Annotated in this window: 26 protein-coding genes and 1 riboswitch; of the genes, 14 read left to right on the top strand and 12 right to left on the bottom strand. The window is 63.9% G+C overall.

Annotation, left to right across the window (positions count from 1 at the left end; genetic code table 11):
• The 3 genes from AAHS21_RS16720 to AAHS21_RS16710 all read right to left on the bottom strand — a co-directional run.
• A partial coding sequence (locus AAHS21_RS16720) for an HAD-IIIC family phosphatase (RefSeq protein WP_342928713.1) occupies positions 1-1,684 on the bottom strand: 1,684 nt, incomplete at its 3' end.
• Positions 1,685-2,204: 520 nt separating this feature from the next.
• Positions 2,205-3,173 carry a methyltransferase type 11 gene (locus AAHS21_RS16715; RefSeq protein WP_342928712.1) on the bottom strand — a complete coding sequence of 323 codons (969 nt, stop codon included), beginning with the start codon at positions 3,171-3,173 and terminating at the stop codon, positions 2,205-2,207.
• 72 nt (positions 3,174-3,245) lie between these two features.
• Positions 3,246-4,190, bottom strand: coding sequence for a class I SAM-dependent methyltransferase (locus AAHS21_RS16710; RefSeq protein ID WP_342928711.1), 945 nt, complete (start codon positions 4,188-4,190; stop codon positions 3,246-3,248).
• Positions 4,191-4,770: 580 nt separating this feature from the next.
• On the opposite strand from AAHS21_RS16710, the gene gmd reads away from it, so the two are divergent.
• The 4 genes from gmd to AAHS21_RS16690 are packed head-to-tail and all read left to right on the top strand — an operon-like array spanning position 4,771 to position 8,348.
• Positions 4,771-5,793, top strand: a complete 1,023-nt coding sequence (gmd, locus tag AAHS21_RS16705; protein WP_342928710.1) for a GDP-mannose 4,6-dehydratase — start codon at positions 4,771-4,773, stop codon at positions 5,791-5,793.
• Entirely contained in the window at positions 5,790-6,764 is a 975-nt protein-coding gene (locus tag AAHS21_RS16700) for a GDP-L-fucose synthase (protein WP_342928729.1), read from the top strand. Before gmd ends, AAHS21_RS16700 begins: the two co-directional genes overlap by 4 nt.
• A 49-nt stretch (positions 6,765-6,813) precedes the next feature.
• Positions 6,814-7,545 (top strand): FkbM family methyltransferase, encoded by a 732-nt coding sequence (locus AAHS21_RS16695; protein WP_342928709.1) that lies wholly within the window; start codon positions 6,814-6,816, stop codon positions 7,543-7,545.
• Positions 7,546-7,604: 59 nt separating this feature from the next.
• Positions 7,605-8,348: a glycosyltransferase family 2 protein gene (locus AAHS21_RS16690; protein ID WP_342928728.1), complete on the top strand. Its 744-nt coding sequence runs from the start codon at positions 7,605-7,607 to the stop codon at positions 8,346-8,348.
• On the opposite strand, the gene AAHS21_RS16685 is transcribed toward AAHS21_RS16690, so the two are convergent.
• Genes AAHS21_RS16685 through AAHS21_RS16670 form a run of 4 tightly spaced genes read right to left on the bottom strand, consistent with a single transcriptional unit; the run spans position 8,345 to position 11,749 of the window.
• The gene (locus tag AAHS21_RS16685) at positions 8,345-9,277 is read right to left on the bottom strand and encodes a glycosyltransferase (RefSeq protein ID WP_342928708.1); all 933 of its coding nucleotides are present in this window, start codon (positions 9,275-9,277) and stop codon (positions 8,345-8,347) included. The genes AAHS21_RS16690 and AAHS21_RS16685 overlap by 4 nt on opposite strands.
• Complete coding sequence (locus AAHS21_RS16680) at positions 9,274-10,065, bottom strand: ABC transporter permease (RefSeq protein ID WP_342928707.1); 792 nt, start codon at positions 10,063-10,065, stop codon at positions 9,274-9,276. The genes AAHS21_RS16685 and AAHS21_RS16680 overlap by 4 nt, the downstream gene beginning before the upstream one ends.
• Positions 10,062-10,805 (bottom strand): ABC transporter permease, encoded by a 744-nt coding sequence (locus AAHS21_RS16675; protein WP_342928706.1) that lies wholly within the window; start codon positions 10,803-10,805, stop codon positions 10,062-10,064. The genes AAHS21_RS16680 and AAHS21_RS16675 overlap by 4 nt, the downstream gene beginning before the upstream one ends.
• Positions 10,802-11,749 (bottom strand): ATP-binding cassette domain-containing protein, encoded by a 948-nt coding sequence (locus tag AAHS21_RS16670; RefSeq protein ID WP_342928705.1) that lies wholly within the window; start codon positions 11,747-11,749, stop codon positions 10,802-10,804. Before AAHS21_RS16670 ends, AAHS21_RS16675 begins: the two co-directional genes overlap by 4 nt.
• Positions 11,750-11,764: 15 nt before the next feature.
• Between AAHS21_RS16670 and AAHS21_RS16665 the strand changes: the two genes are divergently transcribed.
• A complete protein-coding gene (locus AAHS21_RS16665) occupies positions 11,765-11,932 on the top strand; it encodes a hypothetical protein (RefSeq protein ID WP_342928704.1) in 168 nt (55 codons plus the stop codon).
• Here AAHS21_RS16665 and AAHS21_RS16660 read toward each other — a convergent pair.
• Genes AAHS21_RS16660 through AAHS21_RS16650 form a run of 3 tightly spaced genes read right to left on the bottom strand, consistent with a single transcriptional unit; the run spans position 11,929 to position 18,174 of the window.
• Entirely contained in the window at positions 11,929-14,865 is a 2,937-nt protein-coding gene (locus AAHS21_RS16660; protein ID WP_342928703.1) for an RND family transporter, read from the bottom strand. The genes AAHS21_RS16665 and AAHS21_RS16660 overlap by 4 nt on opposite strands.
• Before the next feature lie 7 nt (positions 14,866-14,872).
• Positions 14,873-17,767 carry an RND family transporter gene (locus AAHS21_RS16655; RefSeq protein WP_342928702.1) on the bottom strand — a complete coding sequence of 965 codons (2,895 nt, stop codon included), beginning with the start codon at positions 17,765-17,767 and terminating at the stop codon, positions 14,873-14,875.
• Positions 17,764-18,174, bottom strand: coding sequence for an MmpS family protein (locus tag AAHS21_RS16650; RefSeq protein WP_096291064.1), 411 nt, complete (start codon positions 18,172-18,174; stop codon positions 17,764-17,766). The genes AAHS21_RS16655 and AAHS21_RS16650 overlap by 4 nt, the downstream gene beginning before the upstream one ends.
• Before the next feature lie 1,039 nt (positions 18,175-19,213).
• Between AAHS21_RS16650 and AAHS21_RS16645 the strand changes: the two genes are divergently transcribed.
• Genes AAHS21_RS16645 through AAHS21_RS16635 form a run of 3 tightly spaced genes read left to right on the top strand, consistent with a single transcriptional unit; the run spans position 19,214 to position 37,418 of the window.
• Entirely contained in the window at positions 19,214-19,444 is a 231-nt protein-coding gene (locus tag AAHS21_RS16645) for an MbtH family protein (RefSeq protein WP_025735785.1), read from the top strand.
• Positions 19,445-19,488: 44 nt separating this feature from the next.
• Positions 19,489-29,757, top strand: coding sequence for an amino acid adenylation domain-containing protein (locus AAHS21_RS16640; protein WP_342928701.1), 10,269 nt, complete (start codon positions 19,489-19,491; stop codon positions 29,755-29,757).
• Positions 29,757-37,418 (top strand): amino acid adenylation domain-containing protein, encoded by a 7,662-nt coding sequence (locus tag AAHS21_RS16635; RefSeq protein ID WP_342928700.1) that lies wholly within the window; start codon positions 29,757-29,759, stop codon positions 37,416-37,418. The genes AAHS21_RS16640 and AAHS21_RS16635 overlap by 1 nt, the downstream gene beginning before the upstream one ends.
• Here AAHS21_RS16635 and AAHS21_RS16630 read toward each other — a convergent pair.
• Entirely contained in the window at positions 37,415-38,326 is a 912-nt protein-coding gene (locus tag AAHS21_RS16630) for a glycosyltransferase family 2 protein (protein ID WP_342928699.1), read from the bottom strand. The two genes, AAHS21_RS16635 and AAHS21_RS16630, sit on opposite strands and share 4 nt — an antisense overlap.
• 293 nt (positions 38,327-38,619) lie before the next feature.
• Here AAHS21_RS16630 and AAHS21_RS16625 point away from each other — a divergent pair, with 293 nt between their 5' ends.
• The 6 genes from AAHS21_RS16625 (at position 38,620) to AAHS21_RS16600 (ending at position 46,953) form a co-directional block, all read left to right on the top strand.
• A complete protein-coding gene (locus AAHS21_RS16625; RefSeq protein ID WP_342928698.1) occupies positions 38,620-39,189 on the top strand; it encodes a carboxymuconolactone decarboxylase family protein in 570 nt (189 codons plus the stop codon).
• A gap of 35 nt (positions 39,190-39,224) precedes the next feature.
• Positions 39,225-40,349: a nitronate monooxygenase family protein gene (locus AAHS21_RS16620; protein ID WP_342928697.1), complete on the top strand. Its 1,125-nt coding sequence runs from the start codon at positions 39,225-39,227 to the stop codon at positions 40,347-40,349.
• A 170-nt stretch (positions 40,350-40,519) separates the two neighbouring features.
• A riboswitch (M-box (ykoK) riboswitch) is annotated at positions 40,520-40,689 on the top strand.
• Between the two features lie 277 nt (positions 40,690-40,966).
• On the top strand, positions 40,967-41,206 hold the full coding sequence (locus AAHS21_RS16615) for an Rv1535 family protein (protein WP_342928696.1): 240 nt from the start codon (positions 40,967-40,969) through the stop codon (positions 41,204-41,206).
• A gap of 282 nt (positions 41,207-41,488) precedes the next feature.
• A complete protein-coding gene (ileS, locus tag AAHS21_RS16610) occupies positions 41,489-44,626 on the top strand; it encodes an isoleucine--tRNA ligase (protein ID WP_342928695.1) in 3,138 nt (1,045 codons plus the stop codon).
• Positions 44,627-44,721: 95 nt separating this feature from the next.
• A complete protein-coding gene (locus AAHS21_RS16605; protein ID WP_342928694.1) occupies positions 44,722-45,582 on the top strand; it encodes a DUF559 domain-containing protein in 861 nt (286 codons plus the stop codon).
• A 150-nt stretch (positions 45,583-45,732) separates the two neighbouring features.
• The gene (locus AAHS21_RS16600; protein ID WP_342928727.1) at positions 45,733-46,953 is read left to right on the top strand and encodes a peptidoglycan DD-metalloendopeptidase family protein; all 1,221 of its coding nucleotides are present in this window, start codon (positions 45,733-45,735) and stop codon (positions 46,951-46,953) included.
• Here AAHS21_RS16600 and AAHS21_RS16595 read toward each other — a convergent pair.
• The gene (locus AAHS21_RS16595; RefSeq protein WP_342928693.1) at positions 46,943-47,953 is read right to left on the bottom strand and encodes a hypothetical protein; all 1,011 of its coding nucleotides are present in this window, start codon (positions 47,951-47,953) and stop codon (positions 46,943-46,945) included. The genes AAHS21_RS16600 and AAHS21_RS16595 overlap by 11 nt on opposite strands.
• Positions 47,954-48,078 lie beyond the last annotated feature (125 nt).

The raw sequence follows: 48,078 nt of genomic DNA, 5'->3' as shown, positions 1-48,078 counted from the left end.
TGAGTTCGAAGCAGCGTTCTACGATGCACAACGGACCGACCAACCCCTGGTCGAAATCCAATAGCCCGAGCCTCCGGCAGAACCAGGGCGTTTCAGTCGTGTTGAATTGCGTTGTCTTGTTCGCTAGTTCCAAAACACGCGGCAACAGCGGCGAGTCGATCTCGGTGATGCGATCGAGTTGGCTGCGAACTTGCAGATTTTTCAAGAAAGACTCGCGATCCATCGACGCCATCTCCGCATTGCTTGCAAGGATGCCCCGATAGGAGGACTCGCGTTTCATCGATTCATCGGTCATAACGCTGCGCTGCGTTTCGGCTGCCCACAACAGAATTCGCCGCGTCACAAACGGGTTGCTACCAATTGCGCGGATGCCCGGCACGCCAGTCAACACTTCGCTGCGCTCGACCGGATTGTCGTCGACAAACAGCGCGCTCTTGGCGGTGAGCTGCAACTCCGACAGGATGGCCCGCACGTTGTCCGGTTTGGGGGCCCAATTGATCTTTGGCGCTATGAAGTCGTCCAACGAGATCCACGGCAGGCCGACTGCGCGCGACCACCTGTCCTGCACCACGCTCTCGTCGTTCTTCGAACACAGCGATACCATGATGCCGCGCCGCCGCAGGTAATGCACCGTCTCCCACATGCCGACCGGCCAGTTGTGTAAGTCCGGCCACTGGCGCCCCGTCTCGTAATGCTCAGCGATCTGCCCGCGCCACAAGGTGTTATCGAGGTCAAAGATGACAATTTTGACCTGGTCGACTTGCTGCGCTACGCGATGTAGATAGCGGATCTGGTCGAGTACCAATTTCAGGAATGGCTTCGTTTGCAGCTGATAAAACTCGGCCAGGTCGGGCACCGGCTCGACACGCGCGCAGTTCGGTGCCGACCACACCGGCCAGTTATCGTGCTGCGCCCATTCCTCGTTTAGCACCGCATGACTGCCGAGTACGGAGCCGTGGCTGTAGAAATAGACGATGTCGTCGAGGAAGTTGCGTTTGCCGTACGAGTTCGCCAGGCTGTTTACGTCCGCCAAGTAGGTGTTTTTGTAGTTGCGAACCAGCTGTGCGAGTGTCTTGTTCAATTCCGTGATCAACGCAGTTAGGTCGGCCTCGCCTCCGATGCCGGCTAGGCTGGGCGCCGCGTGACCTTGGGGCACAAAGAAATTGGCGACCAGTGTCAGTATTCCGTGCTGTACGTTATAAGCCATCGCAGCGTCGAGCATCGCGGCCAATATGGCGCGCGAGTCCTCTAGGATCGCGCGGAAACCTTGTGCTCGATCGATATCGAAAATGCGCACGATTCGGTCAGTCAGCACCTCCCGCAGCGAGATTTGGATGTACTGCAGCTGATAGTTATCGACCTGGGCCGCATCCAGTGCCGGCAACTGCTGAAGATTGTTCATTGGGATGTAATCGACTTTGAGCTCGGGGTCGAGTTCGCGGAAACGGTTCCGGTACTCCTCGCTGAGGCACGCGCCGATCAGCAGCATTCTTCTCAGCGGGACATCGGTCACTTGTAAGTCGTTGGGGAATAAGTAGGTAGAAATATCGATCGGCTCGACTGACTCTCCTGCCGCCGCCATGTCTGCGGCCTGAACAAGGCCAGCCTGACGGGCTAGGAACTCGTGGATCCGATGCCCGCGGGGCGTGTCCGGAAGGCGGTGTCTTTGGTTGAAGGCATGCATGATCCAACGTCTGCGGATTGCACCCAGTACAGGTGGCGTTCGATCTCCGGGGGACTGGGAGAAACGACTACCCGCGCGACGCGGATGGGCGGCTTCGTGGTCTTGCATGCTATCTCCGGTGTCGTTTTGGCTCGCAGCATAGCCTCACTCATGGGGTGCATTCGGCACATTCGCAAAGAGGAGGACTCCTGAGCTGATCGGTGCCGAAGACCTCGAGAGGTATTAAACCGATATCGAGGTCTCGCTGCACCGCGAATACAAACATCCCAGCCACGAAGGCTGACGCAGGGGCCAAGCGGCGCCTTGAGGGGTCGCGCCTCCGCAAACGGTTGGGGCCGCCGCGAGTCGGACGGGTAACTTGGGTCCGTTGTGCGAACCAGGCAAACCGCTGTACATCGCATTCCAACGCCTCACCAAGATGCGGGTCGAAGTGGCCTCACCGTCGGGATTCTGGGTACAAACTTCACCCCGGGGGCCAGATAGGTGTGCCCGCTCGGTTTCCGCGCATAGCCGAACTCCGTTAGCGGGCCTTGCGGCTCTGGGCGCGCGTTCTTACCCTCCTAATTAGCACTTTCACCGCGAGCAATCTGAAAAAGAACCCCAGCATTCCTTTTGTGTGGTAGGCAAAACGGAGCTTTGCCTCGAGCTCGTCATAGTCCGAGTTCGCCAGGACATTCGCGGGGTGCGCAAGGGGGGTATCTATCTCTCCCGCCTCGAGCGTGGAATAGATTCGATCATATTTTGTGTTTGTGTGAGTTGCTTCGGCGTCTATGCCAATATTTAATACCAAGTTTCGGACGGGAGTTACGCAGAGACCCGAGTTCTCCCACATGCTGTAGAACCACTGATAGTCCCAAGTATCAATTCGACCGCCTTCATACATCATCTCGAAGATTGATTCCCAATAGTAGCGTTCTCTCCTTTTATTAAAATATTGATCGAATAGTTTTCGGTCTCTAATGTCCGGCCAGCGTGTCATGTTGAGATCATATTTTTTCCAGGCCCGTCTCCAAGTTGCCCAGCCCCACATCACGTGCGCGTATCTGGAGAAATAGTAACTATTTGCCGTTTCGGCCTGTCCGAACAGATGATTCTGACCGGAGATCATCATGACTCGCTCATCATTTTCGTAGTGCTCAAGAAGTTCGCCGCAGTAGCGAAAGAATGACAGTGACGGTAGGCAGTCGTGTTCGAGCACGACGGCTTTGTCGACAAGGTCGAAGGCCCAAGCCAACCCGGAGGATATGCGGAGACGGATGGTCATGTTGGTCTCCGAGAAGTTCCTGTAAACTTCACATTCCCAATCAACTTCGTCGACGATAGCGCGTGCGGCGGCGCACTTCTCAGCCTCGCCAGGCACGTCTTCACGAGGTCCGTCGGCGATTACCAGCAGTTTGCTCGGCTGCGCAGCCCGAATCACCTCAAAGACCTGCCGGGTGGTGTCCGTCCGATTAAAGATGATGAAGATGACCGGTGGGGTTGGTGTCACGGTTTTGTCCTTGCGAGGGGGCGGGACAGCAAAATATAGACAATTTCATTAGGTTTGACATCATCTATGTCGTCATTGAATCGACAAGTCTTGGTCATTAGGTGTGACGACCGGACGGCTTCCCAAATGGTGGCGTATCCAAGCATATGTGAGCACGTCCCTCAGCCTGGGAGCTGCGAAGTGTCGACGCCAGAAAGCCGGAACCGCTAAGACAATTGTTATGGGTGTCCATGGATTCGAAATCTTGATGACGATTTGTGATTTTCCGCCAAGGGGAGGCGGATTTTGAATGATGAGAAGGCTTGTCCCGGCGACGTCTTGGATCCCATAATTGACGGCTTCTCCTTGAGAAGCAAGCCAGCGCGTCAGATACTCTCTTGTCGATCGTGCCGTGTCTGGGTTCCATGCGCCATAAAATTTCTGTTCAGAAATACATATGGGTATCAGTCCGTGATTGGATACGGCCTCCCACACGGCCGCGGCCACACCCGGTGTGTGTATGGCCCTGAAGTCGTCCATTACTACCACACCATTGTCCGTCATGAGGCCGCGAGTGTCGGCAATATCTCTACACACGACGTTGTACAGATGACTGCCGTCTATGTGCACAAAGCGAAGCGTTTTAGCCTCAACCCTGTCAATCAGATGCTCAGATAGTTCCGCGAGCACGACCGGCGGACGGGCCACCCATTGCGAATAATTCTCTTCGAACTTTTTGCGAGAGAGGCCGCCGTAAGTTTGTGCATTCTCCGCAATATTTTCGATATCACCTTCTGTGTCGTTAAAGATGTCGCAAATAATGACCTTTTCTTCCAAGCGTGCGTGGCAGCCTAATACGATCGCACTCTTGCCATATAAGGCCCCAATTTCAAGCAAATCACCCCGAATATCGTGATGAAGTTGCATACTGAAGATCTGATCGAACAAAAGAAAGTCGATATCCCAAAACGCTCCGGGAACTGAATTACGTTTTTCCCAATACTTCCGAACGCATTGAGATATACCTTTAGCCGTCATTGCCCACGCTCTTAGTTCGTGGCGCCCACGCGGTGGTGGGGGCCCGCTTGAAAAGGTTGTGGTGGCGGCCATCGCATAGCCGCTGCCCTAGTGAGCCCAAGCTTCGTGGGTCCCACATCAGCTCGGGGTGCGGTAATCGCATGCCGCGGTCGGTCAAAACCGCTCCCATCCGTTCGTCGGTTGCTCGTGGTCGGCATCCAAGACTTCGATTTGGGTGCGCCGTAGTGTCGTTCAAGGTACTCGACCCTACTCAATTTAGGGCCCGGTTTGAGTCAGCAGATGACAATCCAAGCAAAGCGAGCGTTGCGGAAGCAGCTAAGGCATCGAAGCTTTCTGGGCGATTGGGATGATCGTTTCCTAATCAATCAACCGACGGGGCGTCTCGTTGTGGAGGGAGGGGACCTGCGCCGAGTCTCTGGAGACTGACCACAGTCGATCCACTCAACTGGCGGTTGCTGCTCCGTCTACCATTAACCGAGACAACGCCCTGCTGCTGCGCACGACGAAGGAGTGAGACAGCTGCGATGATGCGGAGCCTTAGGTGTCTTTGCGAGCATTCATTTGCAGAGGTGTGGCTTTGGTGAAGCGAGCGCTGATTACCGGCATCACCGGTCAGGATGGCTCATATCTTGCGGAGCTGCTGCTGCGCAAGGGATACGAGGTCCACGGGTTGATCCGCCGAGCCTCGACGTTCAACACCTTTCGAATCGATCACCTTTACATCGATCCACATCAACCGGCTGCACGATTGTTCTTGCACTACGGAGACCTCAGCGACGGCACCCGTCTGGTCACCTTGCTCAGCACCATCGATCCTGACGAGGTATACAACCTCGCGGCGCAGTCTCACGTGCGCGTGAGCTTCGATGAACCCGTTCACACCGGCGACACCACCGGTATGGGGTCGATCCGACTACTTGAGGCCGTTCGCCTTTCACGGGTGGACTGCCGCTACTACCAGGCGTCCTCGTCGGAGATGTTCGGCGCCTCACCGCCGCCACAGGATGAGCAGACGCCGTTTTATCCGCGGTCACCTTACGGCGCGGCGAAAGTGTATTCCTACTGGGCGACGCGCAACTACCGCGAAGCCTACGGCTTGTTCGCGGTGAACGGCATTTTGTTTAATCACGAATCACCAAGGCGTGGTGAGACTTTCGTGACACGGAAGATCACTCGAGCGGTGGCTCGTATTAAGGCCGGGGTCCAGACAGATCTTTACATGGGCAATCTCGATGCGGTCCGGGACTGGGGATACGCGCCCGAGTACGTTGAGGGCATGTGGCGGATGCTGCAGGCCCCCGAACCGGACGACTTCGTTTTGGCCACGGGTCGCGGATACGCGGTGCGGGAGTTCGCCCAGGCCGCATTTGAACACGCCGGACTCGACTGGCAGAAGCATGTGAAATTCGATGACCGCTACCTGCGCCCCACCGAAGTGGATTCGCTGATAGGCGACGCAACGAAGGCGGCCGAATCGCTCGGCTGGAAGGCGACGGTCCACACTGGCGAACTCGCACGGATCATGGTGGACGCGGACATTGCGGCACTGGAATGCGATGGTCAGCCGTGGATCGACCGACCGACCGTTTTGGGTTGGACATGAGTGATAACGCGCAAGCGTCGGTTGGCGCGCTCGACCGGGCACTGCCGGTGTACGTCGCCGGGCATCGCGGCCTGGTCGGTTCCGCGTTGCTACGGAAGTTTGAATCTGAGGGGTTTACCAACCTCGTTGTACGCTCACACAGCGAACTCGATCTGAAGGATAGGGCCTCGACGTTCGACTTCCTGCTGGAGACTAAGCCGCACGTCGTCATTGACGCGGCTGCCCGGGTTGGAGGCATCATGGCCAACGACACGTATCCGGCCGACTTCTTGTCTGACAACCTGCAGATCCAGGTCAATTTGCTCGATGCGGCCTTGGCCGCACGCGTACCTCGGTTGCTGTTCCTCGGATCCTCATGCATATACCCAAAATTCGCGCCGCAGCCCATCCAGGAGAGCTCGCTGCTGACAGGCCCGCTTGAGCCGACAAACGATGCCTACGCAATCGCGAAGATCGCCGGCATTCTTCAGGTACAGGCGGTCAGGCGTCAATACGGCCTGGCGTGGATCTCGGCGATGCCGACCAATCTGTACGGGCCGGCAGACAACTTCTCCCCTTCGAATTCGCATTTGCTGCCGGCGCTCATCCGCAGGTACGAGGAGGCCAGATCTGGTGGTCTCCCGTACGTGACGAATTGGGGCACCGGAACACCGCGGCGTGAGCTGCTGCATGTCGACGATCTGGCGAGCGCATGCCTGCATTTGTTGGAGCATTTCGATGGTCCGATCCACGTCAACGTCGGAACCGGGGTCGACCACACCATCAGCGAGATCGCCGATATGGTCGCCGCAGCGGTCGGCTACACCGGCGAAACACATTGGGATACAACGAAACCAGACGGGACACCCCGCAAACTGCTGGATGTATCGAGCTTGCGCCAGGCAGGATGGCTGCCCCGAATCGAGCTGCGGGATGGTATCGAGGCAACGGTGGCGTGGTATCGGGCGAACGCTGCGGCGGTGCGCCAGTGAACGGCCGCGACAGCGACAGGCAAAGACTGTCGCGTGTTAGCGTGACGCGATGAGTTTGTTCCGCCCTGGTGGATCGATCGCGCGCAACACCACATTCGAAGTGTCGTTTCCCTATTCCGAAAGCGGGTGGAAGCGGCAGTTCGTCAAGCAACTCGAATCGCGCCGCATTTATACGGTTTTCGATGTTGGTGCAAACTCCGGACAGTATGCGGCGGACCTCCGGAAGGCTGCGTACAAGGGACGTATTGTATCCTTCGAGCCACTATCTGGACCTTTTTCGCTGCTGGAATGCAACGCATCGCGGGATCCGGCGTGGGATTGCCGACAGTGTGCGTTGGGGGACTCCGACGGAACAATCTCGATAAATGTCGCAGGCAACGCCGGTGCTAGCAGTTCCATCCTGCCGATGCTGAAACGACATCAAGACGCGTTTCCACCTGCGAATTATGTTGACGTCGAAGAGGTGTCGATCCGACGACTTGACTCCGTTGCGCTGGAATTTCTAGGGCCCGATGAATCGATTTTCCTCAAAATCGACGTTCAGGGTTTCGAGCGGCAGGTGCTTGCCGGTGCCACAACGTTGGTGAGTGAACGCGTGGCCGGTATCCAGCTCGAATTATCTTTCGTCCCTTTGTATGACGGCGGCATGCTCATCCGCGAAGCGCTCGATCTGACCCATTCTCTGGGTTTCACGCTGACCGAATTGCAGCCGGGTTTCCGGGATCCGCGTGACGGCCGACTCTTACAGGCCGACGGGATTTTCTTCCGGGAAGACGAGTGACCAAGGATCGCCTATACGGCGCCGCATCGAAGTCTGACGCTGTTAACGTGGCTGACGCCATGACTACGCCGACGTTTTCGATCATCATTCCAACGTTCAACGTGGCTGTGACGCTGGGTGCCTGCCTGGAGAGCGTTGTTAGCCAGTCGTACAGAAACTTCGAGGTGGTGCTCGTCGATGGAGGCTCGACCGACGCAACCGTCGATATCGCGAAAAGCTTCATCCCGATGCTGGACACTCGTCTGATCATCCATTCTCGCTCCGACCAGGGCGTATACGATGCCATGAACCGTGGAGTCGATATGGCGACGGGGGACTGGTTGCTCTTTCTGGGAGCTGACGACGCCCTGTACGACGCGGATACCCTGGCTCGCGTGAACGCCTTCCTCGGCGAACATGAGCACAGTGATCTGGTGTACGGCGACGTGATCATGCGCTCTAACTCTTCGCGGCAAGCGGGGGCGTTCGACCTCGACCGTTTGGTATTCGAAGAGAACATCTGTCAGCAGGCAATTTTCTATCGGCGCGAGCTGTTCGCCGGCATCGGCCCATTCAATCTGCGCTATCCTATCTGGGCCGACTGGGACTTCAATATTCGCTGCTTCTCGAACCCGGCACTCGTCACCCGTTACATGGATATCGTGATCGCGCGGTACAACGACATGTCGGGCGTCAGTGCCAAGGAAGACAAAGAGTTCAAGAAGCGGCTGCCAAATTCTTCGCTATACGTTTTCAGGGCACGCCTGATCCCTGGGCGGACATTGGAATTGCGGTGGGGCCGTACGGCCTCACGCGAGTCCTAGACGCGGGCAAGCCCGTCGCGGAACCGGCGCGCTCGGGCGAACTCGTCGATGGGAGCACGCATCAGAGTCTTCAACCGCGACTGCCGATTTGGCCCGAACGCTGTGACGCTCACGAGGAGCGTCAACCATCTTGCCAACCACCATGGTATTGCAATGACCCGAATTGCCTTGGTAGCAGCCGGGTCCACGATCATCCACGTTAGGATTCGGAGCTGGTCGAGCCAGTGGCGATGAGCGCCCTTGATATTCGCCGTCTCCGTGCTCGCCGTGTGGTATCGGACCGAAAGTTCTTGTGGCACAAAGCGCACCGTTGATCGAAGCATCAGCCGCAGCCAGAAATCCAAGTCGACTGTCTGATGAATGTCGTTGCGGAAACCACCCGCCTCGATCGCCGTTTGGCGGCGAAACATCACGCAAGTCGGTTCACCGATCAAGTTGGCACTCGCGCCATAGATGCCCACTATCTGCATAACCAACGAGGACCCGGTGTTGCGCTCCCGCAGCTTCGCAAAATGATTGTGCAGCGTGCTCGGCACGCCCTGCCGTGATCCCGACGGAATGTTGGCGGTAACGACCCGCCGCGGCGCGAACGCGAGTCCGACGGAGGGATCGTCGAAGCACCGGGTGAGTGTCTGCAGGCCTCCCGGAAGCAGCCAGTCGTCTCCGTGGACGAACTGGATGAAGTCGCCGCGCGCGAGTTTCAGACAGCTGTTGTGGTTTTCGTTGAGGCCGAGACGCGTCTCGTTGCGTACCAGCCGGTCTCCCGGCCGCAGCAGCGATGCGACAAGTTCCGCACCGCCATCGGTCGACTGGTCGTCAACCACCACGATCTCGAACTCGACGCCATCCTGTTCCAGGATGCTGCGCAGACAGCGCTCGATGGTCGCGCCGTTGTTGTACATAGGCACACACACCGAGACGAGTGTCACGCGCTGGACTCTGCCGCGCGCCGATAACCGCGTATGGCGAGCGGAGCGAAGACCGCCACCAGCACAATTGCCCAGAGGAAGGTCATGGCCAGCGGCAATACAATCGGGCCGCCGTAAGCTAGCGATCGCATCGTCTCAATGGGCGGCGATAGCGGTTGAATGTGGATCCACGGCTGAAGCGCCTTCGGGAAAGACTGTACTGGAGTAGTTGCAGGGTTAACGAAGGCCAGCGTGACGGTGCCGCCCACCAGCCAGGTCATGATGGTGCGGCCATTTGTCCGAATGACCAGCGCCATCAGCAGCGTTGTATATCCGACGACCATGATCGATGGGATCAGAACGTATAGCAGCACCGTGGCCCAGCCGTGAGTGAAGCGCAGGCCCAGGAACACCCCGAGCAATGTGATCAGCAGTGTACCCACGAGCGCGCGCGTAGCTTCCGCAACGAGTCGACCGGTGAGCGCGCTTGCCCGGTGCACCGGGAGCACCCACATCCGAGTGAGCAGCCCCGCCTGGCGGTCCATCGTGATGCCGACCGCGTTCCCGAGGGAACCGAACAGCGCGGATAGCACCGCGCAGAACGGGACCAGGCCGTAAATACTGTCTACCCCGGTCGCTCGGTGCAGCTGCTCGCCCAACACGATTTGGTAGAGGAGCAACAGGAAAATGGGAAACAGAAGTGAACCCATCAGCACCGCTCGGTCACGGCGCCAACGGATCAGGTGCCGCCCAGCCTCCAACCAACTCTCGACGAGCAACGAGCCGTGGTGCGTGGATTGCGAGGTCATAAACCGCGCCTCTGCATGCGGAGCGTTATCGCGCCGAAAACCAGCACCATTCCCATACACCAGGCCAAGCTGGTCAGCAGGTTGCTCATCACCAAGTACCCACTGCCGAGCCCGCGGAGCGTTTCGGCGACCTGCGACACGGGTTGGTTGCGCACTAAGGGACGTAACCAACCCGGAAACGTTTTTTCGGGGGCGATCCCAGTGGACAACATGAACAACAGCAGCTGCGGTACGAACAGGGCGTAGCTGGCTCCCTGCAGACTTTTCGAACTGGATCCCAACGCGTCGGCGCCGAGACCGACTGCCAAGCACAACAGCAATGAGATGAGGACGAACGCTATCGCGTAGAGCAATCCGCCGGTCATTCGGAACCCGAACGCGAAGCCGGCGCCCATCGAAACCGAAAGTGCCAGCGAGGCCCGGACCATCGTGGCAGCCATGCGGGCGGTCACCGGGGCTGCGGCGGTGATCGGCAGCGTCCGCAACCGCTCGCCGAGCCCGGTCAAACGGTCGCGCACCGCGCGGTCCGCGGTGAGCAGTCCAACGAAAATCATCGACTGGGCAACAACGGCCGGAACCAGATACTGCGAATAACTCACGCGGCCGGTGTCGATGAGGCCGTGCAGCGCCACGCTGAAGCCCGCCAAATAGCCTACCGGTGAAACGATCTCGAAGATCATCTCGCCGTCGCGCGCCGACGACATCAGCGAACGTTCGGTGAGGGCGGCCAGCGCGCTCATGATGGGGCGACGGCGCGCTCGGTGATATGCAGGAACGCCTCATCCAGTGAGGGTTTGCGAAGCGAAATGTCGGCAAGTTCGATGCCCAGAGCATCGACGCGGCGAAACACATCGGCCAGCGTGGCAACCCCACCGGGGGCGACTACGGACACCGAGTTTGTGTCGCCGTCGACATCGACCCCATCGAGCCCCATCAGCGCCGCGGCGACTTGCGGCAAGTCGGCCGGATTGGCCGGGCTCACTTGGCAATAGCTCGCCCCGACTCGGCGCTTGAGGTCTTCCGCCGTGCCGCTGGCGATCACCAGCCCGTGGTCGATGACGACGATCGAGTCGCTCAGCAGATCCGCCTCCTCCAGGTACTGCGTGGTCAGCAGGATCGTGATGCCTTGCGCGGCTAAAGAACTCACGAGTCCCCAGACGTCGCGGCGGCTACGCGGGTCAAGCCCGGCGGTCGGCTCGTCGAGAAAAAGCACTTCTGGCAGAACCATCAGCGCAGACGCCAGATCAACGCGCCGCTGCATGCCTCCGGAATAGGTGGCCACACCCCGGTCCGCGGCTGCGACCATGTTGAACCGTTCGATCAGCTCTTCCGCGCGAGCCTTGGCTTGGCGGCGACTCAAGCCTCTTAACCTCCCGAATAGCACGAGGTTCTCCCGGCCAGTGAGGAGCGGGTCGAGACTGATGAATTGCCCAGTCGTCGCGATGCTGGCACGCACTTCGGCAGGGTGACGAGCGATGTCGTATCCGGCGACAACGGCGCGGCCCGAAGTCGGCGGAATCAGCGTGGACAAAATGTTGATCGTTGTTGTCTTGCCCGCGCCGTTGTGTCCGAGCAAACCGCATACTGTGCCGGCCGGAACCGAGAAGCTGACGCCGCTCAGAGCGGACGTCTTCCGCCCGAATGTCTTAGTGAGACCGTCAACTTCGATCGCCAGTGAACTCACCTTAGGGAGTATTCCATGGTGGGTGCCGGCGTGTTGGCCGTATCGACGGCAGCCGACGAGGATCTGATTACTTTTCTGTCAACACTATTGGCAAGCACGCGCACGTCCGTCGGCGCACTTAACGGAAAGAGCGCTCTCGCGCCGGTATTCGTCGTTTCGCTGATCGCCGCCGGGCGCATCTAGACCGATTGCCTGGGGATCTCGGCGGTAGGTGCGTCGTCGGGGAATTGGCGGCCCAGCAAAGCGCGCACCAGCGGACGCGAACCTTCGGGCCGCAACATCTGACTGGACGGGCGCGGTCGGACTATTTGCGGCCACCAGAACCAGCGCCCAAGGAGTGTGGCAATAGTCGGTGTCATGAACGAGCGCACAATCAGGGTGTCGAACATCAGGCCCAGACCGATGGTCGTACCGACCTGACCGATGATCCGCAAATCGCTGGACGCCATCGACGCCATCGTGAAAGCGAACACCAGACCGGCGTTGGTGACGACCTTGCCGGTACCACCCATTGCCCGAATGATGCCCGTGTTGATACCGGCGCCAATTTCTTCTTTCATGCGGGATACCAGCAGCAAGTTGTAGTCGGATCCCACCGCCAGCAGCACGATCACCGACATTGGCAGAACCATCCAGTACAGCTTGATGCCCAAAATGTACTGCCAGATCAGCACCGAAAGCCCGAACGACGATCCCAGCGATAGAGCTACCGTACCCACGATGACCAACGCGGCCACAAAACTGCGGGTGATGATCAGCATGATCGTGAAAATCAGGCAGAGCGCGCCAATTCCCGCGATCAAAAGATCGAATTTCGAGCCGTCTTTGAAGTCCTTAAAGGTCGACGCGGTGCCGGCGAGATAGATCTTGGCGTCTTCCAGCGGCGTCGTCTTGAGGGCTTCTTCGGCCGCCGTCTTGATCTTGTCGACCCGGTCCACGCTTTCCGGCGTCGCTGGATCACCTTTGTGGGAAATGATGAACCGGGCTGCCTTCCCGTCAGGTGACAAGAATTGATTCATCGCCTTCTGGAAATCCGCGTTCTTGAAAATCTCGGGCGGCAGATAGAAGGAATCATCGTTCCTGGAGTTGTCGAACGCCTGGCCCATGGTGGTGGCGTCCTTATTGTCGACGTCAACCTGGCCGATGATCCCGCTCATGGTGCTGTGCATTGTCAGCGTGGTCGTCTTGAAGAACTGCAAGGATGCAATCAATTGCGGGTACTGCTCGAGCAGCTGCGGCAGCAGCACATCCATTTTGTGTAGGTCAATCAGCAGATCGCCGAGTTTGTCGCTCAGCTCGTCGATTCCGTCAAGCGTATCGAAGATAGACCGCAACGAAAAACAAATAGGGATATCGTAGCAATGCTTTTCCCAGTAGAAATAGCTTTTGATCGGTCTGAGGAAATCTTCAAAGTCGGCGAAGCGATCTCTCAAATCGTGCAAGAGATCGGTCATCTCGTAAGTCTTCGTGATTGACTCGTGAGTAAGCCTAGTAAGTTCCTTCTGGAATTCGTAAATCCGCTTTATCGAGGCCATCTGGATGTCCATCATGTGGACCTGCTCGAGCAAGTCATCCATGCGAGCCTTCATGTACTTGATGTTTTGCGTCTGGGCCGAGTTTTGCATGGCCAGCATGAAGGGGATCGAGGTGTGCTCGATCGGCGTGCCCTCGGGCCTGGTTATGCCCTGAACCCGGGCAATTCCGGGGACTTTGAAGATCGCCCGGGCAAGCCGGTGCAGAACGATGAAGTCGGCCGGGTTGCGCATATCGTGGTCGGATTCAATCATCAGAATTTCGGGCAGCATCCGCGCTTGGGAAAAGTGACGGTCGGCGGCCGCATAGCCGATGTTTGCCGGAATATCGTCGGGCATATAGAGCCGGTTGTTGTAGCTGGTCTGATAGCCGGGCAGCGTGACCAAACCGACCAACGCGACCGCGATGGTCGCGACCAGGATGGGCACCGGCCAGCGGACAATTGCCGTGCCGATCCGCCGCCACCGACCGAAGCGGATGGCCCGGGTGGGATCGAGCAACCCGAAGCGGCCGCCGATGGTCAGCACTGCCGGAACCAACGTCAGCGCGATCACGACGGAAATGACCAGGCCGATGGCGCATGGCACGCCCATGGTCTGGAAGATGGGCATGCGGGTGAAGCTCAGGCACAACATGGCGCCGGCGATCGTCAGGCCGGAACCCAAAACAACGGGGACGACCCCGCGAAACGTGTTGTAGTAAGCGGTTTCTCGATCCTCGCCGGCCTGGCGCGACTCTTGATAGCGGCCGAAGAAGAAGATCCCGTAGTCGGTTCCGGCCGCCATCGCGAGGGCGACCAACAGGTTGACCGCGAATGTCGACAGCTGGACGAGGCTGTGATCGCCTAGAAACGCGACGATTCCGCGAGCTGCTAGTACCTCGACCCCAACCGTGATCAACAACAGGATCACCGTGATGATCGACCGGTAGACGAACAGCAGCACCACGAAAATGATCGCCGCGCCGACCGCGGTCATCTTCAGAATCGATCGGTCACCGGCCTCCTGCATGTCCGAGAACAGCGCTGACGGACCAGTGACATACGCCTTGATGCCGGGAGGGGGCGGATTTTTCGCGATGATGTCCCGGACGGCGGCGATGGAGTCCTGGCCTTGCGTCGTGCCCTGGTTGCCGGCCAGATTCATCTGGACGTAAACGGCCTTACCGTCGGCGCTTTGCGCACCCGCCGCGGTGAGCCGGTCGCCCCACAGATCCTGTACGTGCTCAACATGTTTCGTGTCGGCCTTCAACAACCGCATCAACTTGTCGTAGTACTTGTGCGCGTTGTCGCCGAGCTCGTTCTGCCCTTCGATCACGAGCATCACGAAGCTATCGGAGTCGGACTCCTTGAAGACCTTGCCCATCCGCATCATGGCCTGCACGGCCGGCGCGTCTTGCGGCGCCAAGGGCACCGAGTGCTCCCGGCCCACCCGCTCCAGCGACGGAACCGCGAACGTGACGAGCAGCGTCAGCGCCACCCATCCAAGGATGAACAGCACCGAAAGATTGCGGAGCGTCCGCGCGAAGAACGGCTTCTGGACGGGAGTATCGGCGTCTTGGGTGGCGATCGGTTCCGTGGTCATGCCGGCCTCACCGCGTCTCTTTCAGCAACAACGAACGCACCAACGGGCGAGGCCCCAAGGGGCGCAGCATTTGGCTTGCGGGCCGGGTGCGCACCTGTTGCGGCCACCAGAACCAGCGGCCCAGCATCGCCGCGACCGCCGGTGTCATGAAGGCACGAACCACCAGGGTGTCGAAGAGCAGACCCATCCCGATCGTGGTTCCCAACTGGGCGATGCTGCGCAGGTCGCTGACCGCCATGGACGCCATCGTGAACGCGAAAACCAGGCCCGCATTAGTGACGACCTTCCCGGTGCCCGCCATGGCGCGGATGATGCCGGTGTGGATGCCGGCGGCCAATTCTTCTTTCATCCGGGATACCAGCAGCAGGTTGTAGTCAGAGCCCACCGCCAACAGCACGATCACTGACATGGACAGAACAGTCCAGTGAATCTGCAGTCCCAGCAAGTACTGCCAGACCAGGATGGACATTCCGAAAGACGCGCCCAGCGATATCAAAACCGTGCCGACGATGACCAGCGCGGCGAGAAAACTCCGCGTCATGATCAGCATGATGATGAAAATGAGGCAGAGCGCGGCGACGCCGGCGATCAAGAGATCGTATTGGGCACCCTCGACCAAGTCCTTGACCACTGCTGCGGTTCCGGTCAGATAAACCTTCGCGTCTTCCAGCGGGGTTCCCTTCAGCGCCTCCTCGGCGGCCGTTCTGATTGGTTCGACCCGGGAGAGGCCCTCGGGCGTTGCCGGGTCGCCCTTTTGCGCAATCAGCATGCGGGCGCTCTTGCCGTCCGGAGACAGGAAGATCTTCATGACCCGCTTGAAAGTATCGGATCCGTCGATAATGCTCGGCGGAATGTAGAAACTGTCGTCATTCTTGGAGGTGTCGAATGCCTGCCCCATGGCATTCGGGTTTTGGCCGCCGTTCACCTCCATCTGACCGAGAGTTCCTTCCATGGTGCTGTGCATGGTCAGCATCATGGTTCGCATGCTCTGCATGGTTTCGATCATTTGCGGGATCTGTATCAGAATCTGCGGCAAAAGCACATCTAGCTTATCGAGGTCTGCCACCAATTCGGTGAATTTGTCATTGACCTCGTCGACGCCATCGACCGCGTCGAACACGGATCTAATCGCATAACAGACGGGAATGTCATAGCAATGCTTTTCCCAGTAGAAATAACTACGGAGCGGTCTGAAGAAATCCTCGAAATTCGAGACCCGGTCGCGCAACTCCGCGGTCGTTATCTGAATATCATGCGTCCGGGCAACCATGTCGTGGGTCGTGGCGGTGAGCTCTTTCATCAGGCCCAGCATGTGCTCCATTAGCTTGATCATTTCGCCCATTACTTCGGCCTGCTTCATCATGTCGTTCATGCGGTCTTTTTGGAACGCCATGTTCGTCATCTGGTTCGACTGCGACATGCTCATGATGTACGGAATACTGGTGTGCGCGAGCGGAGTTCCCTCGGGCCGCGTCACGCTCTGCACCGTGGAAACGCCCGGGACAGCGAGAATTCCCTTGGCCAATTGGTTCAACACCAGCATGTCCGTAGGATTGCGCAGGTCGTGGTCGGCTTCGACCAGCAGGATTTCCGGCATCATCATGCGCGATTCGGGGAAATGTCGGCCTGCGGCCGCGTTTCCGACGCTGGCGGGGATATCCTCGGGGATGAATTTCTGGTCGTCGTAGCTCGGGTTATATCCCGGAAGAGTGAGCAGCCCGACCAGGGCGACGGCCAATGTGGCGATGAAAATCGGCACGGGCCACCGAACAATTGCCGTACCAATTCTCCGCCACCCGCGTACCTGTAGCTTCCGTTTTGGCTCGAACAGTCCGAAACGGGCTCCTGCAGCGATAAGCGCCGGCCCGAGCGTTAGCGCAACCAGGACGGCGATGGCGATACCGGTCGCGTTGGGCAGGCCCAGTGGCTGGAAATAGGGGAGCCGGGTAAAACTCAGACAAAGAACGGCACCCGCGATTGTGAGCCCTGAAGCCAACACGACCTTGGCGACGCTGCTGAAAGTGGTGTAGAAAGCGGTTTCCTTGTCTTCGCCGGCCTGCCGTGCCTCCTGATATCGGCCGACAAAGAAGATCCCGTAGTCAGTTCCCGTGGCAATGACCGCGGCCACCAGCAGGTTGACGGCGAAAGTGGTGAGACCGATAAACCCGTGATAGGCGAGAAATGCCACCATTCCACGAGCCACTGTCAATTGCAGCCCGACCATCAGCAACAAGAGAATGACAGTAAAGATCGAACGATAGACGAGCAGCAACATAATGAAAATGACGGAAAGGCTGGCCAGGGTGACGGTCGTGACCGTCTCCTGACCCGCCTTATTCATATCAGCGACGGTCGCGGCCGGACCGGTGACGTAGACCTTCAGCCCTGGCGGTGCCTTCAATCCCGCGACGATGCCACGGATGGCGGCTACGGATTCGTCTCCCGCGGATGCGCCCTGCAGGCCACCGAGGTTCAGCTGCACATACGCGGCCTTACCGTCGATACTTTGCGCGGCGGCCGCCGTGACCGGATCTCCCCAGAAATTCTGGACATGCTGGACATGCTTTTTGTCGGCCTCGAGCCGGCGGACCAATTCGTCGTAATACTGGTGCGCATCGTGGCCCAGCGGTTGGTCTCCCTCGAGAACGATCATCGCCAGGGCGCCGGAATTGGATTCCTTGAAATCCTGTCCAAGCCTCGCCATCGCCTTGAACGACGGCGCGTCGACCGGGTTCAGCGATACCGAATGTCCTTGCTCGACAACCTCTAGCGGGGGGACGCCGACGGTGAAGAAGACGGCCAGACCCAGCCACCCCAGGATGATGAGGAATGAAAACCGGTGGATTGACCGCGCGATGAAGCCTCGCGTGGGCTGCTCCGTGCCAATGTTCTCGTCGCTCATGCCGCCGTCAGCACGCAGTACGTGAAGGCGTTCACCTCATGTGAGACCTTCTCGGACTTGACGGTGCCATCAACGATGATGCGGCAACCGATGGTGTCGGTATCTCCTTGTGCCACCACGTTTCCCACGATGGACGGCAGTGTGGTCGACAGATCCATCGACCACGGCAGGGTGACGCCGTTGATGTGTTGCGGGTCGGCGTTGACGTCGAAATAGCTGATGTCGGCGACGGTCCCCGGCGCGCCGAACACTTCGTACTTCAGATGCTTGGGGTTGAACGGCTTGCTGTCTTTGACTCGGGAGTCGGCGTAGGACTGGCGCTTCTCGGAACCGAATATCCCGTGCAACCGCGACACGGTGAACCCACCGGCAGTGAGCACCGCAACGATCAGCAGCGGAATCCACAGCCGCCCAAGAAGCTTGAGCGCCCCAGCCCCCGCGCCCCGCTTTTCCTTGCGGGCACCATTGGTCGGTTGGGATCCGGACTGACGACCGAACCTCCCGAAGCGGCCGGGGGGCTGGCTCACGCCCTGGCTACCTTCGGTGGCGACGTCGGACCGGGCTCGAACGTCATGCTCGACCACCGCACCCCCTTCAACCCGTTCACGGACTCGCGTACCTCACCGCTCGGACACTACCCAAACCTCGATCGCACCACGCCAGACCTGCGGCGGTCAGCTCAAACGAGCGGCGTTCGGCGAGTGCGACCAGATCTTGATGAGTAAACCATGCCGTTGCCCTCGACATCAGATCTTTCGTAACCCGGTACGGGATCGTTACTCGCACGGATGGGCAGGTGCACGGTAGCAATGCGCGGAATACCCCGGCGGAGCGGGTGTTGTATGCGTCATTGTCCCGAGCAATGGTGATACATATTACATTCTGGTGCGATCTCGCGCAGAAGTGTCGATCCGCCAAACGTCGGCGCGTAGCCGGCTAACGAAGTCCAAGCGGCGTGCATAGGGGCCTGAGCGTGCGATTTGTCGTCGTCCGGATCAGCAGCGGGTGATCCGGACGAGCGGCAAAGCGAAACGGTGTAGTCGCGCCATGTCAACGGTCGGGGGCGCTGGCAGCTACCACGCCGTGTCAGTATTTGCTGTGGCCGGCCCGCCGCCGATTCCGCTCTGATCTGCGGGTCCACCGCCGCGGCCGCGCGACGGTATTTCGGTGCGGCAACTAACGAGCAACGAGAGCGTAACTTGGTCGTTTTCTACCCGTAGGTAACGTACTCTTGGCGGTCGGCAGACAGCCCGTACCGTCGCTGCAGGTCACTGCACTTCAAGGCGCCAACGTCGGAGCGTTGCGCCTGGCACCGAATTGCCGACAGGTGCCGCGAGTGCTTAACAGATCACACCAGGAACTTTGTCGAAACCTCCGACCGAGCCTGTAGGCCTCCAGTATGGTTTGGAACGATCCCACCTATATCGAGAGAACGCCTGGAGAACTGTGAGCACCAATCCGTTCGACGACGATAATGGCAGTTTTTTCGTGTTGGTCAATGACGAGGAGCAACACAGCCTGTGGCCGACCTTCGCCGATGTTCCCGCTGGATGGCGGGTGGTATACGGCGAGGCGGACCGTGCGGCGTGTCTCGAGTACATCGAGCAGAACTGGCCGGATATCCGGCCGAAGAGTCTGCGCGAGCGGCTGGCAGCGGGTCGGAGTTTTGATAAGTAAACCGCCTGGGTATGGGGACTCGGGTGGAGCCTTGGGGGACTCACATGGAACGTGGTGAGCGGGCGCACCCGTTGACGCGTGGGCAGCTCGATATTTGGCTCTCGCAGGAAACGGGTTTCGCGGGTACCGAGTGGCAGCTCGGCCTTTTGGTGTTGATCGAAGGCGCCGTCCATCACGATTTGCTGCAGCAGGCCATCCGGCAAGTGGTTGCCGAGTCCGAGTCGGGCCGCGTGGCGTTCTTCGAGGCCGACGGCCACGTTGTTTTGCAGAAGGCTGTCGATTATCCCGATACCGAGCTGGGCTTCTATGATTTCCGCGGCGCGGATGATCCCGTGCGAAAAGTCCGGGAAATGGCGTCGTCAATTCAGCGCACGCCCATGCCATTCTCGGGTCCGCTTTTCATCTTTACCTTATTCCAGACCCAAGATGACGAATTCTATTTGTTCGCCTGCTGTCACCACATCGCCGTAGACGGCATGGGCATGGCGCTGGTCAGCCGCCGCGTCGCCACCGTCTACACCGCACTTGTCGCCGGCGATCCGGTGCCTGACGCGTACTTCGGTTCCCTGCAGGACCTCATCGATTGCGAGTCCGGTTACGAGGCCTCCGCCGACTATCAGGACGACGAGGCCTATTGGCAGCAACACCTGCCGACCGAAAGCGGATTCCATTACCGGCTACCGCAGGTCACCGAGGAGCGCGACCCCTATCTGACCTCCGCATCGGTCCAGTTGGACCCGGCGGTAGTGGGTCGAATGCAGCAGTTGACCAAACAGTTGCGGGTCCGCCGGTATTCGGCCATTACCGCCGCGTGCGCGCTGTTGGTGCGCGGATGGTCCGGTAACGCCAACGAGGTGACGCTGGACTTCCCGGTCAGCCGCCGGGTGACCGAAGAGTCGAAGAAATTGCCCGCGATGCTTGCCGGCGTCGTCCCATTGGTATTGACGACATCACCGGAAACGACCGTCGGCGACTTTGTCGCTCACGTCGACACGCGTATCCGGGAGCTGTTGGCGCATCAGCGCTACCCGGTACACGCCCTCGAGGGCGAAGGCGGCGCCCGGCAGGGCGCAAACCGGGTGGGCGTGAACTTCATCCCGTCCCGCCTCACGCTGAATCTTGCCGGCGCACCGGCGCACGCGGGGTACACGAACCACGGCCCCGTCGGCCACTTCGGGTTCTTCTTCCTCGGCGCCGGCGATCAGCTTTTCCTGAGCACGGCCGGTCCCGGCCAACCGTTCGCGAATTTCGACGTCGCCGATCTCGCGGCGAAGTTGCAGCAGGTGCTGCTGGCGATGGTCGAGGACCCCACCGCGACGCTGTCGTCGATCCAGGCGCTCGATGCCGATGACACGGCCCGCCTCGACGAATTCGGCAACCGGGCCGTCCTGACCGAGCTCGCGCCGGCCAAGGTGTCGATTCCGGCGACGTTCGCCAAGCATGTGGAGAGCACCCCCGAGGCGGTGGCGGTCACCTTCGAAGGACGCTCCACCACCTATCGGGAACTCGATGAGGCCGCCAACCGGTTGGCGCACCTACTGGTCAGCGAGGGCGTCGGCCCGGGCCACGTCGTGGCACTTCAGTTCTCTCGTTCCGCCGACGCGATCATCGCGATCCTGGCCGTATTGAAGACCGGCGCGGCATACCTGCCGATCGATCCGGCCCTCCCGGCAGCACGCACGGAGTTCATGCTTTCCGACGCCGCGCCGACGGTCGCGGTGACCACCGCGGACCTGCGATCGCGGCTGGACGGACAGGATCTGGTGGTCATCGACGTCGCCGATCCCCGCATCGCGGCCCAGCCCAGCACCGCACTGCCGATGCCGGACCCGGACAACCTTGCCCACGTGATCTACACGTCCGGCACCACGGGGACTCCCAAAGGCGTTGCCGTTACTCATCACAACGTCACGCAACTATTCGCCTGCTTCGATGCGGGTCTGCCGCGGACCGGTGTTTGGTCGCAATGCCACTCGCTGGCCTTTGACTTCTCCGTCTGGGAGATTTGGGCGGCCCTGCTGGGGGGCCGGCGCCTGGTGGTCGTGCCGGAGTCGGTGACTCGCTCGCCAGATGACTTCCACGCCTTACTCGTTGGCGAACACGTCAGCGTGCTCACCCAGACTCCGTCGGCAGTCGGGATGCTCTCGCCCGAGGGTTTGGAGACCGCCGCGTTGGTGGTCGCCGGCGAGGCCTGCCCGCCCGAGGTGATGGATCAGTGGGCGCCCGGCCGGGTCATGATCAACGGCTATGGCCCCACCGAGACCACGGTGTGTGTGGCGATCAGCGCGCCGCTGGTGCCCGGATCCGGTGTGGTGCCGATCGGTTCGCCGGTCCCGGGTGCGGCGTTGTTCGTGCTGGACCGGTGGCTGAAGCCGGTGCCGCCCGGCGTGGTCGGTGAGTTGTACGTGGCCGGCGCCGGTGTGGCGTGCGGCTATATCCGCCGGGCCGGTCTGACCTCGTCGCGATTCGTCGCGTGCCCGTTCGGGCAGCCGGGGGATCGGATGTACCGCACCGGAGACCTGGTCTCGTGGGGTGACGACGGACAACTTCTTTATTTAGGCCGCGCCGACGAGCAGGTCAAGATCCGCGGGTATCGCATCGAATTGGGTGAGGTCCAGGCCGCGCTGGCCGCGCTGGACGAGGTCAAGCAGGCCGCGGTCATCGCCCGCGAGGACCGCCCCGGGGACAAGCGCCTGGTCGGTTATGTCACCGGCACGGTCGACCCCGCCGCGGCCCGGGCCAGGCTGGCCGAGCGGTTGCCGGCATACATGGTGCCCGCCGCGGTGGTGGTGCTACAGACGCTGCCGCTGACGCCCAACGGCAAGCTGGACACCCGCGCCCTGCCGGCGCCCGAATACCACAACGTCGGCGGCGCTTACCGCGCCCCGACCACTGCCGTCGAAGAGGTCCTGGCCGGGATCTACGCCGAAATCCTGGGACTGGAGCGGGTCGGCATCGACGACTCGTTCTTCGACCTGGGCGGCGACAGCATCCTGTCGATGCAGGTCGTGTCGCGGGCCCGGGCGGCCGGTGTGCTGCTGCGTCCGCGCGACGTTTTCGTCGAGCAGTCCGTGGCCCGGCTGGCCCAGGTGGCCAGCGTGGCCACCGGCGAGATCGGAGTGGCCGACGAGGGTCTGGGCGAGGTGGTGTCCACCCCGATCATCCGCTGGCTGCAAGACGTCGACGGCCCGGTCGAGCAGTTCAACCAGGCGATGGTGGTGCAAGCCCCGGCCGGAGTGACCGAGGCCGACGTGGCGGTGGTACTGCAGGCCCTGGTTGATCGGCATGCCACCCTGCGGATGCGGGCCGACGACGACGGCACCGGCGGCTGGTCGCTGTGGGTGCCCGAAGTGGAATCGCTGGAAGGCGCCGGTCTGCTGCGTTCGGTCGACGTGTTGACCGATGAGGCGCTCGTCGAGGCCCGGTCGCGGCTGAACCCGGCCACCGGGGCGATGCTCAGCGCGCTGTGGGTGACCTCGACGTCGCAATTGGCGTTGATCATTCACCACTTGGCCGTCGACGGTGTCTCGTGGCGAATCCTGTTGGAAGACTTGAACATCGCTTGGGCTCAGCACCACAGCGGGCAAGAGGTAGAGCTGCCCGCGCCGGGGACTTCGTTTGCCCGGTGGTCCGCGCTGCTCGAAGAGCACGCCCGCGACGCGGCCGTCGTAGCGCAGGCGGAGGCTTGGCGCCAGGTGGCGGCGACCCCGGCCGTACTGCCGGCCGTACAGCCGGCGGTGGACACGCACGCCAACGCCGGACGGTTGTCGGTAGACCTGGACGTCGACACGACCCGGCAGATCCTGGGTGAGGTCCCGGCCGCGTTTCACGCTGGGGTGCAAGACATTCTGTTGATCGCGTTCGGCTTGGCCTGGGCGGAATTCCTGGGTTCTGCGGGCCAGCCGCTCGCCATCGACGTTGAGGGTCACGGTCGCCAGGAAGAGCTGAATCCCTACGTGGACCTGTCGCGCACGGTCGGGTGGTTCACCACTAAGTACCCCGTGGCGCTGAGCGTGGATGGCCTGGACTGGGCGCGGGTGGTTGACGGCGACCCCGCCCTTGGCGCGGTCATCAAAGAGGTCAAGGAACAGCTGCGCGCCCTGCCCGATGGGCTGACCTATGGCCTGCTGCGGTACCTGAACCCCGACGTCGACCTGGCCGGAGCCGACCCGGCGATCGGCTTCAACTACCTCGGCCGGATGGGCGCCTCGGCGGCCGAGCTCTCCGAGGACCTGTGGCGGGTCAGCCAGGAAAGCCTCGCCCTGGCCGGCGCGGCGGCGTCGATCCCGATGCCGTTGGCGCACACCGTCGAACTCAACGCCGGAACCGTCGACAGCGACGCCGGTCCGCACCTGCACGCCAACTGGACCTGGGCGCCGTCGGCGCTCGACGACACCCAGATCAACCGGCTCAGCCAGCTGTGGTTCGAGGCCCTGGCCGGTATTTGCGCGCTCGTCCGCCGCGGCGGGGGCGGACTGACGCCGTCCGACGTGGCCCCCGCGCGGCTGACCCAGCAACAAATCGACGACCTGTCCCGCCAGCTCCGGATTGCCGACGTGCTGCCGCTGACCCCGGTGCAACAGGGGCTGTTGTTCCACTCGGCGCTCGCGGAGGGCTCCGGCGACGACTTGTATGCGGTGCAGCTGGGCATCACCGTGACCGGCCCGCTCGACCACAAGCGGCTGCACGAGGCGGTCCAGACGGTGGTCAATCGCCACCCCAACCTGGCGGCGCAGTTCAGCCAACAGTTCGACGAGCCGATCCAGATCATTCCGGCCGAGCCCGTCATGGCGTGGCAGTACGTCGAAATGGCCGGCGGCGAGGCCGAGGTCGATCAGCGGGTCCAGCAGCTGTGCGCCGACGAGCGCGCCGCGGTGTGCGACATCGCCGACCAGCCGGCCTTCCGGGTGGCCTTGATCCGTACCGCGGACAACCGGCACCGGTTCGTGCTGACCATCCATCACATCGTGATCGACGGCTGGTCGCTGCCGATCCTGCTGCAGGAGATCTTCACCCTGTACTACGGGCAACGGCTGCCCGCGCCGCCGTCGTACCGCAGCTTTGTCACCTGGCTGGCCGAGCAGGATCGCGACGCGGCGCAGGCGGCGTGGGGCCAAGTCCTGGCCGGCTTTGACACTCCGACGCTGGTGAGCCCGCCGGGGCAGGCCGCCGAGCGTGGCGTGGAGTCGTATCGGGTGCCCGCCGACGTCACTCAGGCCCTGACCGAGCTGGCGCGCTCGAACCACACCACCGTCAGCAACGTGCTGCAGGCGGCGTGGGCGCAGGTACTGATGTGGCTGACCGGGCAGCACGATGTCGCATTCGGCACCGCGGTCTCCGGCCGGCCCACCGAGTTGCCCGGTGCCGACGCGCTGGTGGGTCTGTTGATCAACACCGTGCCGGTGCGGGCCAGCGCCACCGCGACGACCACGATCGCCGACCTGATGGCCCAACTGCAGCGGTTCCACAACGACACTCTGGAGTACGACCACCTGGCGCTGCGGGACATTCACCGCGTGACCGGTCACGACCAGCTCTTCGACACGCTTTTCCTCTACGAGAACTACCCGATCGACGCGGGCGCGCTGTTCGGCGTCCAAGAGCTGGCCATCACCGATTTCAGCAGCCGCGAATTCAACCACTACCCGCTGTCTGTGGTGGTGACGCCGGGCCACGAACTGAGCCTGCGCGTCGAGTTCGACAGCCACGTCTTCGACGTCCCCACCATTGATTCGCTGATCGAGCGGTTGCGGCGGGTGCTGGTCACGATGACCACCGACCCCACCCGGCGGCTGTCGTCGATCGATCTGCTCGACGCCGACGAGCACTCGCGGCTCGAGGAATGGGGCAACCGCGAGGTGCTGACGCTGCCCGCGAGCGCGCCGGTGTCGATTCCGGAACTGTTCGCCGCGCAGGTCGCGCGCGCTCCGGAGGCCGTCGCCGTCAACAGCGGGGACGGGTCGTGGACCTACCGGGAGCTCGACGAGGCCTCAAACCGGTTGGCGCACTGGCTATCCGACCGCGGAGCCGGCCCGGGCGAGCGAGTTGCGGTGCTGCTCAACCGATCCGCCGAGGCGATCGTGTCGCTGTTGGCGGTGCTGAAGACGGGCGCGGCTTATCTGCCGATGGATCCCGCGCACCCGACGGCGCGGATGGAGTTCATGCTGTCGGACTCCGCGCCGATCGCCGCTCTGACCACCGCGGACCTGCGCCCTCGGCTGGAAGGCGCCGACCTGCTGGTCATCGATGTCGACGACCCGGCCATCAGCGCGGCGCCCAACACCGCATTGCCGACACCCGCGGCCGACCACGTCGCATACATCATCTACACCTCGGGCACCACCGGTAAGCCCAAGGGCGTGGCTGTCACCCACCGCAACGTGACCCAGCTGCTGGAGTCTCTGGACGCCGAGATGGAGCTGGGACAGGTTTGGACGCAATGCCATTCGCTGGCCTTCGACTATTCGGTCTGGGAGATCTGGGGCGCGCTACTGCACGGCGGCCGGGTGGTCGTGGTGCCCGACGCCGTGGTCCGCTCACCGGAAGACCTGCACGCCCTGCTGGTCAGCGAACAAGTCAGTGTGTTGAGCCAAACGCCGTCGGCGTTCTACGCGCTGCAGGCGGCCGACGCGCTGCAACCCGAGCTGGGACAGCAGCTGAAACTTCAGACCGTGGTCTTCGGTGGTGAAGCGCTTGAGCCGCAACGTCTTCAGACGTGGTTGCACAACCACCCGGGGCTGCCGCGCATGATCAACATGTACGGCATCACCGAGACGACCGTGCACGCCTCGTTCCGGGAGATCGTCGATGCCGACATCGACAGCAACAACAGCCCCATCGGGGTGCCGTTGGCGCATCTCGCCTTCTTCGTGCTGGACGGCTGGCTGCGGCCGGTCGCCCCCGGCGTGGTCGGCGAGCTGTACGTGGCCGGCGCCGGCGTGGCGAGCGGGTACGTCGGACGCCCGGACCTGACCACGACGCGGTTCGTCGCCTGCCCGTTCGGCGGACCCGGATCGCGGATGTATCGCACCGGCGACCTGGTGTCCTGGGGTACCGACGGACAGCTGCGGTACATGGGCCGTGCCGACAAGCAGGTCAAGATCCGCGGCTACCGCATCGAACTCGGCGAGATCCAGGCCGCACTGGCCGGTCTGGACGGGGTCTCACAGGCCGCGGTGATCGCCCGCGAGGACCGTCCCGGTGACAAGCGCCTGGTCGGTTACGTGACCGGAACGGCTGACCCGACCGAGATCCGCAGCCAGCTGGCCGAGCGGCTCCCGTCGTACATGGTGCCGGTCGCGGTAGTGGTGCTGGACGCGCTGCCGCTGACGGTCAACGGAAAACTCGACACCCGCGCGTTGCCCGCGCCGGAGTACTCCGACGTCGACAGCTATCGCGCGCCGACCGACGTGATCGAGGAGATCCTGGCCGGGGTCTACGCCCAGGTGCTGGGCGTGGATCGGGTCGGTGTCGACGACTCCTTCTTCGACCTGGGCGGCGACAGCATTCTGTCGATGCAGGTGGTGGCCCGAGCCCGGGCGGCCGGTGTGATGTGCCGTCCCCGTGACGTTTTCGTCGAGCAGACCGTGGCGCGGCTGGCCCGGGTGGCCAAGATGGGCGCCGAGGGCGATGGCGCGGTCGACGAGGGTCTGGGCGAGGTCATCGCCACCCCGATCATCCGCTGGTTGCAGGGCATCGACGGCCCGGTCGAGCAGTTCAACCAGACGATGGTGGTCCAGGCGCCCGACGGCGTGACCGAATCCGACGCGCTGGTGGTGCTGCAGGCGCTGGTGGATCGCCACGCGATGCTGCGACTGCGCGTCGACGACGACGGTGCCGGTGGTTGGTCATTGTGGGTGCCCGAGGTGGGTTCGGTGGATGCCGGCGCGCTGCTCCGGTCGGTCGACGTGTTGTCCGACGAGGCGCTCGTCGAGGCGCGGTCGCGGCTGAGCCCGGCCGCCGGTGTGATGCTAAGTGCGCTGTGGGTCAACTCCACGTCGCAATTGGTGCTGATCGTTCACCACCTCGCGGTCGATGGCGTGTCGTGGCGAATCCTGTTGGAAGACTTGAACATCGGCTGGGCGCAGCATCACAGCGGGCAAGAGGTGGCGCTCCCGGTGCCGGGCACGTCGTTCGCCCGCTGGTCGTCGCTGCTGGACCAGCACGCCCGCGCGCCCGAGGTCCTCGCCCAGGCCGAGGCGTGGCGGCAGGTCGCCGCCGTGCCCGCCGCGCTGCCGGCGGCGCAGCCCACCGACACGTTTGCCACCGCCGGACAACTGTCGGTCGGGTTGGACGTCGAGACCACCCGCATGCTGCTGGGCGAAGTGCCGGCGGCGTTTCACGCTGGGGTGCAAGACATTCTGTTGATCGCGTTCGGGTTGGCCTGGGCCGAGTTCCTGGGCAGCGCCTCGCCGATCGGTGTCGACGTCGAGGGGCATGGGCGCCATGAGGAATTGGCCGCCGACGTTGACCTGTCCCGCACGGTCGGCTGGTTCACCACCAAGTACCCGGTGTCGTTGGCGGTGGGTGAGCTGGGCTGGACGAAAGTGGTCGCCGGTGACACCGCGTTGGGCCCGGTGATCAAGGACGTCAAGGAGCAGCTGCGCGGTCTGCCCGACCCGCTGACCTACGGTCTGCTGCGGTACCTGAACCCGGACGTCGAGCTGGACAAATCCGACCCGGTGATCGGCTTCAACTACCTCGGCCGGTTAGGCGCGGGCGCGACGGATCTTTCCGGTGACCTGTGGCAACTCTCCCAGGACGACCTGCCGGCCGCGGCGGCGGCGACGGCCGTCGCTATGCCGCTGGCCCACACCGTCGAGCTCAACGCGGGCACCATGGACACCGAGGGTGGCCCACAACTGCAGGCCAACTGGACGTGGGCGACCTCAGCGCTCGACGAGGCTCAGATCAACCGATTGAGCCAGTTGTGGTTTGACGCACTGTCGGGCATCTGCGAGCACGTCCGCGGCGGCGGCGGTGGCTTGACGCCGTCCGACCTCGCGCCGGCGCGGATGAGCCAGCAGCAGATCGACGAACTGCAACAGACCGAGCAGATCGCCGACGTGTTGCCGCTGACCCCACTGCAGCAGGGCCTGTTCTTCCACGCCAGCACCGCCGAGGACCTCGGCGTCAGCGGCGACGACCTGTACGCGGTGCAGCTCGACATCAGCATCACCGGTGCCGTCGACCCGGACCGGCTGCGCGATGCGGTGCACACGGTCGTCACCCGGCACCCGCACCTGGTCGCCCGCTTCAGCGGTGACTTCGACGAGCCACTGCAAATTCTGCCGGCTCAGCCCGAATTGACTTGGCAGTACCTCGAATTGGACGACGCCGATGTCGACGGGCAGATTGAGCAGGTATCCGCGGCCGAACGCGCCGCCGTCTGCGACCTCGTCGGTAAGCCTGCCTTCCGGGCGGCGCTGCTGCGCACCGCGCAAAACCAGTACCGGTTCGTCCTGACCAACCACCACATCGTGCTGGATGGTTGGTCGAAACCGCTTCTGCTGCAAGAGATTTTCGCCGGCTACTACGGTGCCCGGCTTCCTGCGGCGGTGTCGTACCGCAAGTTCGTCACCTGGCTGGCCAATCAGGATCGCAGCACCGCCCGAGCGGCGTGGCGCGAGGTGTTCGACGGCTTCGACACCCCGACCCTGGTCGGCCCGCCGCAACGGATGGGGCTTGGACAGCGAGGTGTCGAAGAGTTCCAGGTGTCCGCCGAGACCACCGCTGCGTTGAGCGAGCTGGCCCGTTCCTGCCGTACCACCGTCAGCACCGTGCTGCAGGCGGCGTGGGCCCAGCTGCTGATGCGGATGACCGGCCAGCCGGATGTCGCGTTCGGGACCGCGGTCTCGGGACGGCCGACCGACCTGCCCGGCGCGGAATCCATCGTCGGCCTGATGATCAACACGGTGCCGGTCCGCGCCAACATCAACTCGGCCGAAACCATCGGCGACCTGCTCGACCAACTGCAAAGCTCTTACACCGACACACTTGAGCACCAGTATCTGGGGTTGAACGAAATTCACCGAATCACCGGGCACGACCAGCTGTTCGACACTATGTTGGTCTACGAGAACTACCCGATCGACACCGCGGCGTTGTCGGGGGTTCAGGATCTGACGATCACCAAGTTCACGAACCGCGAGTACAACCACTACCCGCTGTCAGTGCAAGCCGTGCCGGGCCACGAACTGGGCCTTCGAGTCGAATATGACACCGATGTCTTCGACAAGGCCAGTATCGAAACGTTGGTCGAGCGGTTACGGCGGGTGCTGGTGGCCATGACCGACGATGCAGGGGATGAGTAATGGCCGATGGAAAACGGCGGCTGTTATCGATTGACCTTGCGGACGAGAGTGAAACCGCGCGGTTAGACGAGTGGGGCAACCGTGCGGTGTTGACCCGCCCGGTGCAGGCCGTGACGATGGCGGAGCTGTTCGCCGCGCAGGTCGCCAACGCCCCGGAGGCCGTCGCGCTGGTATGCGGGGAGCGGTCGTGGACCTATCGCGAGGTCGACGAGACCGCGGAGCGGTTGGCGCGGGTGCTGGCCGCTCACGGAGCGGGCCCGGGTCAGGCTGTGGCACTGCTGTTTTCGCGCTCAGCCGAGGCGATCGTGTCGATGCTGGCGGTGCACAAAGCCGGAGCGGCCTACCTGCCGATCGACCCCGCGCTGCCCGATGCGCGGGTGGAGTTCATGCTCGGCGATGCCACGCCGGTCGCGGCGATCACCACCGCGGCCCACCGGTCGCGGTTAGCCGGGACCGAACTGTTCGTCGTCGACTTCGACGAGCCGGGAGAGGATTCCGGCACCGAGTTGTCTGCGCCGGCGCCGGATGACCTGGCCTACATGATCTACACCTCGGGCACGACCGGGGTGCCCAAGGGCGTGGCGATCACCCACCAGAACGCGACATCGTTACTGGAGAAGCTGCACTCGGCGGTGCCGGCCGGCCCGGGACAGATTTGGTCGCAATGGCATTCGTACAGCTTCGACGTCTCGGTGTGGGAGATTTTCGGCGCCCTGCTGCACGGCGGGCGACTGGTGATCGTCCCCGAAACGGTGGCCAGTTCGCCGGACGATCTGCATGCGCTGCTGCTCGCCGAAAAGGTCAACGTCCTCTGCCAAACCCCTTCTGCCGCAGCGATGTTGTCGTCGGAGGGTTTGGAGTCCGCGACGGTATTTGTGGCCGGCGAGGCGCTGCCGTCCGAGGTGGTGGATCGGTGGGCGCCGGGCCGGGTGCTGATCAACGCCTACGGCCCGACCGAGGGCACGATCTATGCGGCGATGAGTTCGCCGTTGACGCCGGGTGCGCCGGCGCCGATCGGTGTGCCGGTGCCGGGTGCGGCGCTCTTCGTGTTGGACAAGTTCCTGCGCCCCGCGCTGGAGGGCGTGACCGGCGAGTTGTACATCGCCGGCCGCGGGGTGGCCTGCGGCTATCTGCGTCGGGCCCCGTTGACGGCCTCCCGCTTTGTGGCATGCCCGTTCGGTGAGCCGGGCGACCGGATGTACCGCACCGGGGACCTGGTGCGCTGGGGCCCCGACGGACAGTTGCAATACCTGGGGCGGGCCGACGAGCAGGTCAAGATCCGCGGCTACCGCATCGAATTGGGTGAGGTGCAGGCGGCTTTGGCCGGCCTGGACGGGGTGCAGGCCGCGGCGGTGATCGCCCGCGAGGATCGCCCCGGCGACAAGCGACTGGTCGGCTACGTCACCGTCACCGCGGACGTGGACCCCGCGCAGATGCGCTCCGCGCTGGCCGAACGGTTGCCGGCGTACATGGTCCCGTCGGCGATCGTCGTGCTCGACACGCTGCCGCTGAATGTCAGCGGCAAGCTCGACAAGCGCGCCCTGCCGGCGCCCGAATACGCCGGCGGCGGCGAGTATCGCGCGCCGTCCGACGCGGTCGAGGAGATCCTGGCCGGCATCTACGCCCAGGTGCTGGGCGTCGACAAGGTCGGCGTCGACGACTCCTTCTTCGACCTCGGCGGCGACAGCATCCTGTCGATGCAGGTGTCGGCGCGCGCTCGCGCGGCCGGCGTAATGTGCCGTCCGCGTGACATTTTCGTCGAGCAGACCGTGGCACGCCTCGCCCGAGTCGCCACGATGACCGATGGAGCCGACGGTGTCGTCGACGAGGGGATCGGCGACGTGGTCGCCACCCCGATCATCCGTTGGCTGCAAGGCGTGGTGGGACCCGTCGAGCAGTTCAACCAGACCATGGTCGTACAGGCTCCGGCCGGAGTGGCCGAGGCCGACGTGGCACCCGTGCTGCAGGCGTTGATCGATCGGCATGCCACCTTGCGGCTGCGGGTCGAGGACGACGACGCGGGGGAGTGGTCGCTACAGGTACCCGAAGCGGGGACCGTGGATGCCGCCGGTCTGCTGCAGTCGGTAGAGGTGCTGTCCGACGAAGCGCTCGTTGCGGCGCGGTCGCGACTGAACCCCGCCGCCGGTGTGATGCTCAGCGCGCTGTGGGTGAGCTCCGCATCGCAGTTGGTGCTGATCATTCATCACCTGGCCGTCGACGGCGTGTCGTGGCGAATCTTGTTGGAAGACTTGAACATTGCCTGGGCTCAGCACCACAGCGGACAACCGATCGAGTTGCCCCCGGGCGGGACGTCCTTCGCCCGCTGGTCTTCGCTGCTCGAGGAGTACGCGCAGCGCCCCGCGGTAACCGAGCAGGCCGAGGCGTGGCGGCGAGTGGCATCGGTGCCCGCCGCATTGCCGGCCGTGCGACCCGAGGTGGACACCTACGTCAGCGCCGAGCACATGTCGGCCGAGCTCGACGTCGAGACGACCCGGCAGCTGTTGGGGGAGGTCCCGGCGGCGTTTCACGCTGGGGTGCAAGACATTCTGTTGATCGCGTTCGGGCTGGCCTGGGCGGAGTTCCTGGGCACCGGCTCGCCGGTCGGCATCGGTGTCGAGGGTCACGGTCGCCACGAGGAATTGGCTCCCAATGTCGACTTGTCGCGCACGGTCGGCTGGTTCACCACCAAGTACCCGGTGTCGCTGGCCGTCGCCGGACTGGACTGGTCGCAGGTGGTCGCGGGTGACGCGGCGTTGGGGCCGGTGATCAAGGACGCCAAAGAGCAGCTGCGCGGCCTGCCCGATCCGCTGACCTACGGACTGCTGCGCTACACGAACAACGACGTGGATCTGCACGGCAGCGACCCGGCAATCGGGTTCAACTACCTCGGCCGGCTGGGCGCCGGCACGGCCGCGGAGCTTGCCGGTGATCTGTGGCGGATCTCCGAAGAAGGCTTGTCGGTCGCCGGCGCGGCCACCGCGGTGCCGCTGCCGCTGATGCACACCGTCGACCTCAACGCCGGCACGATGGACACCGAAGCGGGCCCGCACCTGCACGCCAACTGGACCTGGGCGCCCTCCGCGCTGGACGGCGAGCAGATCAGCCGGCTGAGCACGCTGTGGTTCGAGGCCCTGACCGGCATTTGTGCCCACGTGCGCAACGGCGGTGGCGGGTTGACGCCGTCCGACCTCGCGCCGACACGGCTGACCCAGCAGCAGCTCGACCAACTCGAGCAGCAGTATCACCTCGCCGACGTCTTGCCGCTGACCCCGGTGCAGCAGGGTCTGCTGTTCCACGCCAGCGTTGCCCAGGGCGGCGACAACGGCGACGACGTCTACGCGGTGCAGCTCGGTATCACGATCGCCGGTGCCATTGACCCGCAGCGGCTGCGCGAAGCGGTGCAGACGGTGGTCAACCGGCACCCCAACCTGGCGGCCCGGTTCTGCGCCCAATTCGACGAGCCGGTGCAGGTCATCCCCGCCGAGCCCGTCATGGCCTGGCGCTACATCCAGCTCGACAGCGACGAAGCCGGCCACAACGAGCAAATCGAGCAGCTTTGCGCCGACGAGCGCGATGCGGTCAGCGACCTGCTCGGCCGGCCCGCCTTCCGCGCGGCGCTGATCCGGACCACCGAGAACAAGCATCGGTTCGTGCTCACCAACCACCACATCGTGATGGACGGGTGGTCGCTGCCGATCCTGCTGCGCGAAATCTTCGCCAGCTACTACGGCGAGCGCCTGCCCGCGCCCGCGTCGTACCGCAGCATTCTCACCTGGCTCGCCGAACAGGACCGCCCGGCGGCACAGGCGGCATGGCGCCAGATGTTCGAAGGCTTCGACAACCCGACCCTCGTCGGTCCCGCAACGCGGATAGGGCTCGGGCGGCGCCGCGTCGACTCGTACCGGGTGTCCGCCGAGACCACCCGCGAGCTGAGCACGCTGGCCCGGTCCTGCCACACCACCGTCAACACGGTGCTGCAGGCCGGCTGGGCCCAGTTGCTGATGTGGCTGACCGGCCAGCGCGATGTCGCGTTCGGCACCGCGGTCTCGGGCCGGCCACCCGAGGTGCTGGGTTCGGAATCGATTGTCGGCCTGCTGATCAACACCGTTGCGGTGCGGGCGAATACCACCGTGGCCACCACGGTCGCCGAGCTGCTCGACCAGCTGCAGACCGCGCACAACAACCGGCTCGAGCACGAGCATCTGGGGCTGTCCGACATTCACCGCGCCACCGGCCACGACCAGTTGTTCGACACGCTGTTCCTGTACGAGAACTACCCGATCGATACGAACGTGCCGGTGGGTGTGCACGAGCTGGCCATCACCGACGTCACGAACCGCGAATACAACCACTACCCGCTTTCCGTGATGGCCCTGCCGGGCCACGAACTGGGCATCCGCGTCGAGTACGACACGGACGTGTTCGACCCGGCGAGCATCGAAACGCTGGTGGAGCGATTCCAGCGGGTGCTGGTGGCGATGACCGCCGACCCGAGCCAGCGGTTGTCGTCGATGGATGTGCTGGATGCCGGTGAGCATGCCCGCCTGGACGAGTGGGGCAACCGCGCCGTGCTGACCCAGCCGGCGGAGGGCACGACGATCCCGGCGATGTTCGCCGCGCAGGTGGCCCAGACCCCGGATGGGGTGGCGCTGGTGGACGGCCAGCGGTCGTGGACCTACCGCGAGCTCGACGAGGCGGCCGAGCGGTTCGCGCGTGTGCTGGTCAGCAAGGGTGCGCGCCCGGGCGAATGTGTGGCGTTGCTGTTCAACCGGTCGGCCGAGGCGATCATCGCGATGGTGGCGGTTCTCAAGTCCGGCGCGGCCTACCTGCCGATCGACCCGGCGATGCCCGACGCGCGGCTGGAATTCATGCTCGGCGATGCCACGCCGGTCGCCGCGATGACCGACGAGACCATGCGGTCCCGGTTCGACGGGGCCGATCTGCCGGTCATCGACGTCCACGACCCAGACCTGTCGATCCCCTCGGACATCACCTTCCCGGTGGCGACGCCGGAGGACCTGGCGTACACGATCTACACCTCGGGGACGACCGGGGTGCCCAAGGGCGTGGCGATTACCCACCACAACGCGACGTCGTTGCTGGAAGCGCCCGACCCCGGCGCACCGACCGGCCCTGGCCAGGTGTGGTCGCAGTGGCACTCCTACAGCTTCGATGTCTCGGTGTGGGAGATCTTCAACGCCTTACTCCATGGTTCGCGTTTGGTCGTGGTGCCCGATTCGGCAGCGGCGTCGGCGCACGAGCTGCGCGACCTGCTGGTCGCCGAGCAGGTGACCGTGGTGGGCCAAACTCCTTCGGCGCTGGCGATGATGCCGGGCGAGGGGCTGGAGTCCGCGACATTGGTGATGGCGGGGGAGGCATCCCCGAACGAAATAGTCGACAAGTGGGCGCCGGGGCGGGTAATGATCAACGCCTACGGTCCGACCGAAGCGACCATCTATGCCGCGATCAGTGCGCCGATGAAGGCCGGCGAGGGTGCGCCGATCGGCGTGCCGGTGCCGGGTGCGGCGTTGTTCGTGCTGGACAAGTGGCTGCGCCCCGCCCCCGAGGGCGTGGTCGGCGAGTTGTACATCGCCGGCCGGGGTGTGGCCGTCGGCTATCTGCGCAGGGCCGGCCTGACCGCGTCACGGTTCGTGGCGTGCCCGTTCGGTGGGCCCGGACAACGTATGTATCGCACCGGCGATTTGGTGCGCTGGGGGGCCGACGGACAGTTGCAGTACCTGGGCCGTGCCGACGAGCAGGTCAAGATCCGCGGTTACCGCATCGAGCTCGGTGAGGTGCAGGCGGCGCTGGCCGCCCTGGACGGGGTGCAGGCCGCGGCGGTGATCGCTCGCGAGGACCGTCCGGGTGACAAGCGGCTGGTCGGGTACGTCACCGTCACCGGCGATGTCGATACCGCGCAGATGCGCGCCCTGCTGGGCGAGCGGCTGCCGGCCTACATGGTTCCGACGGCGATCGTCGTGCTCGACACCTTGCCCCGCACCGTCAACGGCAAGCTCGACAAACGCTCCCTGCCCGCACCCGAATACCAGAGTGCGGTGCGCTACACCCCGCCCGCGACACCCACCGAGGAGATCGTGGCCGGGATCTACGGCCAGGTGCTCGGCATCGAGCGGGTCGGCGTCGAGAACTCCTTCTTCGACCTGGGTGGCGATTCGCTGTCGGCGATGCGGGTGGTCGCCGCGATCAACACGGCGTTCGATTCCAACCTGTCGGTGCGCACGCTGTTCGAGGCGCCGTCGGTTCGCGCCATGAGCGTGCGTCTGGACAGCGACCCCGACGCCGACGAGACCGACTCCAACGGCCCGAGTTACGTTGCCGTGCACGGCCGCGACCCCGAGGGGCTGCGTGCCAGCGACCTCACCTTGGACAAGTTCATCGACGAGACGACGCTGCTCGGCGCTCCGACGCTGCCCGGTCCGAGCGCCGAAGCGCGCACGGTGCTGTTGACCGGGGCGACCGGCTTCCTGGGGCGCTACCTGGCCCTGGAGTGGCTCAAGCAACTGAAACGTGTTGACGGCAAGCTGATCTGCCTGGTGCGCGCCGGCTCCGACCAGGAGGCATGGCGTCGTCTGGAGAAGGCATTCGACAGCGGCGACCCGCGGTTGGTGGACCACTTCCACCAGCTGGCCGCCGACCACCTCGAGGTCGTCGCCGGCGACAAGGGCGAAGCCAACCTGGGTCTCGACGAGCAGACCTATCAGCGACTGGCCGACACCGTCGATCTGATCGTCGACTCGGCCGCCGTGGTCAACCAAGTGCTGCCCTACCGAGAGCTGTTCGGGCCCAACGTCGTTGGCACCGGCGAACTGATCAAGTTCGCGCTGACCTCGCGGATGAAGCCGTACACCTACGTGTCGACCTCCGACCTCGGCCGCCAGGTCGAGCCGGCGTTGTTCACCGAGGATGCCGACATCCGGGTGATCAGTCCGACCCGCGTCCTCGACGGCAGCTTCGCCAACGGCTACGGCAACAGCAAGTGGGCCGGCGAGGTGCTGCTACGGGAGGCCAATGAGCAGTTCGGGCTTCCGGTTTCGGTGTTCCGCAGCGGCATGATCCTGTCCGACGTCAGCTACGCGGGCCAGTTCAACATGACCGACGTCGTCACCCGGATGATCCTGAGCCTGGTGGCCACCGGCGTCGCGCCCGGTTCGTTCTACAAGCGCGACGAGAACGGCAACCGGCAGCGGGCGCACTACGACGCGCTGCCGGTCGAGTTCGTCGCCGAGTCGATTGCCACCCTCGGGGCCCAAGTGGTCGACGGGTTCGAGACCTATCACGTGATGAACCCGCACGACGACGGCATCGGAGTCGACACCTGTGTCGACTGGCTGATCGAGGCCGGCTATCCGATCCAGCGCATCGACGACTTCGCGGAGTGGGTGCGGCAATTCGAGATCGGCCTGCGGGCTCTGCCGGACCGGCAGCGCCAGCATTCCGTGCTGCAGATGCTGCAGTTGATGCTGCACAACCCCGAGCAGATCCAGCCGCTCGAGCCTACCCGCGGTTCGTTCGCGCCGACAGACCGATTCCGCGCCGCCGTGCAGGAAGCGAAAATCGGTGCGGACAACGACATCCCGCATATCACACCAGGGGTCATCATCAAGTACGTGACGGACCTGCAACTGGTGGGACTGCTTTAGGCGGCCGGGGCCGGTCCGCGCCGAACGCTTACCCGCGTGCGCATCGTGGCGGACAGGCCCACTTTCCGGATGCGGTCCCGCAGCCTTACCAACGTGAATTGTTGTCGCTCGGCGTCATAGAAGAACCGCATCGTGCGGAACGGGTAATACAGCGCCAGCAAAGTGGCGATCGTCGTGTGTGCCGTGGGGCTCTTGATGCCGTGCAGTTTGGTCGTCCGCGTGTACCGCGTCGCATATCGGTAGAAATCACGCGGTGACTCTTCCACCCGCCGGCCCGAGATGGCGGCGACCATGGACGGCTCGTAGGAAATCTTGAAATTGTTCTTGAACAGCGTCAGCGCCAAGTCGATATCTTCGTGCAGGAGCATTTCGGGGTCCGGCTGCGTCTGAAGACGCACGCCCTTCCATGCGGTTGCGCGAATTGCCATGTTGCAGCCGAGCAGAAACCGTTCGTTCTTGACGTGCTTGTGCAGGTGGTAGCGAAGCGTTGAATCCACCCAGAACAGAAAGGCCCGCAACGGCAGGTCGTAAATGGCGATCGGACCGCTCGCGGCGTCGATGTCGGGATCCTGGAAGTAACCGCGAACCTTCTCGACCCAATCCGGCGGAATGACGGTATCGGCGTCAATACGGCCCAACACGTCACACCGGGCATGGTCTAATCCACAGTCGCGGGTCGGGGCGGCGCCTTGGTAGACGGTCTGGTCGAGAAGCTTTATGTCCAGGTGCGGTGCGGCCGCCTGGTATTCGCGCACAATCGACGCGGTCTCGTCGGTCGACTTGTTGTCGACGACGATTATCTCGTCCGCTGCGGAGGTCTGGTTGATGCACGATTCCAGGCAATTGCCGATGAACCGTTCTTCGTTGTAGGCGGGAATGACGATCGTGACCGAGGGCTGTTGCGGCATGGCTTACACCCAATCTGGGGACATGTGGGGTCAGCCAGCGCCATAGACAGCCGGCCCCGAATTCAGCTGCGAGGGCGAGCAATTCAGTGCGCCCTTTCCGGTAAACCGTAGTGGTGATCGGGCCTGCGTAACGGGGTGAATAGCCGCATCTTGGTAGAACGTTCACCGGTGACCGCCGGTTGTTCAACACGTGTCTATCTGCACCCGGTCCTGGTTGCTCGCCGCGCCATGAAATCGCGCCGATACCCGCTGACTACGATTACAGACATTCCGCCAGTTGATCGGAGTGTCCGATGACGACAGCCCGCGTGCCCGGACTGCCGCTCGGCGAGGCCAAGGCCGCCGCCGACGAGGCGGCGGTACCCGATTACATGGCGGAGCTCAGCATCTTCCAGGTGTTGCTGAACCATCCGCAGCTGGCGCGCGCGGTCAACGATCTGCTCGCGACAATGCTGTGGCACGGTTCGCTCGACGCGCGGTTGCGGGAGCTGGTGATCATGCGGATCGGTTGGCTCACCGCGTGCGAATACGAATGGACACAGCACTGGCGCGTCGCGACGCGATTGGGTGTCACGAGTGAGGACCTGCTGGCTGTGCGCGATTGGCAACAGCACGATCGTTTCGGGCCCCGTGAGCGCGCGGTGCTGGCGGCCACCGACGACGTGGTGCGCGACGGCGCGGTCAGCGCCGACAGCTGGGCGGCCTGCGAGCGCGAATTGCGAGGCGACAAAACGACTCTCGTCGAGCTCGTCACCGCGATCAGCGCATGGCGGATGATCTCGTCGATTCTGCAGAGCCTCGAGGTCCCATTGGAGGATGGCGTGGTGGGCTGGCCGCCGGACGGGCGCGCTCCGGCGAGTTGATTGCCATGCCAGGTGATAACTCATAGCGTCGAGGGATGCGGACCAGAGTCGCCGAGATGCTCGGTGTGGAGTTTCCGATATGCGCCTTCAGCCACTGCCGCGACGTCGTCGCCGCGGTCACCAACGCGGGCGGATTCGGAGTCCTGGGCGCCGTCGCGCACAGCCCGAAACGGCTGCAGAACGAACTGGCCTGGATCGAGGAGCAGACCGGCGGCAAGCCCTACGGGGTCGACCTGTTGTTGCCGCCCAAATACGTTGGCGCGGAAACGGGCGGCATCGACGCGAAGCAAGTCGGGCAGTTGCTCCCCGAGGAGCATCGTGCGTTCGTCGAAGACTTGCTCGCCCGGTACGGCATCACGGCCCCGGCCGAACCGCCGCGGGCATCCGTCGGGGGTCTAAACGTCTCGCCCAAGGGTTACGAGCCATTACTGGAAGTGGCCTTCGCGCATGACATTCGGTTGATCGCCAGTGCGCTCGGGCCGCCCCCGGCCGACCTCGTCGAACGCGCGCACAGCCGCGACGTGCTGGTGGCCGCGCTGGCCGGCACCACCGCACACGCGCGCCGGCATGCCGCGGCCGGCGTCGACCTGATCGTCGCGCAGGGCACCGAAGCCGGCGGCCACACCGGCCAGGTGGCAACCATGGTCCTGGTTCCCGAAGTCGTCGACGCGGTCGCGCCGGTCCCGGTCCTGGCGGCGGGCGGGATCGCCCGCGGGCGCCAGATCGCGGCGGCCCTGGCCCTGGGCGCCGAGGGCGTGTGGTGCGGCTCAGTCTGGCTGACCACCGAGGAAGCCGAGACCGACCCGGTGGTCAAGGAGAAGTTCCTGGCCGCCAGTTCCTCGGACACGGTGCGGTCGCGGTCGCTGACGGGTAAGCCGGCGCGGATGCTGCGAACGGCTTGGACCGACGAGTGGGAGCGGCCCGATACCCCGGCTCCGCTCGGCATGCCGCTGCAGACCAACCTCGTCACTGAACCGCAGCTGCGCATCAACCAAGCTGCCGCCCATCCCGGTGCGAAGGCACGTGAGCTGGCAACCTATTTCGTCGGCCAGGTGGTCGGTTCGCTCGACCGGGTCCGCCCCACCCGTGCGGTTGTGCTCGACATGATCGAGGAGTTCGCCGACACCATCGGACGGCTGGAAGACTTAGCTGAGAACTGACTGTCGCGGCGCGTTCAGCTGGGTGTGAATCATGCCACAGCGAGGTATTTGACCAGGTCAGGGATGTCGAAGCTGATCGAAAGCTGTGAAGCGGCGTAATAATCCCATAAAGTTGCGCGACACGGCTCAGATCACATTGACCTGGCCGGATACCTCGTGGAGTATTTACGGCAGCACCTCGTTAGGTGAGGCGGCTACACGAACACAGGCCACTGACCCCGAACGTCGAAAGACGCCCCGGGTCAGGACAGCTCCTCCCGGCTTAAGGGTTGAGTCCAAGTGGCTTCCGGAGTTCCGGACACGTCGTGTGGTGCCAAAGCTCTGACGAGAGGGGTGCGGATTTCTGGCGGTCGCCGGATTCTGAACTCCTTCTGGTGCGCGCAAATAGGCGCGGGTAACCGCACGCGTCGTGGTTGTAGAGGAGGTGAGGGACGTATGAGTTCCAGTGGCAGTCCGGATGGATATCCAGGACAAGCTCCGTCCCAATCCGACCTCCGGCCCGACGCCTCGAGCTAGCGAATCGACTTAGCGCTCAAGCGTTCTCGGATCGGAACCCTGACGGGTCGGGACACATCAGTCCAGTCAGAACCCGTTTGCAATTCCGTTAGGAGACGATCATGACCGCAGTACTCTTCGACGAAGTAGTTGCCGTGGCGCCCGTCCGCAACCTGCGCGTCGTGCGCGACACCACGCCCACGCAGGCTCCCGTGCCCACGAAGGCTGCCCGTCCGGCCGACGCCGGATACTTCGGCGCCGGCGACCCGCTGGTGGCCGGCGCCGCCCGCCTGCTGAGCGTCCCCGTCCGCCACCTCTACGCGGTGCTGTGGCGCGTCGGGTTCATCGAGGTCACGGCCTGAGATCCCTACCGCGAGACTGTAGCTGCGTACCGCTTTACTTGGCATTTGAGTAGGCAGTTGCAGTCTCGCGGTAGAGTGGGTCCGCGTCGATCCGGCTATCACCGGGGAGCTTTCGGAAGAACAGCCCGCACGGCTCAGTAGACCCGAACGGGTAGGCCCGTCACAGCCTGAATCGAGCGGCCGTGCGCCAGCACGGCAAGCGGGGTGGTACCGCGGTGCTCGCGCAGGTTGCGCGACCTCGTCCCCGGCCTGACCGTAGGCACGCAGGAGACGACGCGCACCGTGACCGAAAACGCTGACGCCAGGGCTTATCCCAAGCTGGCCGGGGGAGCCCCCGACTTCCCGGCGCTGGAACTCGAGGTCCTGGATTACTGGACCCGCGACGACACTTTCCGGGCCAGCATCGCAAACCGCGAGGGCGCCGAGGAGTACGTGTTCTACGACGGGCCGCCGTTCGCCAACGGCCTGCCGCACTATGGGCACTTGCTGACCGGATACGTGAAAGACATCGTCCCGCGCTACCGCACCATGCGTGGCTACAAAGTGGACCGCCGCTTCGGCTGGGACACCCACGGGCTGCCCGCCGAACTCGAAGTCGAGCGCCAGCTGGGCATCACCGACAAGTCGCAAATCGACGACATGGGCATCGCCGCGTTCAACGAGGCCTGCCGGGAATCGGTGTTGCGCTACACCGGCGAATGGCAGGCCTACGTCACCCGGCAGGCCCGCTGGGTCGACTTCGACAATGACTACAAGACGCTCGACCTGCCCTACATGGAGTCGGTGATCTGGGCGTTCAAACAGCTGTGGGACAAGGGTCTGGCCTACGAGGGCTACCGGGTGCTGCCGTACTGCTGGCGAGACGAAACACCGTTGTCCAACCACGAGTTGCGGATGGACGACGACGTCTATCAGAGTCGCCAGGACCCGGCCGTGACGGTGGGTTTCCCGGTGACCGGGGGCGAGCTGGACGGCGCCTACCTGCTGGTGTGGACGACCACGCCGTGGACGCTGCCGTCCAACCTGGCCGTTGCCGTCAACCCGGAGGTGACCTACGTCCAGGTCAAGGTCGGGGACCGGCGGTTTGTCCTAGCCGAGGCGCGGGTCGCGGCCTACGCCCGCGAGTTGGGCGAAGAGCCCGAGATACTCGGCACCTATTCGGGCGCCGACCTGCTGGGGACCCGCTACCTGCCGCCGTTCCCGTATTTCATGGCCGGGGAACCGGGGCGCGAAGAAGCATTTCAAGTGCTGCCCGGCGACTTCGTCACCACCGACGACGGCACCGGCATCGTGCACATGGCACCGGCCTACGGTGAGGACGACATGGCGACCACCGACAAGGTGGGCATCGTGCCGGTCACCCCGGTCGACTCCAAGGGCCGGTTCGACGTCACGGTCCCGGATTACCAGGGGCAGCACGTCTTTGACGCCAACCCGCACATCATCCGCGACCTGAAGAACCAGAGCGGTCCGGTGGCGGTGAACCAGCCGGTGCTGATCCGTCACGAAACCTATGAGCATCCCTACCCGCACTGCTGGCGATGCCGTAATCCGCTGATCTACCGGGCGGTTTCGTCGTGGTTCATCGCGGTCACCGAATTCCGGGATCGCATGGTGGAACTCAACCAGCAAATCACCTGGTACCCCGAGCACGTCAAGGACGGCCAATTCGGCAAGTGGCTGCAGGGCGCGCGCGACTGGTCGATCTCGCGAAACCGATACTGGGGCAGCCCGATTCCGGTGTGGAAATCCGACGACCCGGCCTACCCGCGCATCGACGTCTACGGCAGCCTCGACGAATTGGAGCGCGACTTCGGGGTGCGGCCCACCAATTTGCACCGGCCCTACATCGACGAGCTCACCCGGCCCAACCCCGACGACCCCACCGGTAACAGCACGATGCGGCGCATCCCCGACGTGCTCGACGTGTGGTTCGACTCGGGATCGATGCCGTACGCCCAAGTGCACTTCCCGTTCGAGAACGCGGACTGGTTCGACACCCACTACCCCGGTGACTTCATCGTGGAGTACATCGGGCAGACCCGGGGCTGGTTCTACACCCTGCACGTGCTGGCCACCGCGCTGTTCGACCGGCCTGCCTTCAAAACCTGTGTGGCACACGGGATCGTGCTCGGCTCCGACGGGCAGAAGATGAGCAAGTCGCTGCGCAACTACCCGGACGTCAGCGAGGTGTTCGACCGCGACGGCTCCGACGCGATGCGCTGGTTCCTGATGGCCTCACCGATCCTGCGCGGCGGCAATCTGATCGTCACCGAGCAGGGCATCCGCGAGGGCGTGCGCCAGGTGCTGCTGCCGCTGTGGAACGCCTACAGCTTCCTGGCCCTCTACGCGCCGAAAGTCGGTACCTGGCGTACCGATTCGGCGCACGTGCTGGACCGTTACATCCTGGCCAAGCTCGCCGTGCTGCGTGACGAGCTCACCGATTCGCTGGAAATCTGCGACATCTCCGGGGCCTGCGAGCAACTGCGCCAGTTCACCGAGGCGCTGACGAATTGGTATGTGCGACGGTCACGTTCGCGGTTCTGGGAGGAAGACGGCGACGCGATCGACACGCTGCACACCGTGCTGGAAGTAACCGCACGGCTGGCCGCTCCGCTGCTGCCGCTGACTACCGAGATCGTCTGGCGGGGGCTGACCGGCGCGCGTTCGGTGCACCTCGCCGACTGGCCCGCCGCCGGCACGCTGCCGCAGGACCCCGATCTGGTGGCCGCGATGGATCAGGTGCGCGACGTGTGCTCGGCGGGGTCGTCGCTGCGCAAGGCCAAGAAGTTGCGGGTGCGGCTACCGTTGCCGAAACTGACTGTGGCAGTGGAGGATCCGCAACAGCTGATGCCGTTCACCGACCTGATCGCCGACGAGCTCAACGTCAAGAAGGTGGAACTGACCGACGCGATCGACACCTACGGACGCTTCGAGCTCACCGTCAACGCCCGGGTGGCCGGGCCGCGGCTGGGCAAGGATGTGCAGGCCGCGATCAAGGCGGTCAAGGCCGGCGAGGGCGTCGTCAACCTCGACGGCACCCTGACCGCCGGCCCCGCGGTGCTGCAGCCCGAGGAGTACAGCTCGCGGCTGGTGGCCGCCGACCCGGAGTTCACCGCGGCGCTGCCCGGGGGAGCGGGTCTGGTAGTGCTGGACGGCACGGTGACCCCGGAGCTGGAGGCCGAAGGCTGGGCCAAGGACCGGATCCGCGAGCTGCAGGAGTTGCGCAAGTCGACCGGGCTGGACGTCTCCGACCGCATCCGGGTGGTGATGGCGGTGCCCGCCGAGCGGGCCGACTGGGCGCGCGCTCACCGTGACCTGATCGCGGGTGAAATCCTGGCCACCAGCTTCGAATTCGGCGATCCCGCCGCCGGTGTGGAGATCGGCGACGGGGTTCGGGTCTCGATTGCTCGGGCGTGAACCGCGAAAGTGCAACGGGGAACGGATTTCCCGAGAAGGACCGTCCTTAGTTGCACTCTCGCGGCCTTGTCGGAGGTCGATGGCAGGCTGCGGTCGTGATTGAGGCACCGTTTGTCGGGAGTGAGGCGGTCCGCGCGGGCGTCTGGACGAAGCGTGATTTACGGCGCTCCTGTACCCGCGTCTACCGCGACGTGTATCAGCGACGCGCCGGCCCGCTGACGGCGCGAGACCGGGCTGTCGCCGCGTGGCTGTGGTCGGGAAAGAAAGCCGTAGTTGCGGGGATCTCAGCATCAGCACTGCACGGCGCGGAGTGGGTCGACCCACAATCGCCGGCCGAACTGATCACCGATCGCAAGCGGCCACCACCGCTGATCGTGGTGCGCAACGAGACATTGCTTGCCGGTGAGAGCGTGCGCATCAGTGGCGTGCCGGTCACCTCGCCCGCTCGCACGGCGTTCGACCTCGGCCGAAGGCCCGGGCTTCAAGCCGCGGTCATGCGGATCGACTCGCTGGCGCGAGCGACCGGCTTGGCTGTCACCGACGTGCATTCGTTGATCGACGAACACCGCGGCGCGCGTGGCATCAAGCAACTGCGGCGGGTGTTGCCTCTGATCGACGCGGGTGCAGAATCGCCTCAGGAAACCAAGACCAGGCTGACGCTGATTCGGGGCGGCCTGCCCCCGCCGCAGACCCAAATCGTGGTGCGAAACATTTGGGGTGCGGTGTTGGCCCGCATCGATATGGGTTGGGAGGAATGGCTCGTCGGCGTGGAGTACGACGGGGCCCAGCACTGGACGGACCCGCGCATCCGCGCCAACGACATCGACCGCACTGCAGAACTGGAACGACGGGGATGGCGCCTGGTCCGGGTGAGTGGCGACCTGCTACGTCACCGGCCAGACGTCGTCGTGGACCGAGTCCGGAGTGCGTTGCTGGCCGCAGGTTGCCCCTTGTGACCGCGAGAGTGCAACTGGGAACACATCTCTCGAGACCGACTGTCCCTCATTACACTCTCGCGAAGAAAGTAAGGCTGCGGCTGCCGAGCCTACTGTCAGCAACCGATTCGGGTAGCGTCCGGTTACGGAAACCATCACATGGAGGCGTCGTTGCGGATTCTGGGTGTGTTCCGGGTGCACAACAGTGCCGACGTCTTGCCCCGGGTCCTGGACGCGCTGGCCGGCTGGTGCGACGACATCTACGCGATCGACGACCGCAGCACCGATGACAGTGCTGAGATCCTGCGGCGGCACCCCGCGGTGACCAACCTGGTGCGGGCCCGCTCCGACCTACCGCGGACACCGTGGCTGATCCCCGAGCCGCCCGGGCTGGAACTGCTATACCGGATGGCCGATTTCTGCCGGCCGGACTGGATCGTGATGATCGACTCCGACCAGATCGTCGAGGCCGACGTCGACATCCGCGAGGTGTTGGCGGGCACGCCGGATGACGTCGCGGCGCTGATGTGCCCGATGATCCCGGCCTGGAACGACCCGGATTATCCGGACATGATCCCGGTGATGGGAACGGCGGAATCGGTGCGCGGGCCGTTCTGGCGGTGGCGCCCCGGCCTGCGGGCCGGAACCCGGGTGATTCACAACCCGCACTGGCCCGCCAACATCACCGAGCACGGCCGCATCGGCCTGGTCAACGAGATCCGGTTGCACCACACCGGGTGGGCAACCCTGGCCGAACGGATCGGCAAGGTCGAGCACTATCGCAAAATCGATCCCGAGTCGGAGATGAACTATGGCGTGCCGTATGACCGCGCCCTGCTGTTCGGTTACGCCTACGAGGAGATCGACCTGCTCAAGGCCGACTACCAGCGCCGGGTGCGCGGCGACTTCGACCCGGCCGAGCCAGGCACCCGCCTGCCCATCGACCGCGACAGCCTGGCGCTCGGTTCCGGCTACGGCCGCCGGGCCGCGACGTTTCATCCCGGCGTCGACTTCGCCGCGGACCCCGGCACCCCGATCCACGCGGTCACATCGGGAACCGTCTCGGCCGCACACGATCTCGACGCCAGTGGGCTTCGATCGGTGACCGTCTCGTGTCGCGACCTCGACACCGTCTATGTGTTCCGCCCGGGCGACCAGAGCCGGCTCGCGGTCGACGACCAGGTGGCCGCGGGCGCACGGATCGGCGCGCTGGGCCCAGAAACCCAATCGCGAGACGGCTTCTTGCATTTCGAGGTTCGCGTCGACGGCGAGCACACCAGTCCGGTGCGCTATCTGGCCAACCTGGGGCTGCAGCCGTGGCCTCCGGCGGGGCGCCCGCGACCGGTGTCGGGGACCTTCCCGGCGTCCTCGCCCTGCACCATCACCGGTTGAGCTCGTCGACCAATCCGCGGGCGGACCGGATCGCCGAGCGGACCTCCTGCAGCACCTTGGCAGGATGCTGCTCGTCCAACTCGCCGAGCCGGTTGTAGCGCTCGACGCCGAAACTTGCTGATTCCACCCGTATTCCGAACGGCACCGCCAATGATCGCAGCGCTTCGAAGTGCAGATAGTGGCCCACCGGCTGGCCGGTCACCATCAGACATGACGAGCCGCTCATGCTCAGCGTCCGAGCGGCGAAGGTGTAGGTGTCCGACGAGTTCGCCCGGCGACGTTCGGGGTCCGGCGACGGGGTTTCGAGCAGCGTGATCGGCACGCCGAGCTCGTTGCGCTCCGGGCCGAAGCGCCACACCGTCTCGTCGCCCTGCGGCTTGCCGGTCCGCCCGCGCACGTGCTCCATCAGCTCGCGGGTGTCGAGCCCGAACGCGTCGGCCGCGCCGTAGGTCATCAGCTCGAATTCGGTGCGGGCACCCGGCGCGCACGCGTCGATCGCGTCCTGCTCGGAGTCGAGCACCGGCCGGGACGCGGCGGCCAGCACCACGTGGCCGACGCGCCGGCCGGTGGCCATCTCACGCGCATACCGGGCGCGCAGCAGGTTGGTGTAGCGCGCTCCGCCGATCACCATGATGTGATCGAAATCCGTTCCCTCTGGCGCGGTTTCGCCGGTCACGCCCAACGCGGTCGTCGCTGCCTCGATCCTGTTCAGCTGTGCGGCGGGCAGGGTCAATCGAGGGATCAGCCACCGGGCCGCGCCTGCGGCATCCTGGCTGCTGAGCCGTTCCGCGGCGGCTGCGCGGGCCCGGCCCCGATAGTCCCATGCGTCGCTGAACTCGTCGAGGAACGCCAGCCGGTCGCTGAGGCTCAGCCCGTCCGGGATGGCGCCGCCGAACACCGCGACGAGTTTCGCCAGGGCGGGATGGGCACACCACGACGCGACCTGCTGCTCGAGCTCGCCGGTGTCGATCGCGGCAGACCCGGCATGTGACGAACACATGTGGCTCCCTTCGAAAGCTGGGCGCTCGTTGGGCGATTCACAACGTACCGCCAATCTGTGGCACCCACCGTGCACTTAACGGAATTTGCATTAGCGACAAATCCGGTCCGCGCAGTGGCTAGGAT

The sequence above is a fragment of the Mycobacterium sp. 050272 genome (genome assembly GCF_039023525.1).
GTDB lineage: Bacteria > Actinomycetota > Actinomycetes > Mycobacteriales > Mycobacteriaceae > Mycobacterium.
The sequence above is the reverse complement of the archived record's forward strand: the minus strand, read 5'-3'. Positions and strand labels throughout refer to the sequence as shown.

Bases quoted from the DNA above. Each gene is read 5' to 3' on its own strand.
- AAHS21_RS16710 (WP_342928711.1), bottom strand. From the start codon at position 4,190: ATGACGGCTAAAGGTATATCTCAATGCGTTCGGAAGTATTGGGAAAAA.
- AAHS21_RS16700 (WP_342928729.1), top strand. From the start codon at position 5,790: ATGAGTGATAACGCGCAAGCGTCGGTTGGCGCGCTCGACCGGGCACTG.
- AAHS21_RS16695 (WP_342928709.1), top strand. From the start codon at position 6,814: ATGAGTTTGTTCCGCCCTGGTGGATCGATCGCGCGCAACACCACATTC.
- AAHS21_RS16690 (WP_342928728.1), top strand. From the start codon at position 7,605: ATGACTACGCCGACGTTTTCGATCATCATTCCAACGTTCAACGTGGCT.
- AAHS21_RS16680 (WP_342928707.1), bottom strand. From the start codon at position 10,065: ATGACCTCGCAATCCACGCACCACGGCTCGTTGCTCGTCGAGAGTTGG.
- AAHS21_RS16675 (WP_342928706.1), bottom strand. From the start codon at position 10,805: ATGAGCGCGCTGGCCGCCCTCACCGAACGTTCGCTGATGTCGTCGGCG.
- AAHS21_RS16665 (WP_342928704.1), top strand. From the start codon at position 11,765: ATGGTGGGTGCCGGCGTGTTGGCCGTATCGACGGCAGCCGACGAGGAT.
- AAHS21_RS16660 (WP_342928703.1), bottom strand. From the start codon at position 14,865: ATGACCACGGAACCGATCGCCACCCAAGACGCCGATACTCCCGTCCAG.
- AAHS21_RS16655 (WP_342928702.1), bottom strand. From the start codon at position 17,767: ATGAGCGACGAGAACATTGGCACGGAGCAGCCCACGCGAGGCTTCATC.
- AAHS21_RS16640 (WP_342928701.1), top strand. From the start codon at position 19,489: ATGGAACGTGGTGAGCGGGCGCACCCGTTGACGCGTGGGCAGCTCGAT.
- AAHS21_RS16635 (WP_342928700.1), top strand. From the start codon at position 29,757: ATGGCCGATGGAAAACGGCGGCTGTTATCGATTGACCTTGCGGACGAG.
- AAHS21_RS16630 (WP_342928699.1), bottom strand. From the start codon at position 38,326: ATGCCGCAACAGCCCTCGGTCACGATCGTCATTCCCGCCTACAACGAA.
- AAHS21_RS16625 (WP_342928698.1), top strand. From the start codon at position 38,620: ATGACGACAGCCCGCGTGCCCGGACTGCCGCTCGGCGAGGCCAAGGCC.
- AAHS21_RS16620 (WP_342928697.1), top strand. From the start codon at position 39,225: ATGCGGACCAGAGTCGCCGAGATGCTCGGTGTGGAGTTTCCGATATGC.
- AAHS21_RS16615 (WP_342928696.1), top strand. From the start codon at position 40,967: ATGACCGCAGTACTCTTCGACGAAGTAGTTGCCGTGGCGCCCGTCCGC.
- AAHS21_RS16595 (WP_342928693.1), bottom strand. From the start codon at position 47,953: ATGTGTTCGTCACATGCCGGGTCTGCCGCGATCGACACCGGCGAGCTC.